General features: G+C 65.9%; 50 protein-coding genes, 1 pseudogene and 1 riboswitch (1 of these 52 running past the window's edge). Of the genes and pseudogenes, 31 read left to right on the top strand and 20 right to left on the bottom strand.

Features of this window, described 5'->3' with window-relative positions:
* Positions 1-135: 135 nt before the first annotated feature.
* Entirely contained in the window at positions 136-1,821 is a 1,686-nt protein-coding gene (locus BST27_RS10635) for an alpha-keto acid decarboxylase family protein (RefSeq protein ID WP_069421336.1), read from the bottom strand.
* A gap of 59 nt (positions 1,822-1,880) precedes the next feature.
* Here BST27_RS10635 and BST27_RS10640 point away from each other — a divergent pair, with 59 nt between their 5' ends.
* The 5 genes from BST27_RS10640 (at position 1,881) to BST27_RS10660 (ending at position 4,993) form a co-directional block, all read left to right on the top strand.
* Complete coding sequence (locus tag BST27_RS10640; protein WP_069421337.1) at positions 1,881-2,324, top strand: SRPBCC family protein; 444 nt, start codon at positions 1,881-1,883, stop codon at positions 2,322-2,324.
* Positions 2,325-2,329: 5 nt separating this feature from the next.
* Complete coding sequence (locus BST27_RS10645) at positions 2,330-3,409, top strand: CaiB/BaiF CoA transferase family protein (RefSeq protein ID WP_069421338.1); 1,080 nt, start codon at positions 2,330-2,332, stop codon at positions 3,407-3,409.
* Positions 3,410-3,466: 57 nt separating this feature from the next.
* The gene (locus BST27_RS10650; protein WP_069421339.1) at positions 3,467-3,922 is read left to right on the top strand and encodes an SRPBCC family protein; all 456 of its coding nucleotides are present in this window, start codon (positions 3,467-3,469) and stop codon (positions 3,920-3,922) included.
* A 162-nt stretch (positions 3,923-4,084) separates the two neighbouring features.
* Positions 4,085-4,453: a hypothetical protein gene (locus tag BST27_RS10655; protein WP_069421340.1), complete on the top strand. Its 369-nt coding sequence runs from the start codon at positions 4,085-4,087 to the stop codon at positions 4,451-4,453.
* Positions 4,454-4,531: 78 nt separating this feature from the next.
* Complete coding sequence (locus BST27_RS10660; RefSeq protein ID WP_069421341.1) at positions 4,532-4,993, top strand: SRPBCC family protein; 462 nt, start codon at positions 4,532-4,534, stop codon at positions 4,991-4,993.
* Here the strand turns inward: BST27_RS10660 and BST27_RS10665 are convergent.
* Positions 4,953-6,134, bottom strand: a complete 1,182-nt coding sequence (locus BST27_RS10665; protein WP_069421342.1) for a pyridoxal phosphate-dependent aminotransferase — start codon at positions 6,132-6,134, stop codon at positions 4,953-4,955. The genes BST27_RS10660 and BST27_RS10665 overlap by 41 nt on opposite strands.
* A gap of 222 nt (positions 6,135-6,356) precedes the next feature.
* On the opposite strand from BST27_RS10665, the gene BST27_RS10670 reads away from it, so the two are divergent.
* Together BST27_RS10670 and BST27_RS10675 are read left to right on the top strand one after the other, a co-directional pair.
* Entirely contained in the window at positions 6,357-7,568 is a 1,212-nt protein-coding gene (locus tag BST27_RS10670) for an acetyl-CoA C-acetyltransferase (protein ID WP_069421343.1), read from the top strand.
* A 4-nt stretch (positions 7,569-7,572) separates the two neighbouring features.
* On the top strand, positions 7,573-9,717 hold the full coding sequence (locus tag BST27_RS10675) for a 3-hydroxyacyl-CoA dehydrogenase NAD-binding domain-containing protein (RefSeq protein WP_069421344.1): 2,145 nt from the start codon (positions 7,573-7,575) through the stop codon (positions 9,715-9,717).
* Between the two features lie 87 nt (positions 9,718-9,804).
* Here the strand turns inward: BST27_RS10675 and BST27_RS10680 are convergent, their stop codons facing one another.
* Together BST27_RS10680 and BST27_RS10685 are read right to left on the bottom strand one after the other, a co-directional pair.
* Positions 9,805-11,016, bottom strand: a complete 1,212-nt coding sequence (locus BST27_RS10680; RefSeq protein WP_069421345.1) for an FAD-dependent monooxygenase — start codon at positions 11,014-11,016, stop codon at positions 9,805-9,807.
* Positions 11,017-11,104: 88 nt separating this feature from the next.
* Positions 11,105-11,470, bottom strand: coding sequence for a carboxymuconolactone decarboxylase family protein (locus BST27_RS10685; protein WP_069421346.1), 366 nt, complete (start codon positions 11,468-11,470; stop codon positions 11,105-11,107).
* Positions 11,471-11,623: 153 nt separating this feature from the next.
* On the opposite strand from BST27_RS10685, the gene BST27_RS10690 reads away from it, so the two are divergent.
* Positions 11,624-12,040 carry a DUF302 domain-containing protein gene (locus BST27_RS10690; protein ID WP_069421347.1) on the top strand — a complete coding sequence of 139 codons (417 nt, stop codon included), beginning with the start codon at positions 11,624-11,626 and terminating at the stop codon, positions 12,038-12,040.
* A gap of 19 nt (positions 12,041-12,059) precedes the next feature.
* Here BST27_RS10690 and BST27_RS10695 read toward each other — a convergent pair whose 3' ends face one another.
* Positions 12,060-12,329, bottom strand: a complete 270-nt coding sequence (locus BST27_RS10695) for a metal-sensitive transcriptional regulator (protein ID WP_069421348.1) — start codon at positions 12,327-12,329, stop codon at positions 12,060-12,062.
* Between the two features lie 250 nt (positions 12,330-12,579).
* On the opposite strand from BST27_RS10695, the gene BST27_RS10700 reads away from it, so the two are divergent.
* Entirely contained in the window at positions 12,580-13,563 is a 984-nt protein-coding gene (locus BST27_RS10700) for an LLM class F420-dependent oxidoreductase (RefSeq protein WP_069421349.1), read from the top strand.
* Here the strand turns inward: BST27_RS10700 and BST27_RS10705 are convergent.
* Positions 13,560-13,853 carry a putative quinol monooxygenase gene (locus BST27_RS10705; RefSeq protein ID WP_069421379.1) on the bottom strand — a complete coding sequence of 98 codons (294 nt, stop codon included), beginning with the start codon at positions 13,851-13,853 and terminating at the stop codon, positions 13,560-13,562. The genes BST27_RS10700 and BST27_RS10705 overlap by 4 nt on opposite strands.
* A gap of 165 nt (positions 13,854-14,018) precedes the next feature.
* Here BST27_RS10705 and BST27_RS10710 point away from each other — a divergent pair, with 165 nt between their 5' ends.
* From BST27_RS10710 to BST27_RS10720, 3 genes are all read left to right on the top strand, one after another.
* Positions 14,019-14,432, top strand: a complete 414-nt coding sequence (locus BST27_RS10710) for a Zn-ribbon domain-containing OB-fold protein (RefSeq protein ID WP_069421350.1) — start codon at positions 14,019-14,021, stop codon at positions 14,430-14,432.
* A 14-nt stretch (positions 14,433-14,446) separates the two neighbouring features.
* On the top strand, positions 14,447-15,592 hold the full coding sequence (locus BST27_RS10715) for a thiolase family protein (RefSeq protein WP_069421351.1): 1,146 nt from the start codon (positions 14,447-14,449) through the stop codon (positions 15,590-15,592).
* Positions 15,593-15,927: 335 nt separating this feature from the next.
* Entirely contained in the window at positions 15,928-17,937 is a 2,010-nt protein-coding gene (locus BST27_RS10720; RefSeq protein ID WP_069421352.1) for a PE family protein, read from the top strand.
* Positions 17,938-18,136: 199 nt separating this feature from the next.
* Here the strand turns inward: BST27_RS10720 and BST27_RS10725 are convergent, their stop codons facing one another.
* Together BST27_RS10725 and BST27_RS10730 are read right to left on the bottom strand one after the other, a co-directional pair.
* Entirely contained in the window at positions 18,137-19,786 is a 1,650-nt protein-coding gene (locus BST27_RS10725) for a DNA repair helicase XPB (protein ID WP_069421353.1), read from the bottom strand.
* Positions 19,787-19,846: 60 nt separating this feature from the next.
* The gene (locus BST27_RS10730) at positions 19,847-22,102 is read right to left on the bottom strand and encodes a helicase-associated domain-containing protein (protein ID WP_069421354.1); all 2,256 of its coding nucleotides are present in this window, start codon (positions 22,100-22,102) and stop codon (positions 19,847-19,849) included.
* Between the two features lie 71 nt (positions 22,103-22,173).
* Here BST27_RS10730 and BST27_RS10735 point away from each other — a divergent pair, with 71 nt between their 5' ends.
* Genes BST27_RS10735 through BST27_RS10750 form a run of 4 tightly spaced genes read left to right on the top strand, consistent with a single transcriptional unit; the run spans position 22,174 to position 23,803 of the window.
* Complete coding sequence (locus tag BST27_RS10735; RefSeq protein ID WP_197518178.1) at positions 22,174-22,374, top strand: hypothetical protein; 201 nt, start codon at positions 22,174-22,176, stop codon at positions 22,372-22,374.
* A gap of 10 nt (positions 22,375-22,384) precedes the next feature.
* Positions 22,385-22,882, top strand: coding sequence for a cyclic pyranopterin monophosphate synthase MoaC (gene moaC / locus BST27_RS10740; RefSeq protein ID WP_069421356.1), 498 nt, complete (start codon positions 22,385-22,387; stop codon positions 22,880-22,882).
* Entirely contained in the window at positions 22,879-23,370 is a 492-nt protein-coding gene (locus BST27_RS10745) for a MogA/MoaB family molybdenum cofactor biosynthesis protein (protein WP_069421357.1), read from the top strand. Before moaC ends, BST27_RS10745 begins: the two co-directional genes overlap by 4 nt.
* 7 nt (positions 23,371-23,377) lie before the next feature.
* Positions 23,378-23,803 carry a molybdenum cofactor biosynthesis protein MoaE gene (locus tag BST27_RS10750; RefSeq protein ID WP_069421358.1) on the top strand — a complete coding sequence of 142 codons (426 nt, stop codon included), beginning with the start codon at positions 23,378-23,380 and terminating at the stop codon, positions 23,801-23,803.
* Between the two features lie 42 nt (positions 23,804-23,845).
* On the opposite strand, the gene BST27_RS10755 is transcribed toward BST27_RS10750, so the two are convergent.
* The 4 genes from BST27_RS10755 to BST27_RS10770 all read right to left on the bottom strand — a co-directional run bounded on the left by BST27_RS10755 (position 23,846) and on the right by BST27_RS10770 (position 26,848).
* Complete coding sequence (locus tag BST27_RS10755; RefSeq protein ID WP_069421359.1) at positions 23,846-24,676, bottom strand: transglycosylase family protein; 831 nt, start codon at positions 24,674-24,676, stop codon at positions 23,846-23,848.
* 9 nt (positions 24,677-24,685) lie between these two features.
* Positions 24,686-24,868, bottom strand: a riboswitch (cyclic di-AMP (ydaO/yuaA leader).
* Between the two features lie 243 nt (positions 24,869-25,111).
* Positions 25,112-25,381, bottom strand: a complete 270-nt coding sequence (locus tag BST27_RS10760) for a MoaD/ThiS family protein (RefSeq protein WP_139805097.1) — start codon at positions 25,379-25,381, stop codon at positions 25,112-25,114.
* Positions 25,365-26,447 (bottom strand): GTP 3',8-cyclase MoaA, encoded by a 1,083-nt coding sequence (moaA, locus tag BST27_RS10765; protein WP_069421360.1) that lies wholly within the window; start codon positions 26,445-26,447, stop codon positions 25,365-25,367. The genes BST27_RS10760 and moaA overlap by 17 nt, the downstream gene beginning before the upstream one ends.
* Positions 26,444-26,848 (bottom strand): YccF domain-containing protein, encoded by a 405-nt coding sequence (locus BST27_RS10770; RefSeq protein WP_069421361.1) that lies wholly within the window; start codon positions 26,846-26,848, stop codon positions 26,444-26,446. The genes moaA and BST27_RS10770 overlap by 4 nt, the downstream gene beginning before the upstream one ends.
* Positions 26,849-27,008: 160 nt before the next feature.
* Here BST27_RS10770 and BST27_RS10775 point away from each other — a divergent pair, with 160 nt between their 5' ends.
* The 3 genes from BST27_RS10775 to BST27_RS10785 all read left to right on the top strand — a co-directional run bounded on the left by BST27_RS10775 (position 27,009) and on the right by BST27_RS10785 (position 30,574).
* Positions 27,009-27,428, top strand: coding sequence for a cold-shock protein (locus BST27_RS10775; RefSeq protein ID WP_069421362.1), 420 nt, complete (start codon positions 27,009-27,011; stop codon positions 27,426-27,428).
* A 172-nt stretch (positions 27,429-27,600) separates the two neighbouring features.
* The gene (locus BST27_RS10780) at positions 27,601-29,565 is read left to right on the top strand and encodes an acyl-CoA dehydrogenase family protein (RefSeq protein ID WP_069421363.1); all 1,965 of its coding nucleotides are present in this window, start codon (positions 27,601-27,603) and stop codon (positions 29,563-29,565) included.
* A gap of 4 nt (positions 29,566-29,569) precedes the next feature.
* A complete protein-coding gene (locus BST27_RS10785; RefSeq protein WP_069421364.1) occupies positions 29,570-30,574 on the top strand; it encodes a glutathione S-transferase family protein in 1,005 nt (334 codons plus the stop codon).
* 39 nt (positions 30,575-30,613) lie between these two features.
* Here the strand turns inward: BST27_RS10785 and BST27_RS10790 are convergent, their stop codons facing one another.
* Together BST27_RS10790 and BST27_RS10795 are read right to left on the bottom strand one after the other, a co-directional pair.
* Positions 30,614-31,102: a DUF2771 domain-containing protein gene (locus BST27_RS10790; protein WP_079219722.1), complete on the bottom strand. Its 489-nt coding sequence runs from the start codon at positions 31,100-31,102 to the stop codon at positions 30,614-30,616.
* Entirely contained in the window at positions 31,099-32,784 is a 1,686-nt protein-coding gene (locus tag BST27_RS10795) for an MFS transporter (RefSeq protein WP_069421365.1), read from the bottom strand. The genes BST27_RS10790 and BST27_RS10795 overlap by 4 nt, the downstream gene beginning before the upstream one ends.
* Positions 32,785-32,920: 136 nt before the next feature.
* Here BST27_RS10795 and BST27_RS10800 point away from each other — a divergent pair.
* Positions 32,921-33,742 (top strand): annotated as a pseudogene (locus tag BST27_RS10800) (DUF3027 domain-containing protein); the annotation flags it as partial.
* A gap of 341 nt (positions 33,743-34,083) precedes the next feature.
* Here BST27_RS10800 and BST27_RS10805 read toward each other — a convergent pair.
* Together BST27_RS10805 and BST27_RS10810 are read right to left on the bottom strand one after the other, a co-directional pair.
* Positions 34,084-34,539, bottom strand: coding sequence for an SRPBCC family protein (locus tag BST27_RS10805; RefSeq protein ID WP_069421366.1), 456 nt, complete (start codon positions 34,537-34,539; stop codon positions 34,084-34,086).
* A gap of 23 nt (positions 34,540-34,562) precedes the next feature.
* The gene (locus BST27_RS10810; RefSeq protein ID WP_069421367.1) at positions 34,563-34,838 is read right to left on the bottom strand and encodes a DUF2530 domain-containing protein; all 276 of its coding nucleotides are present in this window, start codon (positions 34,836-34,838) and stop codon (positions 34,563-34,565) included.
* A gap of 136 nt (positions 34,839-34,974) precedes the next feature.
* Between BST27_RS10810 and BST27_RS10815 the strand changes: the two genes are divergently transcribed.
* Genes BST27_RS10815 through BST27_RS10825 form a run of 3 tightly spaced genes read left to right on the top strand, consistent with a single transcriptional unit; the run spans position 34,975 to position 36,490 of the window.
* On the top strand, positions 34,975-35,406 hold the full coding sequence (locus tag BST27_RS10815; RefSeq protein ID WP_069421368.1) for an Rv0880 family HTH-type transcriptional regulator: 432 nt from the start codon (positions 34,975-34,977) through the stop codon (positions 35,404-35,406).
* Positions 35,403-36,221, top strand: a complete 819-nt coding sequence (locus tag BST27_RS10820) for a TrmH family RNA methyltransferase (protein WP_069421369.1) — start codon at positions 35,403-35,405, stop codon at positions 36,219-36,221. Before BST27_RS10815 ends, BST27_RS10820 begins: the two co-directional genes overlap by 4 nt.
* Entirely contained in the window at positions 36,218-36,490 is a 273-nt protein-coding gene (locus tag BST27_RS10825) for a DUF2537 domain-containing protein (protein WP_069421370.1), read from the top strand. Before BST27_RS10820 ends, BST27_RS10825 begins: the two co-directional genes overlap by 4 nt.
* Here the strand turns inward: BST27_RS10825 and sepH are convergent.
* Both sepH and serC read right to left on the bottom strand, forming a co-directional pair.
* Positions 36,487-37,257 (bottom strand): septation protein SepH, encoded by a 771-nt coding sequence (gene sepH, locus BST27_RS10830; protein WP_069421371.1) that lies wholly within the window; start codon positions 37,255-37,257, stop codon positions 36,487-36,489. The two genes, BST27_RS10825 and sepH, sit on opposite strands and share 4 nt — an antisense overlap.
* 174 nt (positions 37,258-37,431) lie before the next feature.
* Entirely contained in the window at positions 37,432-38,562 is a 1,131-nt protein-coding gene (gene serC / locus BST27_RS10835; RefSeq protein ID WP_069421382.1) for a phosphoserine transaminase, read from the bottom strand.
* Positions 38,563-38,712: 150 nt separating this feature from the next.
* Between serC and BST27_RS10840 the strand changes: the two genes are divergently transcribed.
* Both BST27_RS10840 and BST27_RS10845 read left to right on the top strand, forming a co-directional pair.
* Positions 38,713-39,735, top strand: a complete 1,023-nt coding sequence (locus BST27_RS10840; protein WP_069421372.1) for an AurF N-oxygenase family protein — start codon at positions 38,713-38,715, stop codon at positions 39,733-39,735.
* 17 nt (positions 39,736-39,752) lie between these two features.
* Complete coding sequence (locus BST27_RS10845) at positions 39,753-41,468, top strand: 4Fe-4S binding protein (protein ID WP_069421373.1); 1,716 nt, start codon at positions 39,753-39,755, stop codon at positions 41,466-41,468.
* Positions 41,469-41,480: 12 nt separating this feature from the next.
* Here the strand turns inward: BST27_RS10845 and BST27_RS10850 are convergent, their stop codons facing one another.
* Positions 41,481-41,939 (bottom strand): VOC family protein, encoded by a 459-nt coding sequence (locus BST27_RS10850; protein WP_069421383.1) that lies wholly within the window; start codon positions 41,937-41,939, stop codon positions 41,481-41,483.
* Positions 41,940-42,161: 222 nt separating this feature from the next.
* On the opposite strand from BST27_RS10850, the gene BST27_RS10855 reads away from it, so the two are divergent.
* Positions 42,162-42,764, top strand: coding sequence for a TetR/AcrR family transcriptional regulator (locus BST27_RS10855; protein WP_069421374.1), 603 nt, complete (start codon positions 42,162-42,164; stop codon positions 42,762-42,764).
* Between the two features lie 29 nt (positions 42,765-42,793).
* Complete coding sequence (locus BST27_RS10860; RefSeq protein ID WP_069421375.1) at positions 42,794-43,564, top strand: sterol desaturase family protein; 771 nt, start codon at positions 42,794-42,796, stop codon at positions 43,562-43,564.
* Here BST27_RS10860 and BST27_RS10865 read toward each other — a convergent pair.
* The gene (locus BST27_RS10865; protein ID WP_069421376.1) at positions 43,561-44,682 is read right to left on the bottom strand and encodes a citrate synthase 2; all 1,122 of its coding nucleotides are present in this window, start codon (positions 44,680-44,682) and stop codon (positions 43,561-43,563) included. The two genes, BST27_RS10860 and BST27_RS10865, sit on opposite strands and share 4 nt — an antisense overlap.
* Positions 44,683-44,752: 70 nt before the next feature.
* Between BST27_RS10865 and pdxH the strand changes: the two genes are divergently transcribed.
* The 4 genes from pdxH to BST27_RS10885 form a co-directional block, all read left to right on the top strand.
* Positions 44,753-45,415: a pyridoxamine 5'-phosphate oxidase gene (pdxH, locus tag BST27_RS10870; protein ID WP_069421377.1), complete on the top strand. Its 663-nt coding sequence runs from the start codon at positions 44,753-44,755 to the stop codon at positions 45,413-45,415.
* A 274-nt stretch (positions 45,416-45,689) separates the two neighbouring features.
* The gene (locus BST27_RS10875) at positions 45,690-47,408 is read left to right on the top strand and encodes a PfaD family polyunsaturated fatty acid/polyketide biosynthesis protein (RefSeq protein ID WP_211285306.1); all 1,719 of its coding nucleotides are present in this window, start codon (positions 45,690-45,692) and stop codon (positions 47,406-47,408) included.
* Positions 47,409-47,440: 32 nt separating this feature from the next.
* Entirely contained in the window at positions 47,441-53,419 is a 5,979-nt protein-coding gene (locus tag BST27_RS10880) for a type I polyketide synthase (RefSeq protein ID WP_083148467.1), read from the top strand.
* Positions 53,420-53,431: 12 nt separating this feature from the next.
* On the top strand, positions 53,432-57,671 hold the 5' portion of the coding sequence (locus tag BST27_RS10885; protein WP_079219719.1) for a beta-ketoacyl synthase N-terminal-like domain-containing protein. The gene runs 1,886 nt beyond the window's last position; the window shows 4,240 of its 6,126 coding nt (coding positions 1-4,240); it begins with the start codon at positions 53,432-53,434; its stop codon lies beyond the right edge, outside the window.

Raw genomic sequence — 57,671 nt, forward strand, 5'->3', positions numbered from 1 at the left:
CGAAGGCTGAATCGCACGATGGGGCATCACAACACTCCTCACTCAAAGAGGTGTTGCATCGATGGCTTGAAACCGCAGCTCGTGAGGGGGGCCATATCCCACACATTCGACGCAGACCTGCGACAGCGACGGGCCTCAATGGGAGACCTTGGGCGCCAGGTTTCCGACCAATTGGCCTAGCAGGGGCGGGATCTCGAGTCTCGGCAACACCACCTCGACGAAGACCATCCGGTCGCGATGCGTGGCCGCCGCGGTGAGCGCATCGTCGAGTTCACCGTAGTTCTGCACCCGAAACGCCAGATGCTCCGACACCCCGAGGGCGCGGGGCACGTCGGTCCACCTCCACGCCACAATGTCGTTGTACGGGGCCGTCTCTCCGTGAATTGCCCGCTCAACGGTGTAGCCGTCGTTGTTGACCACCACGATGACCGGCGACAGACCCTCACGGGAGAACGTACCGAGTTCCTGGATCGTCAACTGGGCGGCGCCATCCCCGATCAGCAGGACCGTCCGGCGTTCTGGATGCGCGACCGCCGCCCCGACGGCGGCTGGGAGTGTGTAACCGATTGAGCCCCAAAGGGGTTGGCCGATGAACGTAACGCCGTGCGGTAGGCGGTGATCCGCCATCCCGTAGAACGAGGTGCCCTGATCGGCCAGCACGACATTGCCCGGGGTCAGGGCTGAGCAGAGTCGGTCCCACAGCATCTGCTGTGTCACCGGCTGATCCCGCGACGGTGTCGGCGGCGGAGGTGTGGCCGGGGGAGGGGTGATGGGTGGCGAAGATATTCCGCGCTCGGTCAGGATCGAGGCTAGGGCATGCAGCGCGGCGCCCATCTCCAACGGCGCGAAGACTTCACCCGCGACGCTGCTCTGGTATTGATTGACGTCGATGGTCCTGGCCGGGTCGATGCGCTGACTGAAGAAGCCACTGACCATATCGGTGAACACCACGCCGGCCGTCACCAACACCGGTGCCTGCTCGATGGCCTCGCGAACCCAAGGGGCGCTGGCCGCCCCGGCGTAGATGCCCAGGAAGTTCGGCGAGCTCTCGTCGAGCAGACTCTTGCCCCACATCAACGTGGCGTGGGGTACCACGTCGGCGCCCAGTAGCGCTTCGAGCTCGTTGACGGCCTGCAAGCGGTGTACCAGCAGATCGGCGAGCACGGTCAATTGGTGGTCGCCGATGAGTTTTGCGGCCGCCTCGGTGAACATGGCCAGGGCGCGCGGACTGGTGCCGCCGGTGTACCGGGGCAGGGGCGCCGCCGGCGGCTCGGTGGGGAAGCGTGCCACGTCCGTCGACAACAGCAGATACCCCGGGCGCTTCTGCTCCCGCACCTCGGACAGCACCCGGTCGATCTCCCTGCAGGCCGTCGCTGGCATGAGATTCGCTTGGGCACAGGTGATTTCGCGGCTGATGCGCAGGAAGCGCTCGAAGTCGCCGTCGCCGAGCGAATGATGCAGTGCACGACGGGCACCCTGGGCGTCTTTGGACGGGCCGCCCACGATGTGCACCACCGGCACGTGCTCGGCATAGCTGCCCGCCACCGCGTTGGTCGCCGACAGCTCGCCGACCCCGAAAGTCGTTACCACAGCCGACATCCCGCGCAGCCGACCGTAGCCGTCCGCGGCGTACCCGGCGTTCAGTTCGTTGGCGCTGCCCACCCAACGAATGGTCGGGTGGGCCACGATGTGGTCGAGAAATTCCAGGTTGTAGTCACCGGGCACGCCGAAGATCTCAGAGACGCCGAGTTCGGCCAGCCGGTCGAGCAGGTAGTCGCCGACGGTGTAAACGGAGTTGGTCGCTGGATCAGTCACGAACATGACGGTACGCCGGAAAGTCGTGCTTCCCGGCCGGACGCCCGTTCGATATCGTGCGGGCCATGGCAATCAAAGAATCCCGCGAAATTCTCATCGAAGCCAGTCCCGAGGAGATTCTGGACGTCATCGCAGAGTTCGAAGCGATGCCCGAATGGTCCGGACCGCACGAAAGCGCGGAAGTGCTGGAGACCGGGGAAGACGGCCGGCCCAGCAAGGTCAAGATGCGGGTGAAGACGGCGGGCATCACCGACGAGCAGGTGGTGGCCTACACCTGGAAGGACAACGTGGTGAGTTGGTCGCTGGTCAGCTCCGGCCAGCAGAAGTCGCAGGACGGCAGTTACACCTTGATTCCCAAGGGCGACAACACCTTGGTCAAGTTCGAGGTGACCGTCGACCCGAATGTGCCGCTGCCGGGCTTCGTGCTCAAGCGTGCCGTCAAAGGGACGATGGACGCCGCCACGCAGGAACTGCGCTCGCAGGTGTTGAAAGTGAAGAAGGGCAAGTAGCACCGGTGAGTGACGGGGGGCCTCTGGCCGGGGTGAAGGTCATCGAACTCGGCGGGATCGGTCCCGGTCCCCATGCCGGGATGGTGCTTGCCGATCTGGGGGCCGACGTGGTGCGGGTGCGTCGGCCCGGCGGTCTGCAGATGCCGTCCGAGGATCGCGATCTGCTGCACCGCGGGAAGCGGATCGTCGACCTGGATGTCAAGACGCAGCCGGGAACGCTCCTGGAGCTGGCGGCGAAGGCCGACGTATTGCTGGACTGCTTCCGTCCCGGCACCTGCGAACGACTCGGCATCGGTCCCGAGGACTGCGCCGCGGTCAATCCGCGATTGATCTTCGCGCGCATCACCGGGTGGGGACAGGAAGGCCCGCTCGCGTCGACCGCGGGTCACGACATCAATTACCTGTCGGCCACCGGCGCGCTGTCGGCCCTCGGTTACGCCGACCGTCCGCCTATGCCGCCGCTGAACCTCGTCGCGGACTTCGGCGGCGGCTCGATGTTGGTGCTGCTGGGCATCGTGGCCGCGCTCTACGAACGGGAACGCTCCGGCAAGGGCCAGGTCGTGGATGCCGCGATGGTGGACGGGGTCAGCGTGCTCGCCCAGATGATGTGGACGATGAAGTCAATCGGCAGCCTGCGCGACCGGCGCGAATCCTTCCTGCTCGACGGCGGCGCCCCCTTCTACCGGTGCTACGAGACATCCGACGGCAAGTACATGGCCGTCGGCGCCATCGAGCCGCAATTTTTCGCGGCGTTGCTCGACGGCTTGGGATTTTCGGCCGCCGAGGTCCCCAATCAGCTCGACATCGCCGCGTATCCGCGGATGCACGAGCTCTTCGCCGAGCGCTTCGCCAGCCGCACGCGCGACGAGTGGGCCGAGGTCTTCGGCGGCACGGATGCTTGCGTCACCCCCGTGCTCACCTGGAATGAAGCCGCTAGCGACGGGCACCTGACCGCGCGCTCCACGGTGATCACCGCCCACGGCGTCGAGCAGGCTGCGCCGGCCCCACGCTTCTCCCGAACACCGGCCGGACCGGTCGGCGCACCGCCGCGTTCGACCACTGCGCTCTCTGAAATCGGGTGGTAACGCGGTATTTGCGTCAAATACGGCCCGCAAACCTCACAGCGTTGTAGTTTGGCACCAATGGCTGTCCAAGCATCGCGGGAAATCGTGATCGACGCGCCGCCGGAGAAGATCATGGCGGCGCTGCGAGACGTGGACATCTTGCCGCACCTGTCTCCGCTGCATAAGCACGTAGAAGTCATCGATTCGTATCCCGACGGGATGCCCCATCATGTGAAGGCCACCGTCAAGCTCATGGGGATCGTCGACAGGGAGATCCTGGAATACCACTGGGGTCCGGACTGGGTGGTTTGGGACGCCAAAGAGACGTTCCAGCAACACGGCCAGCACATCGAATACACCGTCAAACCGGAGGGCGTCGACAAGTCGCGAGTTCGGTTTGACATCACCGTCGAACCGTCCGGGTTGATCCCGGGTTTCGTGGTCAAGCGTGCCACCAGGGCGGTGTTGGAGTCCGCGACTGAAGGGCTGCGCAGGTGGTTCGACGGTGACAACAACGCAGCCGAACCCGAATAGCCCGACCTGACCGGCAGCGGACGTTTGTTCCCGCTGTGAGCGGGAAGTCGAAGCCTATGTCACCGATTTGCGATACCTGCGGAATCGAGTACGACGAAGCGGGCGACTCGAGTTTCCGCTCCGCGCGCTCTGCGCTGAAGTCCAGCGATCACACGGTGTGACATGGAAACCCCAACCATGTCCGATTCACCCGGACAACAGGACAAGAGGACGTTCGGCGCGGCCGCACGCTTCGGCGTTGCGGTAGTGGCTGTCGCGCTGCTGGTGCTTGCTTTGACGCTCGCGTGGGTGAGTGGTTGCAAGTCCGGATCCGGTCCGGAATCCCTCGCGCACTGTGGAGCGGTGCAGCGTCAGTCCTTCGCGCTCGGTGCGCCGCTGGTTCTATTGGCCGGCGGCATCATCGCGTTCATCCGCACCTACCAGGTTTGGCGCCGCGGAGAACGCTGGTGGGGCTGGCAAGGTGCCGGCTGGTTTCTGCTCGTGCTGATGCTGATAGCGCTGACCATGACCGCGCCGTTGGCGCTGCTCTAGAGGGCAGTTCGGCGCGATCGCCGACGAGCATTCCAGTTACGTAGTACGTGGGGCATTGCGTTGCTAACTTGGTAAGCAATGGCCATACAAGCATCACGCGAGATCGTCATCGAGGCGCCGCCCGATGCAATTCTGGACGCGCTTGCCGACATGGATGCGGTGCCGTCGTGGTCGTCGGTGCACAAGTCATGCAAGGTCATTGACACCCACGCGGATGGCCGGCCGCATCACGTCAAGGTGACCATCAGGGTCACCGGAATCACCGACACCGAATTGCTCGAATACCACTGGGGTCCGGACTGGGTCGTGTGGGATGCGGCCAAGACCGCCCAGCAGTACGGCCAACACGGTGAATACAACTTGGTCCGCGAGGGTGACAACAAGACGCGGGTGCGGTTCACCATCACGGTCGAACCGGTGGCGCCGTTGCCGGCGTTCTGGGCCAGCAAAGCCCGCAAGAAGATTCTCAACGCCGCAACCGAAGGGCTGCGCAAGCGAGTTATGGAGATGGCTGAGCCCGGAGCGCGGCCAGCCGTCTGATCGCCTCGTCGAGGGTGTCATCGCGCTTGCAAAAGGTGAACCGCACCAAGTGATTCCACAGGTCGTTGTGGGGCGCCGCCGGATCGCAGAACGCCGACATCGGGATGGCCGCCACCCCGGCTTTTTCGGGTAGCTCGGCGCAGAACTTGGTGCTGTCGTCGTAGCCCAGCGGTCGCGGGTCGGCGCACAGGAAGTAGGTGCCGTAGGAGTCGTGGACCGCGAAACCGATCTCGCTGAGTCCGGCTTTCAGCCGGTCGCGCCTGGTCTGCAGCGAGGTGCGCAGTTCGGCCACCCACGCATCCTGGGTGTTCAGGGCCAGGGCCACCGCGGGTTGGAAGGGGGCACCGCCCACGTAACTCAGATACTGCTTGGCTGCGCGTACGCCCTTGATGAGTTCGGCTGGGCCGCACGCCCACCCGATCTTCCAGCCGGTGCAATTGAACATCTTGGCCGCACTCGAGATGGTGATCGTGCGCTCAGCCATGCCGTCGAAGGTGGCCAAGGGTAGATGCTCGTGGCCGTCATACACCAGGTGCTCGTAGACCTCGTCGGTGATGACCAAGAGGTCCGCGGCCGTCGCGATTTCTGCGATCGCCGCTGACTCTTCCTTGGTGAGCACTGTTCCGGTCGGATTGTGCGGCGAGTTGACGATCAGCGTTTTGGTCCGCGGCGTCAGCGCGCGTTTCAGTGCGTCCACGTCCAATGCGAAGCCGCGGCCGTCGGCAACCAAGGGCACGGCTTTACGGTGGGCCCCGGCCATCGCCACCACGGGCGAGTAGGAGTCGTAGAACGGCTCGATCAGCAGCACCTCCGAGCCGGGTTCGACGAGGCCGAGCACCGCGGCCGCGATGGCCTCCGTCGCGCCGACTGTCACCAGGATCTCGGTATCGGGGTCGTACTCAATGCCGAAATGCCGTTGTCGTTGGGCGGCGATCGCCTGGCGCAGCGGTTGTATGCCCAGCCCGGGCGGATATTGGTTGACACCATCGGCGATGGCGTCCTGGGCGGCCTTGAGCATTTCCGGTGGGCCGTCCTCGTCGGGAAAGCCTTGTCCCAGGTTCACCGCGCCGATCCGCGCTGCCAGGGCCGACATCTCGGCGAAAATCGTGGTCGCGTACGGGCGCAGGCGCGACACGGTCATGGTGGACGAGCTTAAGGCCACCGAGTGCGCCCGTTCGACTCGTCGAGCGTCCTGCCAGCGTGACGTTGGGCGTTGATTGCCACGCGTGCGTGACGCTCGGCGGGTGGGGTGGGTCCCTGCTGTGCGCCCAACCAACAGGTTGGCCGGGCACCCTGTTACTGTTCAGTTACTGGACCTAGTCTCTAAGACGGATCCGAACCCCCTTTTGGAACAGGAATCAACATGTCCGAAGAAGCCTTTGTTTATGAGGCAATCCGCACACCCCGCGGCAAGCAGCGCAACGGCTCGCTGCACGAAGTCAAGCCGGTAGACCTGGTCGTCGGCCTTATCGACGAACTGCGCAAGCGCAACCCCGACCTCGACGAGAACCTGATCAGCGACGTCATCCTGGGCTGCGTTTCACCCGTCGGTGACCAGGGCGGAGACATCGCCCGCGCCGCCGTGCTGAAGGCGGGCATGCCCGTCACCTCGGGTGGCGTACAGCTCAACCGGTTCTGCGCTTCCGGTCTGGAAGCAGTCAACACGGCCGCGCAGAAGGTGCGGTCGGGCTGGGACGACCTGGTGCTGGCCGGCGGTGTGGAGTCGATGAGCCGCGTGCCGATGGGATCCGACGGCGGCGCCATGGGCCTGGACCCGGCCACCAACTACGACGTCATGTTCGTCCCGCAGGGGATCGGCGCTGACCTGATCGCCACCATCGAGGGCTTCTCCCGCGACGACGTCGACAACTACGCGCTGCGCAGCCAGCAGAAGGCCGCCGAGGCATGGTCGGGCGGCTACTTCGCCAAGTCCGTGGTGCCGGTCCGCGACCAGAACGGCCTGCTGATCCTCGACCACGACGAGCACATGCGGCCAGACACCACCAAGGAAGGCCTGGGCAAGCTGAAGCCGGCCTTCGAGGCTCTGGCGGCGATGGGCGGCTTCGACGACGTCGCCCTGCAGAAATACCACTACGTCGAGAAGATCAACCACGTCCACACCGGCGGCAACTCCTCCGGGATCGTCGACGGCGCGGCTCTGGTGATGATCGGCTCGGAGAAGGCGGGACAGGCCATCAACGCCACCCCGCGGGCGCGCATCGTCGCCACCGCGGTCAGCGGTGCCGACCCGGTGATCATGCTGACCGGGCCTACCCCGGCCACCAAGAAGGTGCTCGACCGCGCCGGCCTGACCGTCGACGACATCGATCTGTTCGAGCTCAATGAGGCGTTCGCGTCGGTGGTGCTGAAGTTCCAGAAGGACCTCAACATCCCCGATGAGAAGCTCAACGTGAACGGCGGCGCGATCGCGATGGGTCACCCGCTGGGCGCCACCGGCGCCATGATCCTGGGCACGATGGTCGACGAGTTGGAGCGGCGTAACGCCCGGCGTGCGTTGGTCACGCTCTGTATTGGTGGCGGCATGGGTGTCGCAACGATCATTGAGAGGGTTTAAGTAGATGGCCGACAACACAATTCAGTGGGACAAGGATGCCGACGGCATCGTCACGCTGACCCTGGACGACCCGTCGGGCTCGGCCAACGTCATGAACGAGGCCTACGTCGAGTCCATGGGCAAGGCCGTGGATCGTCTTGTGGCTGAGAAGGACTCGATCACGGGGGTGGTCATCACCAGTGCGAAGAAGACCTTCTTCGCGGGTGGCGACGTGAAGAGCATGATCCAGATCGGCCCCGAAAACGCCGGTGAGGCTTTCGATCTGGTCGAGACGATCAAGAAGCAGCTGCGCACCCTCGAAACCTTGGGCAAGCCGGTGGTGGCGGCGCTCAACGGCGCCGCACTGGGCGGCGGGCTGGAAATCGCGCTGGCCTGCCACCACCGCATCGCCGCCGACGTCAAGGGCTCGCAGTTCGGTTTTCCCGAGGCGACGCTGGGTCTTTTGCCCGGCGCCGGCGGCGTCACCCGCACGGTGCGAATGCTGGGAATTCAGAACGCCTTTGTGAACGTGCTGTCGCAGGGCACCCGGTTCAAGCCGGCCAAGGCCAAGGAGCTCGGTCTGATCGACGAGCTGGTGCCCACCGTCGAGGAACTCGTGCCCGCCGCCAAGGCGTGGATCAAGGCCAACCCGGACGCTTACGAACAGCCTTGGGACAAGAAGGGTTACAAGATCCCCGGCGGCACGCCGTCGTCCCCGGCCCTGGCGTCCATCCTGCCGTCGTTCCCGGCGTTGCTGCGCAAGCAGCTCAAGGGCGCGCCGATGCCGGCGCCGAAGGCCATCCTGGCCACGGCGGTCGAGGGTGCGCAGGTCGACTTCGACACCGCCAGCCGCATCGAGAGCCGTTACTTCACCAAGCTGGTCACCGGCCAGGTCGCGAAGAACATGATCCAGGCGTTCTTCTTCGACCTGCAGACCATCAACAACGGCGGGTCGCGGCCAGAGGGCATCGAGCCGGTCAAGATCAACAAGATCGGTGTGCTCGGCGCCGGCATGATGGGCGCGGGCATCGCGTACGTCTCGGCCAAGGCCGGCTACGACGTGGTGCTCAAGGACGTCTCGCTGGAAGCGGCGCAGAAGGGTAAGGGCTACTCCGAGAAGCTCGAAGCCAAGGCGCTGGAGCGGGGCCGCACCACCAAGGAAAAGAGCGACGCCCTGCTGGCCCGCATCACCCCGACCGCCGACGCCGCGGACCTCAAGGGCGTGGACTTCGTCATCGAGGCGGTCTTCGAGAACCAGGAACTCAAGCACAAGGTGTTCCAGGAGATCGAGGACATCGTCGAGCCCAACGCGGTGCTGGGGTCCAACACCTCGACGCTGCCGATCACCGGTCTGGCGACCGGCGTCAAGCGGCAGGAGGACTTCATCGGGATCCACTTCTTCTCGCCGGTCGACAAGATGCCGCTGGTGGAAATCATCAAGGGCGAGAAGACGTCTGACGAAGCCCTGGCTCGGGTGTTCGACTACACGCTGGCCATCGGCAAGACCCCGATCGTGGTCAACGACAGCCGCGGGTTCTTCACCTCCCGCGTCATCGGCACCTTCGTCAACGAGGCGCTGGCGATGCTGGGCGAGGGTGTCGAGCCGGCCAGCATCGAGCAGGCCGGTTCGCAGGCCGGGTACCCGGCGCCGCCGCTGCAGCTGTCCGACGAGCTCAACCTGGAGCTGATGCACAAGATCGCCGTCGCCACCCGCAAGGGTGTCGAGGAGGCCGGTGGCACCTACGAGCCGCACCCGGCCGAGGCCGTCGTCGAGAAGATGATCGAGCTGGGCCGGTCGGGTCGGTTGAAGGGCGCCGGGTTCTACGAGTACGCCGACGGCAAGCGGGTCGGATTGTGGCCGGGCCTGCGGGAGACGTTCAAGTCGGGCTCGTCCGAGCCGCCGCTGCAGGACATGATCGACCGCATGCTGTTCGCCGAGGCCCTGGAAACACAGAAGTGCCTCGACGAGGGCGTGCTGACGTCGACGGCGGACGCCAACATCGGCTCGATCATGGGCATCGGCTTCCCGCCGTGGACCGGTGGAAGCGCGCAGCTCATCGTGGGCTACGAAGGCCCGCTTGGCCGCGGCAAGGAGGCCTTCCTGGCCCGTGCCCGTGAGCTGGCGGAGAAGTACGGCGACAGGTTCCTGCCGCCGGCCTCGCTGAGCTAGCGTTACCCGCTGAGCAGACGCAAACTCGTACGAACGCATGGCGTTTCGTACGAGTTTGCGTCTGCTCGCGCTTAGGAGCCGCGCGCGTCAGCGCACCACGAAGTTCGCGTAGTCCTGGTAGTGCATGGCGTCGAAGGCGCGGGCGCCTGATGTGTTGGCGTTGGCGATCGCCCGCGCCAGGCGGGTGGGCAGCGCCGAGTACAACTGGGCGCCGCGCGTCAGTGCCCAGACACCGGCCTTCGAGCGGGGTACCAGGCGCTTTGCCACGGTGCACGCCACGGCGCGGCTGCGGCGCACCGGTTCGGCAAGCTGCCGTTCGTATTCGGCGAAAGCCCGAGCATGGTCGCCGCGGGCCTGCGCGAGTTCACCGGCCAGCACGTAGGCGCCGAAGACCGACAGGCTGGTGCTGCCCCCGACGGCCGGCCCGGGGCAGTAGCCGGCGTCGCCGACCAGGGTGACTCGTCCGCGCGACCAGGTGTCCAGTTGCAGCTGGGTGATCGAGTCGAAGTAGAACGACGGTGTGCGGTCGAGTTCTTCGAGCCAGCGGTCCACCTGCGGGTGCATGCCTTTGGTCGCGTCGCGCAGAATTTCCTTCTGCCGCAGGGTGTCTCGATAGTGGTATTGCAGTTCTTCGTCTTTTCGGAACAGACACACCACCCGGGCGTCGTCCAGCGGTTGCGCCGTGTAGATCAATGTGAGGCAGCCGGCGCGGACATGCGATATTGATTCCCCCTCGCGCGCAAGCTCTTTCGGAACCGAAAACACGGCCAGGTAGCCGCCGAGGAATTGGGTGCGCTCGGCGTGTTCACCGAAGGTCAACCGCCGCACGTTGGAATGCAACCCGTCGGCGCCGACGATGATGTCGAATGCGCGAGGCGCCGCGTGCTCGAAGGTCACCTCTCCGTCGGGGGAGATGGCGGTGATCGAGTCACCGAACAGGTACTCGGCGTCGTCGCGGCTGGCTCCGTAGTACACCTCGCTGAGATCGTCACGCATGATCTCCACGTGCCGGTCGGATGCCGCGGCCACCAACTTGCCGACGTCGATCCGGGTGGTCCGATCAATGCCGTGGCGATGGATGGTCAATCGGGTGGTGCCGGTGGCCAACGCCTCGATTTGGGGCAGCACCCCCATCTTTTCCGAGATCTCCATCGCCGGCCGGAACAGATCGACGGCGTGGCCACCGGTCTTGCGCAGTTGCGGCGCGCGTTCGACGACGGTGACGTCGAACCCGTAGCGGGTGAGCCAGTAGGCAAGTACCGGGCCGGAAATGCTGGCCCCGGATATTAGAACGCGCATGGCGACCTCGCTAGTCGGCCTCCCGATGTACCTAAGGAGACGTTAACCGCAGGTATTCACCTTGGGCACGATGTCGGGGTGTATTGGGCTATTCCGTATCGGCCGCCGCATCGGCGAACTCGCAAAACGCGTCGAAGGCGCGTGCACCGTAAATGGTGGCCGGCCCGCCGTGCATCAGAATGCTGACCCCGATGGCCTCGGCCGCCTCCTGCCTGGAGGCCCCGGCCCGAACGGCGGCCTGGGCGTGGGACGCGATGCAGCCGTCACAGCCGGCCACCACGCCAATGGCGAGGGCGATCAGCTCCTTGAACTTCTTGTCCAGTGCTCCCGAGGCGAACGCGCCATTGCTCATCTCTGCGAACCCCCGGTACACGTCGGGGATCATCTTGCGCAGGGCGCGATGCTGCGGGTTGAGGTCGTTGAGGACGTCTTGGTAGTGGCCGTGTTCGCTCATGACCTATATAATACACATACCCCCCTAGGTATTCTGGTCGCTTGGCAAGATACCCCTGGGGGTACAGGTTCAAGCGGCCGTGTACTCGGTGGCAAGCGGAGCCTGGTTGATCTAAAGCGGCAGGCGCACCGTCGATTTGGCAGAGGAGCGACGATGACCACGGGATTGAGTGTCGAACTGAACACCTCGTTCGAGAACGCGGTCGAGCGGACCACGAAGGCCCTGGCGGATCAGGGATTCGGAGTGCTGACCACCATCGACATCAAGGCCACAATGAAGCAGAAGCTCGACGAGGACATGGAGAACTACGTGATTCTCGGTGCCTGCAATCCGGTCTTGGCGCACCGCGCCCTAGGGGTGGACCGTCAGCTAGGCCAGCTGTTGCCCTGCAACGTTGTGGTGCGCAGCGACCGTGACAACCCGGACGGCGTGGTGCTCGTGGAAGCGATGGACCCGCAGATCATGGTCCGGGTCGCTGGTGATTCGGAAGGGTTGCGGGAGGTCGCCGATCAAGCCGCTGCCAAGTTGCAGGCCGCGATCAGTGCGGTCGGTCAAACAGGCAGCGGTTAAACCCCGTTCAATCGGCGGGTTAGGCAAGCGCGAGGAAGAGTTTTTCCAACTCCGCCTCGGTCATCGGCTCGGCACCTTTTGCCCGTTTCCCTGTTGCGCATTCCCGCAGGCCGGTGGCGACGATCTTGAATCCGGCGCGGTCGAGGGCGCGGGAAACCGCGGCAAGTTGTGTGACGACGTCCTTGCAGTCGCGGCCCTGTTCGATCATCGAGATCACGCCGGCGAGTTGGCCTTGTGCGCGGCGAAGTCGATTCAATACCGCGGCGATGCTGTCTTCGTCACCAACCATGTTGTCTCCCTTCGGCAATTAAAACGCCAGTATATCCCCCCGGGGGTATTTCCGCCCGGGTGCGCGTAGCGCCGGCCGGCTGAACAAGAGCGCCTCGCGCAGCGACTGGGGAAGAAGTGGTCCCGTCGCTCTCGCGCGCCGCGTCGCCGCACTAGCGGCCATCTGTCGCGAGGGTGCGCAAATGTGCGCCGCGCACGGCGTTTCGCTGTACAGACACGCACGCTCGCGGGTACCGCTAGAGTCCGAGGGTATGCGCTTCGGTCTCTTCATTCCGCAAGGCTGGCGGATGGATCTCGTCGGCATCGAACCTGAAAATCATTGGGCGGTGATGCGCGACCTGGCCGCCTACGCCGACGCCAGCGCGTGGGACTCACTCTGGGTCTACGACCACTTCCATACGGTGCCGTTTCCAAGCAATCAGGCCACGCACGAGGCATGGTCGCTGATGTCGGCGTACGCCGCGACGACGTCGCGGATCAAACTCGGCCAGATGTGCACCGCGATGAGCTACCGCAACCCGGTCTACCTGGCCAAGGTTGCGGCGACCGCCGACATCATTTCCGGTGGCCGGGTCCAGATGGGCATTGGCGCTGGCTGGTACGAACACGAGTGGCGCGCTTACGGTTACGGGTTTCCGTCGGCCGGTGTGCGGTTGGGGCGCCTCGACGAAGGCGTGCAGATCATGCGGGACGCATGGCGGGACGGCAAGGTCAGCTTCGCTGGCAAGCACTATCAGGTCGATGGTGCGATCGTCGAGCCAAAGCCGTTGCAAGAGAACGGCCTTCCGCTGTGGATAGCCGGCGGCGGAGAGAAGGTGACGCTGCGCATCGCGGCAAAGTATGCGCAGTACACCAACTTCACGCCGGAGCCGGTGGCCTTTGCTCACAAGTCCGAGGTGCTGGCGGGGCACTGTCGTGAGGTGGGCACCGACTTCGATGCGATCGTGCGTTCGGCCAACTTCACCGCGGTCGTCGGATCATCGGAAGCCGAGGTCGAGGAGCGGCTGCAGCGGGTGCGCGACCGACTGGCCGGCTACGTTCCCGACGAAGTGGCGGAAGCGATGACCACCGGCCTCCCGGATGCCGCGACGGGCACGCCCGAACAGGTGGCCGAGCGGCTCGCGACGATGCGCGACTTTGGTTGTGAGTACGCGATCCTGTACTTCCCGGAGGCCGCCTACGACCGCTCCGGCATCGAACTGTTCGAGCGCGAAGTGATTCCCGCGCTCAGCTAGATGTCGCTGGTGACGTACCTGGTCTTGACGGGTGGCGCGGCCAGCAGGGGAGGAAGCTGAGTCACCTTTCCTTCGCCGGCGCGGAACGCACGGTAGGCCTCGTCGTGCTCGACGCTGTCCCAGACTTCGTAAATGATCCAGTGGGCCTCGTCGTCCTCGTCGACGAGCACGTCCGTCTGAAGGTTCCCTTCAAATGCTCGGGTGACCTCCAGCGTCCGACCCATCAGCTCGCGGGCGGCAGACACCTCGTCGGGCTTGAACTTGAGTTCGAGCAGAACAGTGACCGGCATGTCGTTCCCATCTCCGTCGGTGAAACTTCCGTGCATCTTCGCCGAGGGACGTTACCTTTTGCCGGTATTCGAGGGACGAGTGAGAATGTGATTTCCACAATCCTGGAACGCTGTTGTACGGTTTCAAGTGCATTGTTCTCCTGTCGGATCGCGGAGGATCTGTCCATGCAGAAGGCGCTTGCCCCGGAAATCTCAACCTGGCCTGAGGAGAACCCGCAGCTGATCGGCAGCCGGTGCGGCGCCTGCGGCGCCACCACCTTCCCGGTACAGCAACGCTGTCCGCGGTGCAGCATCGGGGAGATGACCGAGGTGCGGCTACCGCGCCGCGGCACCGTCGTGGCCTGGACCACGCAAGGGTTCCCGCCCGGACCCCCGTACGCCGGGCCCACCGGCAAGGATTTCGTGCCGTTCGGCGTGGGTCTGGTGCAGCTGAGCGATGTTATTCGCGTCGAGGGCCGGTTGACCGAGAACGACCCGGCCAAACTGCAGTTCGGCCAGGAGGTCGAGCTCACCATGGTGCCGTTGACCACGGACGAAGAGGGCAACGAGATCCTCACGTACGCGTTTCGGCCGGTCTGAGAGGAAGTCTGCGGATGACTAGTGACGTTGCCATCATCGGCGTTGGCCTGCACCCGTTCGGCCGGTTTGAGAAGACCGCCATGGAAATGGGCGCCGAAGCCATCCAAGCCGCGCTCACCGATGCCGGAATCCAGTGGAAAGACATCCAATTCGGCTTCGGCGGCAGTTACGAGGTGTCCAACCCGGACGCGGTGACCCGCCTGGTGGGTCTGACGGGTATCACGTTCACCAATGTGTTCAATGCCTGCGCCACCGCGGCCAGCGCAATTCAGCAGACCGCCGACACGATTCGGCTGGGCAAGTACGACCTCGGCATCGCGATCGGTTTGGACAAGCACCCACGCGGTGCGTTCACCGACGACCCGGCAAAGCTGGCGCTGCCACAGTGGTATGCGCAGAACGGGCAGTTCGTCACCACGAAGTTCTTCGGGATGAAGGCCAACAAGTACATCCACGACCACCGCATCTCCCAAGCGACACTGGCCAAGGTGGCTGCGAAGAACTACCGCAACGGCGCGCGGAACCCGAATGCGTTCCGTCGCAAAGCAATTTCGGAGGAGGAGATCCTCAACTCGGCGGTGCTCAACTATCCGCTGACCCAGTACATGTTCTGCGCGCCCGACGAAGGAGCCGCCGCTGTCATCATGTGCCGTGCGGACCTGGCGCACAAGTACACCGACAAGCCGGTGTATGTGCGCGCCAGCGAGATTCGCACCCGTCGCTACGGCGCATACGAAGTGCATGCGACGTCGGCTCCACTGGACGAGGACTCCTCGCCGACGGTCTATGCGGCCAAGGCCGCCTACGAGTCCGCGGGCATCGGCCCCGACGATGTCGACATCGCCCAGCTGCAGGACACCGACGCCGGTGCCGAGGTGATACACATGGCCGAGACGGGGTTGTGCGCCGACGGCGAGCAGGAGAAGCTGATCGCCGACGGGGCCACCGAGATCGGCGGTCAGCTGCCGATCAACACCGACGGCGGCCTGATCGCCAACGGCGAACCGATTGGCGCGTCGGGGCTGCGACAGGTGCACGAGTTGGTGCGGCAGTTGCGCGGGGAGGCGGGGGAGCGCCAGGTGCCCGGCAACCCGCGCGTCGGCCTTGCGCAGGTCTACGGCGCGCCCGGTACCGCGTCGGCCACCATCCTGTCGCTGTAGTTGAGGTGCCACCAGGCCGTCTCTGGTCTTCGATGTATTGCTGCACAACACTGAGCGGGGCACCTCCGCAGGAGGCTTCGAAAGTAGCTGGGGACAAGTGTCCCTTCATGCTGTGCTGTTGATCCAGTAGCGGAATTCGTCGCGCAACTTGCGGGCGGAGACTCCCTTGAGCCTGTTCACGATGAACTGTGCGGGGTCATCTGGCGAAGTAGAACTGTACAAAATGCCCAATGCGCAGGCCGCAAAATATGCCTATTGTCACCCACAATCACCTGCGTTTCAGCAAACCCCCATTTGCCGAAACCGGCCTGGGTGCTCGGATATAGGAGGAGAGTGTGGGGTTTCTAGTTGCCGTTCCCGAACTTGTTTCGCAAGCCGCAACTGATCTGGCCAGCATCGGAGCGACGCTCGATGCCGCCAATGCCGCTGCGGCGGGCCCCACCTCCACCCTGCTGGCCGCTGGGGCCGATGAGGTCTCGGCGGCGATCGCGGCCCTCTTTTCTGGGCATGCTCAGTCCTATCAGGAGCTGACCGGCCAGGTGCAGGCATTTCATCGACAGTTCGTACAAGCGTTGAGCGGTGCCTCCCAGGCATATTCGGCAGCGGAGGCCTTGAATGCGTCGCCGCTGCAGACCTTGGAACAAGCCGTCCTGGGGGTAGTCAACGCGCCCACCATGGCGTTGCTGGGCCGCCCGCTGATCGCTGACGGCGCGAATGCGACGACCCCGGGCGGCAACGGCGGGGACGCCGGATTGCTATGGGGAAACGGCGGTAACGGCGCCGCCGGCGAAGCCGGAACCGGCCAGGCCGGCGGCCGGGGCGGGGCCGCCGGGCTGTTCGGCAGAGGCGGCGCCGGAGGGGCCGGCGGCACAGGCGCATCGACTCTGGGATCGGTGGGCGGTAACGGCGGCGCCGGTGGCGCCGGGGGTGCCGGCGGGTGGCTGTTCGGCGACGGCGGGACTGGCGGCAATGGCGGTGCCGGTGGAATAGGGACCCTCACCAGCGGCAACGGCGGTGCCGGCGGGACCGGTGGCAATGCCGGGATCTGGGGCGCCGGCGGCGCCGGTGGGCTCGGCGGGGCGGGTCAGGCCGGATTCAGCGGTAACCCCACACCGACGGGCACCGCCGGCTCCGGAAGCGGTGGCGCCAACGCCCTCAGCGACAGTGGTGCCGCCGCCATCGCCGGCAACGGCACCCCCGGCTCTCCCGGAAGCGCCACCGTCAACGGTGGCCTTGGCGGACGGGGCGGAATTGCCAACGGAATAGCGGGTCAGTTCAGCATTGGCGGCTCGAGTCCCATCATCGGTGGCAGCGGCGCAAACGGCGGCGACGGATTCAACGGCGGAAACGGTGGGGACGGCGGGAACGCCACCCAGCTTTCCAATGGATCGGGTCCCCCGACCTTCTTTGCCCCCGGAGCGCCCAGTGCGGGCAACGCGGGCCACGGGGGTAACGCACTCGGCTTCGGCGGCAACGGCGGCAACGGCGGCAACGGCGGCGACGTCAAGGGGATCCCCGTCACTGTGCAGATATTTGCAGGTGCGGCGGGCAACGGCGGCGACGGCTTCGTGGGTGCCGCCGGCGGCACCGGCGGCGCCGGTGGCGCCGGCGGGGCCGGTGGTCGTGGCGGTCTGCTGTTCGGCAACGGTGGTGCCGGCGGTACCGGTGGCGTCGGCGGTGCGGGTGGCGCCGGCGCAGCCGGCGGCTTCGGCGGCAACGGCGGCTCGGGCGGTGACAGCATCGCGAATTCGGATCCTGTTGGGGCCGCGGGCGGTCTTGGTGGCGATGGTGCCAACGGCGGTGACGCCGGCGCCGCCGGCGTTGGGGGCGCCGGGGGCGCCGGAGGCGCGGGCGGTTTGCTGGTCGGCAACGGCGGCGCCGGTGGCCTGGGCGGCGCCGGCGGTGCAGGCGCTACGGGTGGAGCGGGCGGTGACGGCGGCTTTGGCGGCGACGGTGGCGACGCCAGCTCGTTCCAGCTGCTGGTCAACTCGGTGCTGCAGGGCGGCGACGGCGGTGACGGCGGCCACGGCGGTGACGGCGGCGCGGCGAGCAACGGTGCCGCTGGGGGCCGGGGTGGAGACGGCGGCGCGGCCGGATTGTTGGGCATTGCGGGCGTCGGCGGCGCGGGCGGCGCAGGTGGCGCGGCCGCCGGGGGCGGCGCGTTGGGCCTCGGTGGCGCAGGCGGCTTCGGCGGCACCACGACGGCGGAGTTTGGCACCACCCCAGTGCCTGGTCCCCCCAGCACCTTTGGTGACGACGGAATCACCGGAGCCAACGGCATCGACGGCACGGCCAGCGTTGCCGGCGCATCCGGCGCAAACGGTACGACCCAGCGTCGATTCTGAGCACTGGTCACAACGCCGACCCCGAACGCTTCCGCGATCGCCCAAAAACCCCAAGCCCCACTACCATCGGCGGTATCTACCTACCCACCAAGAACGAACCCGACCGACTCCAAGCAGCTTGACATCGGCCGGAACGGCAAGGTTTCGTACAACTTTGCGTCTGTTCGCAAGCGGGAGGTGCGGCCCCACGCTCGCGAGGCTAAATGGCGGGGCCCAGCAGGTCGTCGGCGTCGCGGATGATGTAGCCGTAACCCTGCTCGGCCAGGAAGCGCTGCCGATGCGCGGCGTACTCGGCGTCCAGGCTGTCGCGGGCGACCACGGAGTAGAAGATCGCACCCCCGCCGTCGGACTTGGGCCGCAACAGCCGGCCCAGCCGCTGCGCCTCTTCCTGACGCGACCCGAAGGTACCCGAAACCTGAACTGCGACAGACGCTTCGGGTAGGTCGATGGAGAAGTTGGCCACTTTTGACACCACCAGCGTGGAGATCTCGCCACGTCGAAAGGAGTCGAACAGCGCCTCGCGTTCCTTGGTCTTGGTCGATCCCTGGATGACCGGAGCGTTCAGTTCGGCGCCGAGCTCCTCGAGTTGATCGAGGTATGCGCCGATCACCAGCGTCTGTTCCCCGGGATGCTTAGCCAGAATCGATTTGACCACAGCGATTTTCGTGTGCACCGTCGAACACAGCCGGTAGCGCTCCTCGGGTTCGGCGGTGGCGTAGATCATCCGCTCGTTGTCGGTCATGGTGACCCGCACTTCGACACATTCCGCCGGCGCGATCCAGCCTTGAGCCTCGATATCCTTCCAAGGCGCGTCATAGCGTTTCGGCCCGATCAACGAAAAGACGTCACCCTCACGGCCGTCCTCGCGGATCAACGTCGCCGTCAGTCCCAGGCGACGCTTGGACTGCAAATCGGCGGTCATCCGAAAAACCGGCGCCGGCAACAGATGTACCTCGTCGTAGATGATCAGTCCCCAGTCCCGGCTGTCGAACAGCTCCAGATGCCGGTACTCGCCCTTGGTCCGCCGGGTGATCATCTGATAGGTCGAGATGGTAACGGGGCGAATCTCTTTCCGCTCTCCCGAGTATTCGCCGATCTCCTCCTCGGTCAGCGACGTCCGCGCAACGAGTTCACGCTTCCACTGTCGGGCGGCAACGATGTTGGTGACCAAGATCAGCGTCGTCGCGCTGGCTTTGGCCATCGCCGCCGCGCCGACCAGTGTCTTCCCGGCGCCACACGGAAGGACGACCACACCCGAGCCACCGGCCCAGAAGGAGTCGGCGGCCATCTGCTGATAGTCGCGCAACTCCCACCCGTGCGGCTCCAAGCTGATCGGGTGCGCCTCGCCATCGACGTAACCGGCGAGGTCCTCTGCGGGCCAACCGATCTTGAGCAACATCTGCTTGACGCGGCCGCGCTCGCTGGGGTGCACGACAACGGTGTCGTCGTCGATGCGAGCGCCCAGCATCGGGGCGATCTTCTTGTTGCGCAGCACTTCTTCGAGCACCGCACGATCCAGGCTCAACAGCGTCAAGCCGTGGGCCGGGTGCTTCACCAATTGCAGCCTGCCGTACCGCGCCATCGTGTCGACGATGTCGACCAGCAGTGGCTGCGGCACCGCGTAGCGGGAAAAGCTGACCAGCGCGTCGACCACCTGCTCGGCGTCGTGGCCGGCGGCTCGCGCATTCCACAGCGCCAGCGGTGTGATGCGGTAGGTGTGCACGTGCTCGGGTGCGCGTTCCAGTTCGGCGAACGGTGCGATCGCGGCGCGCGCAGCGCCGGCCAGTTCGTGATCCACTTCGAGCAGCACCGTCTTGTCGGACTGCACGATCAGGGGTCCGTCTGACACCTAGCGCCACTCCTTCTCATCGCTGCGTTGTGCAGCGTCGTCAACAGGCATAACCATCCATTATCCCTCGTCGGCCGGCGTCACCGACGTGATGCGGTGGATGGCGAACTCCCGCAGGCGCCCGGACGCCGAATCGAAAGCGCCCAGCTGGCCGCCTTTGATGGCGATCGGCGCCACCACGCGCTGAGTGGCCACGCCGGCGGCGTCGAGGTAGCCGATGACCACCGTGGCCTGCTCCCTGGCGGCTTGCTGGAGCAGCGACATCGCGACAGCGGGGTCGACGCGGGCGCTGCCGAATGGTGCCGCGGTCACCTTGCGAAGCACGCCCACGACCGCGTTGAGCGACTCGGCGCTGGGACGCGGCGGGGGACGGTACGGCCGACGTTGCTGCGGGGTGGGCACCCGGGCGCCGCGGGGCCGCATGTCGACGATGGCACCGGTGGAGTCTTCGGCAGCCGGGACGAAGCCTGCGGCCCGTAACGCGGCAAGCACCTCCGAGATGGGCGCGGGTGACACCGCGACCGTCGGCGCCAGGGCGCGCAGCGCCAATCCCTCGACGTCCGGCGCCGACACCGCCTGGGCTAGCAGGGCGGGGTCCTCGCACCGCACGAAGGAGGCGGCGATGCCGATGCGAAGCTGGCCGTGACGACGTGCGACGTCATCGATGAGGTAGGTAAGACTCTGCGGCACTGGGGTTTTGGAATGGTTCGCAAAAAACGCGTGCATCCAGTCGCGGGTCTTGCCGACGTCCAAAGCGTGCCGGATGGACTGCTCGCTGACCCGGTACACCATGGCCGCGCCGGCTGATTCGACCGTGGCAACCGTCGCCAGATCATCGGCAAGCTGGCGCAGCATCGGCCCGGGTACCACCACCGTCAGGTCGGCCTGGACCAGGAAGTGGTCGATCGGTTTGGGCAGCACGCGTGTCATCACGTCAACCACGTCGGCGGGTTCGCCACCGCCCAGCAGGACACGTCCAGGGGTGCTGAGCGCCCCGCGTCCCACCAGTCCCAACGCGTGGCTTTCGGTCAGCAGGTCCCCCACGGGTCCCGGCTGTAGCCGTCGAGCCCAGCGGGGACGGCGCCAGATCAGGGCCGTCGACGCCGATGTCGGATCGACTCCGGCGCCTGGGGGGAGTTCGGCGAGCATGTCCAGGAGCAGTCGACGGTCCAGCGGCGCCGCCGTGGAGAACAGCGAATCCGACAGGGCCCCATAGGGTTTGGCATCAGGCCCACGGGTGCCGATCAAGGCCGGCCGGCCGGGTAGGTCCAGCCAGGTGCCGGCCAGCAGGTGCCATCGCTCGGCGGCGGTGAGATCGGCGAACCGGTCGGCGGCCGATGTCGGCGCCCAGTACGGGCCTTCGCCGTGCAGCGGCATGGGTTCGGGCATGCCGCTGGCGATCAACCCGGCAGCGGCGGCCAACTCGAGGATCAGCCCCAGTCGCGGCTCGTCGATGCCGGTCGCCTTGGCCAATCGCTTGAGCTCACGCACTCCCAGTCCACCGCTGCGCAGCTCGGCTACTGGTGTGGTGCTGAGGTTTTGGAGCAGCACCTCCAGTTCGCGCAGCAGGTCGATGGCGGCTCCGGCCGCCACGGCGTCGACGTCGTCGGGGGTGGTGGTGGACACCACCGGATCGGGCGCAGTCAGTTGCATCGGACCGGGAAGTTCGCCGCGCAGCACCTGCCCGACGTGTCGTGGCAGGATCACCGTCTCGGCGTCGATGCGTCGCAGCAGTCCGGCCGCGAGCAGTTTTGGCACCGGATGATCGGGTGGCGCGCCGGGCGCCGCGTCGCGGGTGCGCCCCATCGGAGACCCTTCGAGCAGCTTTTCCAGCACTTCGCGTTGCGCTTCGTCGATCCCGTCGATCAGGGTCGCGATCTCCGCCCCGGTACGGTAGCGGTCCTCAAGCGTCACCTGACCCGCATGCCACGGCAAAGCCGTCGCTGCGTCGGCGGCTACCCGCACCGCGGTATCGCCCCAGGCCAGGGCGCGTGTCTTCAGATCGTCCAGCGCTGCGGTGACGTCGGCGTGCGGAGCGTTGTCGCCGACCAGCGACAGCAGCTTGGTGGTCTGCACCGGCGTGGTGTCGGCATGCAGCACCAACAGTGCGTCCAACACCGCCAATTGCAGGAAGTTGAGGTCGTCGGTGGCGGCCTTGACCGATTGACGTGCCTGTGCGCGCGCGGCGAGCGCGGCAATGCTGCCTGGAGGCGGCTGGGCAAGGTCTGGTCGGAGCTGCAGCAGCAGGATCAGCCGGTCGTCCGGCAAGTCGGCGAGCCAGGACCCCAGCGGGACATCCGGGGTTTGTTCGGTCATCGCTGATCAGCCTAGGCCCGACCCGTGACCTTGCGCCCCGGACGGGGGCGAGACCTGTCAGAATGGACGCCGTGGCTAACTCTGCTGATGGCAAAGCGCGCAAGACCAAGTACGTGGACAACGGCTGGCCGACCACGGACCCAGACGATCATGCGGTGAGCGAACTCGTCACCGACCGCACGGGTGCGTTGTCACCCTTCGGCGAGGTGGTGTTCCCGTTGCCCGCAGATGTGTTGCCCTACGTCCACCCGGTGACGGTCGTCAACCGTTAGGTCGCCCGGGATGGCGGGGGTGTCCAGGGAGCAGCGCTCGGGTGCGCTGTCACACCTGGACGAGCGGGGAGCCGCGCACATGGTCGACGTGACCGAAAAGGACGCCACCAAGCGGACCGCCGTGGCCGCGGGCGCCCTGCGGACGACGGGCGAGGTGGTGGCGTTGATTTCCACCGGCGGCCTGCCGAAGGGCGATGCGCTGGCCACCGCGCGGGTGGCGGGCATTCTGGCGGCCAAACGCACCAGCGATCTGATTCCGTTGTGCCATCAGCTCGCGCTGACCGGCGTAGACGTCGACTTCACGATCGGAGAATCGGACATCGACATCACGGCGACGGTACGCAGCACCGACCGAACGGGCGTGGAGATGGAGGCGCTGACCGCCGTCAGTGTGGCAGGGCTGACTCTCTACGACATGATCAAGGCGGTCGACCCGGGGGCCCGGATCGACGACATCCGCGTGCTCCGCAAAGAAGGTGGCAAGACCGGAAGTTGGGCGCGGCTATGACCGACCAGCCCACGCGGTCCGCGCGCATCATCATTGCCTCCACCCGTGCTTCATCGGGCGTCTACGTCGACGAGTGCGGCCCAATCATTAAGCATTGGCTGGACGAGCGCGGGTTTTCGACGGCCGAGCCCGCCGTGGTGGCCGACGGGAATCCGGTCGGCGAGGCGTTGAACGACGCGCTCGAGGCGGGGGCGGACCTGATCCTCACCTCCGGCGGCACCGGCATCTCGCCCACCGACACGACGCCAGAACAGACTGTCGCGGTGTTGGACTTCGTCATTCCCGGGCTGGCGGACGCGATCCGTCAAGCGGGGCTGCCCAAGGTGCCGACATCGGTGCTGTCGCGTGGGGTCTGCGGGGTGGCCGGCGAAACCTTGATCGTCAACCTGCCGGGATCACCCGGCGGCGTGCGGGACGGCCTGGCGGTACTGGACGGCGTGGTGCACCACGCGCTCGACCAACTCGCCGGTAAAGATCATCGTCGATGACTCACCCATGACACGGGTCTTGCGCGCCCTGGTGACCGACCAGCCCATTTCACTGGCCGACCATGAAGAGCTGGTGAGCCATGAGTCGGCCGGGGCCATCGTCGGTTTCGTCGGGATGATCCGCAACCACGATGGCGGACGCCAGGTGACCCGTTTGGAATACTCCGCGCACCCGACGGCCGCGCAGGTATTTGCCGAAGTGGTAGCCGAAGTCGCCGAGCAGTCCAGCGGGGTGCGTGCTGTGGCGGCCAGCCACCGCGTCGGGGTCCTGCAGATCGGCGAGGCCGCGCTCGTGGCGGCGGTCGCCGCCGACCATCGGCGGGCGGCCTTCGCCACGTGCGCGCAGCTTGTCGACACCATCAAGGAACGTCTGCCGGTGTGGAAGCACCAGTTCTTCGACGACGGTTCCGACGAATGGGTGGGCTCGGCCTAATCGCGACCGCTGGAAGCGATCAGGCCGAGCGACCGGTTGCTGTCAGCCCAGGACGTACGGCTGAGCGAGCGCGTCGAGCGCGTCGTTGCCGGCGATGTCCTGCGCGCGGATCGCGTCCCACAACTTGGCGGTGAAGCCGACCTGGTGGACGTTGATGACGTCCTCCGAAGCCGGTGCCACGTCGGCCGGCTGGGGAACCTGCGTGCTCGCGTCGACGATGATCGGGGCGTGTGCGGCCGGCGGTGCCACGTCCGCCGGAGGGGGCGCAATCACGTCCTCGGGGGCAGGTGCCAATTCGGCCGGCGCGGGGGCCAGCTCGACCGGAGCCGGCGGCAGTTCGGCCGGCGCGGCGGCCAGCTCGACCGGAGGCGGGGCGGGCAGTTCGTTTCCGGCCAATTCGACCGCGGGCGGAGCGATGTCTTCAGCCGGCGGAGCGTCCGGGGTGAACAACGGCTCCGAGGCCGGGGCTGCGTCGACGACCGAGGCATCCACCACCACTTCGCGCGGCGTCGGGCCGGAGAGCGCGGTGCCACACACGGGCCAGGCACCACGGCCCTGGCTCGCCAGCACCCGCTCGGCGATGGCGATCTGCTGGTCCTTGGTGGCCAACTGAGCCGAGGGGGCGTACTGGGTGCCGCCATGTGCGGCCCAGGTGCCGGCGGCGAACTGAACCCCGCCGTAGTACCCGTTGCCGGTGTTGATCGACCAGTTGCCGCCCGATTCACAGCGGGCTACGGCGTCCCATTCGGCGTCGGTGGCTGCGCTTGCCTGGCCGGCGAGGGCGAGGCTGCCGCCGCCCAGCACGGCACCGGTAAAGGCGACCTTGGCGACGCTGACGCTAGAAGTAGTGGGCTTACGGTGGCGTCCACTCATACGCGCGGATATTCCTCTCGTGTACACGCCTGCGAGGTCAGCTGTCGGGTTCGGGTGGGAGAGGTCACCCGGCCGCATTCGATCTCCATTGACCGACGTCGGCTTCACCCCAAGGGGCCAGATGGCCCCGGTCCGATCTCGGCGGACCCGGTGGGTCCCCCGCCCCCATCCGCGGGTCGGGATCCCTCGCCTACTGGATGGGGCTAGGCGCGATATAGGGAGGGAAGGAACGTCGCTTGCATTGGGTGTAATGACGAACCTTCGGAGACGGTAGCGGGTTCAGTCGCTCACGTCACGTGTCAAATATCCCGGCGTTTCTGTCACATCCGTACCGGAAAAGGCCTGGAACAGCTTGCGTTTGTGCAGCTCATAGCACCTCGACACCGCAGCGTGGCCAGCTCGTTATCGTTCCGTGACGTGAGATATGTCACAGCATCAACCGCCGGCGAACGGCGGGAGTACGTCAATCGTGTTGCCGGTGGATAACGCCTTCGTGACGTCTCGAACGGCAATTTCGTCGCACAGAAACGAGCAGCGGTCCAAAAGTGTTGCCAGACGCCCGTTCCGGGCCGCGAGGTTGTCGACCATGTCGGCGACAGTGGCGCCGCCGCGCAGCGTCAACGTTTCCGATTCGACGCCGGCGGCCGCCCGGGCGGCCGCGAAATAGCGGACCGTCACCTGAATCTCGTCAGCCACCGATCGCACTCATCGGTCGGTCGGGCTGGATGAAATCCGGATCGTTGATGCCGTGGCCAGCCGGTTTGGCCCACATCGCGGCACGCCAGGCCGCCTCGATCGCTTCGTCGTCGGCGCCGCCGCGCAGCAGCGACCGCAGGTCGGTTTCGTCGCGGGAGAACAGGCAACTGCGGACCTGGCCATCGGCCGTCAACCGGGTGCGGTCACACGCCGAGCAGAAGGCATGGGACACCGAGGCGATGACCCCGACCTTCCCCGACGGGGTTCCGGGGCCACTATCGACCAACCAGAGCTCGGCCGGGGCCGAACCGCGCGGTACCGGGTCGGGCAGCAGCCGGAAGTGGAGCCGCAGAGCCGCCAGCACATCGTCGGCGCTCAACGCCGCATTGCGCTGCCACTGGTGTCCCGCGTCCAACGGCATCTGCTCGATGACTCGCAGTTGGTAACCGTGCTCGAGGCAGAACCGCAGCAGCTCCACCACGTCCTCGCGGCCGGTGACCGGGTCGAGCACGGCGTTGACCTTGACCGGCATCAAACCGGCATCCTTGGCCGCGGCCAGACCGGCCAGCACGTCGTCAAGCCGGTCCCGACGAGTGATGGCGGCGAAATGTTCACGGCTGACGCTGTCCAGCGACACATTGACGCGGTCTAGGCCCGCCTCCGCCAGTGCGGCGGCCCGCCGCTCCAGCCCCAGACCGTTGGTGGTCAGTGAGATCTCCGGGCGGGGCCGCAACGCCGCGGCCGCCGCGACCACTTCCTCGAGGTGGCGGGCCAGCAGTGGCTCACCACCGGTAAACCGCACGTTGGTGACGCCGAATCGGGTGACGGCGATGCGCAGCAGCCGAATCAGTTCGTCGGGCTGCAGGAGTTGCTCGTTGGGCAGCCAGTCCAAGCCCTGCTCCGGCATGCAGTAGTTGCAGCGCAGATTGCACCGGTCGGTCAGCGACACCCGTAGATCGGTGGCGACCCGGCCGAAGGTGTCCCGCAGCGGTCCGTCGGCAGGCGCCGGTGAAGCGACCCCACCGGACCACCCGCGGCTGGGAACCGTCGGCACACCGAGCGCGGTCAGGGTCATGCGGCGAGCCGTCCGGGTTGCACTGGACCATCGACGGGGACGATCTCCTTGCCCAGCGGCACCAACGACACCGGAATCATCTTCAGGTTCGCCAACGCCAGCGGAATTCCGACGATGGTGACCGCCATCGCCGCCGCGCTCGCCAGATGCCCGATTGCAAGCCACAGCCCGAACAGCAGGATCCAGATGATGTTGCCGATCAAGGCGCCGGTGCCGGAGCTCGGCTTTTCGACGATCGTCCGGCCGAACGGCCACAACGCATACGACGCAATGCGCAGCGAGGCGAAACCGAAGGGAATGGTGATGATCAGCAGGAAGCAGACCAGCGCCGCGAGCAGGTAGCCGAGGGCCAACCAGAGGCCCCCGAAAACCAGCCAGATAACGTTCAGGACTAGGCGCATATCTCCTCCAGAGGTACTGCCAGCCTACTCAGCACGCGGTTGACAGGGATGCTTGGTGCGAAACCTTCCGAGTAGGATCTGAGATCGTCATCGCGTCCTGCGCATGCGGGACGCGTCTTCTTCGGTTACCCCAGACCCGTCAGACAAGCAGGTGAGAGCAGTGCCGACCGGCAAGGTGAAGTGGTACGACCCCGAGAAAGGGTTCGGCTTCTTGTCGCAGGAGGACGGCGAAGACGTCTACGTCCGTTCTTCGGCGTTGCCCGCAGGTGTCGAGGCGCTCAAAGCGGGCCAGCGAGTGGAGTTCGGAATCGCCTCGGGCAGGCGCGGTCCGCAGGCTTTGAGCCTGAAGATCATCGATCCGCCGCCCAGCCTCTCGAAGTCGCTCGCTCGGTCGCGCCGCGAGGCGCCGGTCGAGCACAAGCACACTCCCGACGAGTTGCACGGCATGGTCGAGGACATGATCACGTTGCTCGAGAGCACCGTCCAACCGGAACTGCGCAAGGGTCGCTACCCGGACCGCAAGACGGCGCGGCAGATCTCCGAGGTGGTCAAGGCCGTGGCGCGCGAGTTCGAGGCCTAGCCGGGTCTCGCTCCAGCCCCACGCGAGCAGACGCGGGCGCCCCCGAAATCGACCGGGTTTCGGGGGTTTCTGCGTCTTCTGGGCGGGTTTACAGCACGTAAAGCTACCGGCGCGTAACTTGGGCGTAGGTTGGTCCTAGAAGCGTGCGGCACGGCGTTACGAGGAGGCTGCGATGGCACAGCAGGCGCAGGTCACCGAGGAACAAGCGCGGGCGCTCGCCGAAGAATCTCGCGAGAGTGGTTGGGATAAACCGTCATTCGCCAAAGAGCTATTTCTTGGCCGCTTTCCGCTCGATCTGATCCACCCGTTCCCCAGACCGTCCGACGCCGACGAGGAGCGCACCGCGGCATTCCTCGAGAAGCTGCGAGACGTGTTGCGCGCCATGGACGGCAGCGTCATCGAACGCGACGCCAAGATTCCCGACGAATACGTAAAGGCCCTGGCCGAACTGGGCTGCTTTGGCATGAAGATCCCGACGGAATACGGCGGACTGGGCATGTCGCAAGTCGCCTACAACCGGGCGCTGATGATGGTCACGACTGTCCACCCGAGTATTGGGGCGCTGCTGTCGGCTCACCAGTCGATCGGGGTGCCCGAGCCGCTCAAGCTGGCCGGCACCGAGGAGCAGAAGCGGCGGTTCCTGCCGCGTTGCGCCGCCGGCGCCATTTCGGCGTTCCTGCTCACCGAACCGGACGTGGGCTCGGACCCGGCGCGCCTGGGTTCCACGGCGACACCCGCCGAGGACGGACAGGCATACCTATTGGACGGCCTGAAGTTGTGGACCACCAACGGTGTGGTCGCCGAGCTGTTGGTGGTCATGGCCCGCGTACCCAAGAGCGAGGGGCATCGCGGCGGTATCAGTGCGTTCGTGGTCGAAGCCGATTCACCGGGGATCACCGTGGAACGGCGCAACCAGTTCATGGGCCTGCGCGGCATCGAAAACGGCCTGACCAGGATGCATCGGGTACGCGTCCCCGCCGAAAACCTGATCGGCCGCGAGGGCGACGGTCTGAAGATCGCGCTGACAACGCTCAACGTTGGGCGGCTGGCCCTGCCCGCGATGGCGACGGGTTCGGCCAAGTGGTCGTTGAAGATCGCCCGCGAGTGGTCGCGCGAGCGGGTGCAGTGGGGCAAGCCCGTCGGGAAACACGAAGCGGTCGCTCGCCAGATCGCGTACCTGGCCGCGACAACCTATGCGCTCGACGCAGTCGTGGAACTGTCCGGTCAGATGGCCGACGAAGGCCGCAACGACATCCGGATCGAGGCCGCGCTGGCCAAATTGTGGGCCAGCGAGACGACCTGCCGCATCGCCGACGATCTGGTGCAGATCCGGGGTGGCCGTGGCTATGAAACCGCGGAGTCGCTGGCCGCGCGCGGCGAGCGTGCCGCGCCGGTGGAGCAGCAATTGCGCGACTTGCGGATCAACCGGATCTTCGAAGGGTCCAGCGAGATCATGCGGCTGCTCATCGCGAGGGAAGCCGTCGATGCCCACCTCACCGCCGCGGGCGACCTGGCCAAGCCCGACGCCGATCTTCGGCAGAAGGCGTCGGCCGCGGTAGGCGCCAGTGGTTTCTACGCAAAGTGGTTGCCCAAGTTGGTCTTTGGTGAAGGTCAGCGGCCCACGTCGTACAGCGAGTTCGGCCCGCTTGCCTCGCATCTGCGCTTCGTCGAACGTTCCAGCCGCAAGTTGGCCCGCAACACGTTCTACGGAATGGCGCGCTGGCAAGCCAATTTGGAACAGAAGCAGGGATTTTTGGGCCGCATCGTCGACATCGGGGCCGAGTTGTTCGCGATGGCGGCGGCGTGCGTGCGGGCCGAGGCGCAACGGGCCGCTGACCCCGTGATCGGCAAGCAAGCCTACGAGTTGGCCGAATTGTTCTGTGAGCAAGCGACTTTGCGGGTCGAGGAACTGTTCCGCGGCTTGTGGTCCAACACCGACAGCCACGACGTGCGGCTCGCCGACGATGTGTTGGACGGTCGCTATCTCTGGCTGGAAGGCGGGATTCTGGACCAGTCGGAGGGCACCGGCCCGTGGATCGCCCCCTGGGAGCCGCGGGAGTCCACCGAAGCCAATCTGGCGCGGCGGTTCTATGAAGCCCCGGCGCCAGTCGAGGCCGCGACTCAGGCTACGTTGTAAGGCGATGGGCTCCTATGTCGCCGGAACGGGCGAATTCAACCGCGATACGAACTACATCACCACGCGGATCACCGCTGACGGGCGAGACGGGTATCCGGTAGAGCCCGGCCGTTATCGGCTGGTGGTTGCGCGGGCCTGCCCGTGGGCGAACCGCACCATCATCGTGCGACGGCTGCTGGGCCTGGAAGACGTTCTGTCCATTGGCTTTTGCGGTCCCACGCACGACGAGCGCAGCTGGACCTTCGACCTGGATCCCGGCGGCGTCGACCCGGTGCTGAAGATTCCGCGTTTGCAGGACGCGTACTTCAAGCGATTCCCCGACTATCCGAAGGGGATCACCGTCCCGGCGATCGTCGACGTGCCCACCGGGGCGGTGGTGACCAATGACTTCGCTCAGATGACCCTGGACTTTTCCACCGAGTGGACCGCATACCACCGCGAGGGTGCGCCGCAGCTTTACCCTGAGCCGCTGCGCGCCGAGATCGACGAGGTAAGCACGAAGATCTACACCGAGATCAATAACGGCGTGTACCGCTGCGGGTTCGCCGGCAAGCAGGATGCCTATGAAGCGGCCTATGACCGCCTTTTTGCCGCGCTTGATTGGGTAAGCGAACGACTGGCCAACCAGCGATATCTGGTCGGCGACACGATTACCGAGGCGGACGTGCGGTTGTTCACCACACTGGCCCGCTTCGACCCCGTTTACCACGGGCATTTCAAGTGCAACAGATCAAAACTCAGCGAGATGCCGGTGTTGTGGGCCTACGCCCGGGACCTATTCCAGACGCCCGGTTTCGGCGACACCATCGACTTCGTCCAGATCAAGCAGCACTACTACATCGTGCACAGCGACATCAACCCCACCGGCGTCGTGCCGAAGGGCCCTGACCTGAGCAACTGGCTCGCCCCGCACGGACGAGAAGAATTGGGTGGCAGGCCGTTTGGCGACGGTACGCCACCAGGACCGCCGGTTGACGGTGAGCGGGTGCCGGACGGCCACGGCGCCTAGCCGGCTGGGCCGGCCTGCCGTCTCGATAAGCCAGGTGCCTCAAAAGGCCAGGCGCACAGACCACTCCGCATGGGGGTATTCGATCACCTCGCCGTCCGGGGTGCCGACCAACGTAAGTAACTGCACGACTATGCCGGTGACTTTCCCGCGATGCGGGTCGACGGTCGGGATGGTGACCGCCAGTCGGGTCTTCGGCCGGAACAGGCTTTCGGTGATGTCCCTCGGATCCTCGTATGTCAGCAATAAGCGCCAAGGGGCACGAGAAATTGCCTCGGGAACCGAGAGTTGTACCGGGTAACGTTCGTTTGCCCGCAGTTCGCCGATGGTCTCCGGTGTGTAGCAGTCGTCGAGATTGAGCACCTTGCAGTACCGGTAGGGCCCGACGCGAGTCAGGTGCCCGTTCGTGTAGGCGCTGATCTGCGGCCAGCGCGGACCGGGTTGGCGGACCAACAGCCAGGTGCCGAAACCCGCCCCGACCATCAGCAACACCACCACGAGCGCGATGGCGGTGGCTCGACCTCGTTTCACTGGGGCATCACCGGCGCGCCCCGGCGAGTGCCCTCCTGTTCCACCATGACCGGCCTGTTGCCGCCGAGGCCGGGGATCAAGGAATGGCCCTGGAAGCTGACCAGGGTCTGTGCCAGACCCAGGATCAGCAGGGAACTGACCGCGGTGAAACCGACCCACAATTCCGTGTAGACCAACACCCCGACGGCGCCGCCTAGCACCCAGGCCAATTGCAGCGTCGACTCCGAGCGGCCGAACCCCGACGCACGGGATTCCTCGGGCAGGTCGTGTTGCAAAGCAGCGTCCAGTGAAGCCTTGCCAATGGCGCTGGCCCCCGACGTGATGAGGGTGGCGATGGCGGCCATGACCAATGTGCCCGCCACCGCGGCCGCCAATGCCACCGCGGTCACCACGACGGTGCAGCGCACCACCAGCACCGCCGGCCTGCCCAATCGCAGTCGAGCGGCGGCGAAGTTGCCCGCGAAATTACCGATCGCGGCCGCGGCCCCGATGGTGCCGAGCATCGCGACCTGGACCCAGCCGTCGGCGTCGTGTGCTTTGGCGACAAACGCCGGATAAAGGAACAGGAAGCCGACCATCACCTTGACCGTGCAGTTACCCCACAGAGAGGTAATGATGTTGCGGCCCAACGGCTGTCGCAGCGCACCGCCGACCTTTGGCGGCTTGACGTGGCCCGGCCGGGGACCCCGCATCGTGTCCATGTCGCGGTGATAGCTCAGCGTGGCCGGTACCTCGCCCGTCGTCACCTCGACCCAACTCGGTATCCGCATCGACAACAGCGCACCGACGATCGTGACCGCGACGACGACGAACAGCGCTCCGGGCAGCCGGAACAACTGGGTGCAGGCGAACTCGACGCCCGCCGCGATGGCTCCCCCCACGATCGTGCCGCCAAGCAGGCCGAACACGGTCAGTCGGGAGTTGACCCTGACCAGGTCGATCGTCGGCGGCATGACTCTGGGTGTCACCGCGCTGCGCAGCACACTGAACGACTTGGAGAAGACCATCATCGCCAGGGCGCACGGGTAGAGCACCCACGGTGGGAAGCTGCCGGTGATGCCGTCGTAATTCATGACCAACACCAACGCCAACACCGTGCGCAGCGCAAAAGACATGGCCAGCGCGACGCGACGGCCGTGCTGCAGCTTGTCCAGTGCCGGGCCGATGAGCGGGGCGATCACCGCGAACGGCGCGATGGTGATCAACAGGTATAGCGCGACCCTCGACTTGCTTTCGCCGGTGGCAGCGGCGAAGAACAACGTGTTGGCCAGGGCGACCGCCATCGCGGAGTCGACCGCAAAGTTCGCCATCACCGGCCAGGTCAGCGCGGTGAGCCCGGACTTGTCCGCGCCGTCGGCGGTGGCGGCCCGCTGCACCATCCAGTACATGCGGGAACCCATCTCGCGGCTGCGCATCGCCGCGGCGCGGGTGACGGTGATCCGCTCGCCGTTGCTGAAACCGCGCGGGGGTGGTTGCTCGGTGTCGCGTGGGGGCGGCGGCGGCTCTTCGCCCAGTGGTGGCAGGTAACGGTTGGCGCTCGGCATCGGCGGTGGACGTCGTGTCCGCCGATAGTCAGCACTGTTCGGCCGCGGGGGACCCGGCGAATCGGCCGGATAATTGGCCATTCCCGGGTGTTCGTTGAACGACGCATTGGGATAGCGGCGGCCAGGGGGCGGGTCCATACGGCCCGGGTGATCACGCCGCCGTCCAGACACGAATCAATTCTGTCCTATCCTGACTCCTCGCGTAGCGAACCGGGTGTGGCTCGGTTTCCGTGTCTTCCGGCAGTATGGAGACGCGATGCAGAGAGGGGATAGCGTGACCGGACCCGGCCCGGATTCCACTGCGGAATCCGCTTTGGACACCGGCACCGAAGCCGGCGGTGTGACGGTGGCCGAGTGGCCCGAGGAATTGGCGACCGTGCTCACGGGTGCGGTCGACCAGGCCAGGGCCGCCGTCGAGGAATTCAGCGGTCCGGACGCCGTCGGCGACTATCTGGGCGTCAGTTACGAGGATCCGAACACCGCTACGCACCGCTTCCTGGCGCATCTGACCGGCTATCAGGGCTGGCAGTGGGCGGTTGTCGTGGCCACTTACCCGGGTTCTGACCGCGCCACGATCAGCGAAGTCGTGCTGGTTCCCGGCCCGACAGCATTGCTGGCGCCCCAGTGGGTGCCGTGGGAGGAGCGGGTGCGGCCGGGGGATTTGAGCCCCGGAGACCTGCTCGCCCCGGCCAAGGACGACCCGCGTCTGGTTCCGGGCTACACCGCCAGCGGCGACCCCGCAGTCGACGAGGTCGCTGTCGAGCTGGGATTGGGCCGACGCTGGGTGATGAGCCCCTTGGGGCGGGCTCAAGCCGCCGAACGGTGGCACTACGGCGAGTACGGGCCGGACTCGCCCATGTCGCGCTCGACCAAACGAGTGTGCCGCGACTGCGGGTTCTTCCTGCCGCTGGCCGGGTCGCTGGGAGCGATGTTCGGGGTGTGCGGCAACGAACTGTCCGCCGACGGCCATGTCGTGGACAAGCACTACGGTTGCGGCGCCCACTCCGACACCCCCGCACCGGCGGGCACCGGTTCACCGGCGTATGAGCCGTACGACGACGGATTGCTGGACATCGCGGCTAATCCGGTGGTGGAGTCGGCTCATTCGGAGTCGGACACCGCGGAGCCGGCTCCGGCAGAGCCGTCTGCTGCGGCAGAGCCGTCTGCTGCGGCAGAGCCGCCTGCTGCGGAACCGGCTGACGAGGAGCAGGGAACGCCTGAGCCGGTTACGTCAGAGCCGGCTGCGGCAGAGCTGGTCACGCCAGAGGCGGTCACGCCAGAGGCGTCGGCTCCGACACCGGCCGCTGCTGAGCCGCTCACTGTCGAGGCGTCTACGCCCGAACCCTCGAGCCCGGAGCCGGCCCCGGAGCCGGTAACCCCGGAGGCGTCTGCTCCCGAGCCGCCCGCAGCGGAGCCGCCAGCTCCCGAGCCGTCGGCCTAGTTCTTCTCGGCCGCGGCTTTGATCTTGGCCAGCGAGGCCTGCATGCCTTCGACCAATTCGCGTTCGAAATTCGTCGTACCGCCCAACAAGGCATTGACCGTCAGGTTGGAAACCGCGGTGACGCCGTTTTCGGCGTGCCTGCTTTCGGTCACCCGGGTGCCTTCGCCGTTGGGCTCGAGCTCGTAGGTCCACACAGTGTGGTTGGTGTTCACCTTGAACGCCAGCCGCTTGTTGGGGACGACGTCGACGATCGTGCACGTCGTGGGCCAGAACAGGCGATTGCGGCGATTGAAGTTGAGGGTGCGAGCGCCGGGCCGCAGCTGGCCGAATGGACGCATCCAGCGGCACTGCGGGCTCCATTCCGGCATACGCCGCAAATCGGAAATGAGCGCCCAGACCTTTTCGGGCGGAGCATCGATGTCGATCTGCGCTTGTAGGAGCGGGGCTACCATTTGTCCTCCGGGTTTGGGTGGTTTCATTTTCGGTCGATGTGCGTTTCCAGTCCGGATTGCGCACCGCGAGAGCCGCGCCGGACGGCGGCCAGTTGCCAGACAAAGATGCTCGTTCCGATCACCCCCACGCCCAGTCCCGCTAGGGTCTGCGGGCGCCAACTGTCCAGGCTGGGGACCAAGAAGGCGGCCACCGCGGCGACTGCCCAGGCCAGCGCGCCGACCGCGATGACCGGCCATATGGCCAGCAAGCCTCGCGGCAGGGGCGGCGGCTCCAGTGCGTGGGGTCGTTCGGCGCTCATCAAGTCTCAACATAGCGTGGCGCAATCGAGCGGATGTTGAGGACGCAGGCGTCAGGGTTGGATCCATTCGCCCGCCACGGGCACACGCAACACCCAAGAACACACTCAATGCCGTCGTACGTTGTAATGTCGCGCTGTGCCTGACAGCTACGCGCGGCTGGCCAGCGATTTGTCGTTGGCGGTCATGCGGCTAGCCCGCCAACTGCGATTTCGGAACCCGTCATCGCCAGTGACGTTGTCCCAGCTATCAGCGTTGACGACGTTGCTGAATGAGGGGGCGATGACACCTGGCGCTCTCGCCATTCGGGAACGGGTCCGCCCGCCGTCAATGACCAGGGTGATCGCCTCCCTCGCCGACATGGGGTTGGTGGAGCGTGTCCCGCATCCCGTCGACGGTCGGCAGGTATTGGTGTCGGTGTCTGAGTCCGGCGCCGAGTTGGTCACGGCCGCTCGGCGGGCCCGTCAGGAATGGCTTGCCGACCGTCTGGCGACGCTCGACGAAGGCCAGCGTGAACTCCTGCGCCAGGCCGCCGAGCTGATGTCGACTCTGGTCGACGAGAGCCCGTGACCGCGCTTGTCCAGGACATCAGCGACCCCGACGATCCACGGTTGGATGATTTTCGGGACCTGAACAGCGTCGACCGACGGCCCGACCTGCCCACCGGCAAGGGACTGGTGATCGCCGAGGGGGTGCTGGTCGTGCAGCGCATGCTGGCCTCCCGCTTCACCCCGCGCGCCCTTCTCGGCACCGACCGCAGACTCGCCGAGCTCAAGGATGATCTGGTCGGGGTCGAGGCGCCCTACTACCGGGTCTCGGCGGAGCTTATGGCGCAAGTGGTGGGTTTTCACCTCAATCGTGGGGTGCTGGCCAGTGCCAGTCGGGTGGGCGAGCCGACCGTCGCCGAAGTGGTCAATGGGGCCCGCACCGTCGCGGTGCTGGAAGGGGTCAACGACCACGAGAATCTGGGCTCGATATTCCGCAACGCGGCCGGCTTGGGAGTCGACGCGGTGGCTTTCGGAAGTGGCTGTGCGGATCCGCTCTATCGGCGGGCGGTCCGGGTTTCGATGGGGCACGCGCTCCTGGTGCCGTTTGCGCGCGCGACGCAGTGGCCCGGCGACCTGGTGATGTTGAGGGAGCGCGGCTTCCGTCTGCTAGCGATGACGCCGCAGGGCGACGCGTGCCCGCTGCCCCAGGCGATGGCCGCGGTGCGCGACCAGCCGGTGGCGCTGTTGGTGGGCGCGGAGGGCCCTGGTCTGACGGCGACCGCGCTGCGGATCAGCGACATGCGGGTGCGCATCCCGATGTCGCGGGGGACCGACTCACTCAACGTCGCGACGGCCGCCGCGTTGGCGTTCTACGAGCGGGTTAGGCTCGGCCGGTGAATCACCAACCCGTCCCGTGGGGAACGGGTTTGACGGTGGCCGCGTTCGTGGCCGCGGTCACCGGAGCGGCCATGGTGGTGCTGAGTCTCGGGCTTATCCGGGTGCACCCGTTGTTGGCGGTGGGGCTCAATCTGGTGGCGGTCGGTGGCCTGGCGCCGACGTTGTGGGCGTGGCGGCGCACGGCGGTGGCGCGTTGGTTCGTGCTGGGTACCGGCGTGGGCGTGACGGTTGCCTGGCTGGCCTTGCTCGCCCTGACCGTCCTCGGTTAACGGTGTCCGCTCGAGCGGACACCGAGCAGCACGTCCTCCCAAGCGGGAATGGTGGGCTTGCCGCGCCGGCTGCTTGTGGGTTGCTGGGGTGCCGCGGCGGGCGCGGGTTCGGCGTCGGACTCTTTAGCCGACTCATCGAAGTCGATGCGAGCCACCGGTGCGAGGGGGCGTAGCGGGGCCCTGAAGTTGGGGTCGATCAGCTCATTGGCCGCGTCGTCGATTGCGGTGGTCGTGCCGCCGTGGGCACCGGGCGTGTAGCGGAAATGCGCGACGTTGTCCGACCGACCGGCCTTCCAGGACAGCTGCACCGTCCAGCGGCCGTCTTCGTTGCGCCAGGCGTCCCAACTGAGCTTGTCAGGACGCAGGCCGCGGTTGACGAACGCCGCGGTGACCGTTTCCAGCAGGGTCAGCACGGCGGGGCCGTCGCCGAGGACCGGGTGCGATGCCGTTGCCAGCTCTGCGGCGCGCGAACGTTCCAGCAGCACCGGGTGGGCGAACCGCTTGATGCGCGAGATGTCAGAGCCCGATGCGGCGGCGACCTGCTCGACGGAAGCCCCGGCGCGGATCCGGGCCTGAATTTCTTTTGGGCTCAGCATGTCGGTGACTTGGATGTCGAGCTCAGGCTGCTCCGGTGGTGCCGGTTCGCCACGCAGTGCCGCCCGCAATCGTTCATCGGCCGGCACCTTGTACTTGTCGGCTGAGCTGGGCCCCTCGCAGATGAGGTATTTGCCGTCGGCATCAAGCCCAACCACTTTGAGTTCCCGCATGGTTTCTCCTCGCAGGCTCCGAGCAGGTGAGCACCGGACCTGTTACGAGCGAACTCTAGTGGGCCAAGTCCGGTTAACCTCGCTGACACGCGGGGCGAGGCCCACCGAGCGTCGAGCGTCACGTCAGCGTGGCGCTCGGTGGCGGGCTCAGCGAGCGCGGTGTGGAAAGGCAGGTCAGAGGCGTTCGACGACCCAGTCGACGCACTGCGTGAGCGCGCTGATGTCGTCGGGTTCGACCGCGGGGAACATCGCGATCCGCAGTTGGTTGCGGCCGAGCTTGCGGTAGGGCTCGGTGTCGACGATGCCGTTTGCCCGCAAAGTCTTGGCCACAGCGGCTGCGTCCACGTCGTCGACGAAGTCGATCGTGCCGACGACCTGCGAGCGCAGCGCCGGGTCGGCGACGAACGGCGTGGTGTAGTCGCGCTCTTCGGCCCAGCTGTAGAGCCGTTGCGACGAGTCCGCGGTGCGCTTGACGGCCCAGTCCAGTCCGCCGTTGCCCAGCAGCCAGTCGATCTGCTCTGCCAGCAGGATCAGGGTGCCGATCGCCGGGGTGTTGTAGGTCTGGTCTTTCACGCTGTTCTCGATAGCGATCGGCAGCGACAGGAAGTCCGGGACCCACCGTCCGGATGCCTTGATCGCCTCGACCCGGGCCAAGGCGGCAGGGCTCAGGATGGCCAGCCACAGCCCGCCGTCGCTGGCGAAGTTTTTCTGCGGTGCGAAGTAGTAGGCGTCGACATCGGTGATGTCGACGGGGAGGCCCCCGGCGCCCGAGGTGGCGTCGATGACGACCAGGGCGTCACCGGAGTCGGCGGGCCGTTGCACCGGGACCGAGACCCCCGTCGAAGTCTCGTTGTGCGCCCACGCGATGACATCGACGGACGGGTCGCTCTGCGGTTCCGGTGCGCTGCCGGGGTCGGCCTTGATGATGATCGGGTCGCCGACGAACGGGTTCTTGCTGACACCCGAGGCGAACTTCGCGCTGAACTCCCCGTAGGTCAGGTGCAGCGAGCGCTTGTCGATCAGGCAGAAGGCGGCGGCGTCCCAGAACGCGGTCGCGCCGCCGTTGCCCACGATGACCTCGTAGCCGTCCGGTATCGAGAACAGCTCGGCCAGTCCCTTGCGAACCCTGCCTACCAGGTTCTTTACCGGCGCTTGCCGGTGCGAGGTGCCGAACAGTGCGGCGGCGCTGGTGCTCAGCACCTGCAGCTGCTCGGGTCGGACCTTGGAGGGTCCGCAGCCGAAGCGGCCGTCGCGCGGTTTGAGGTCGGCGGGAATTTCAAGGGACGTTGCCAGCTGGTCAGCCATGCGCATCAGGGTAGTGAGCGATTCTTCGGCCTTGCTGGACGGGCTGTCACATTCGGCCCGAAGTGTGACCGCGACCACTATGGCGAATTCCCGGTACCAGCGGTACCGTATTCACTACACGTCCGATCGAAACCTCATTGAGGAGGCTTGATGGCCAGGACGCGCATGGTTCGACGCTGGCGCCGAAATATGGAGGTGCGCGACGACGCCGAGTATGTGGAGATGCTCGCCACACTGTCCGAGGGGTCTGTGCGGCGAAACTTCAACCCATACACCGACATCGACTGGGACTCACCGGAGTTCGCCGTCACCGACGACGATCCCCGGTGGATCCTCCCAGCGACGGACCCGCTGGGCCGGCACCCTTGGTACCAGGCGCAGTCGCGGGAACGCCAGATCAAGATCGGGATGTGGCGGCAGGCCAATGTGGCCAAGGTTGGACTGCACTTCGAGTCCATTCTGATCCGCGGCCTGATGAACTACACCTTCTGGATGCCTAACGGTTCCCCGGAATATCGGTACTGCCTGCACGAATCGGTCGAAGAGTGCAACCACACGATGATGTTCCAGGAGATGATCAACCGCGTCGGCGCGGACGTGCCGGGCATGCCGCGTCGGCTGCGTTGGATTTCGCCGTTCATCCCGCTGATCGCCGGCCCGATGCCGGTGGCGTTCTTCATCGGCGTGTTGGCCGGCGAAGAGCCGATCGACCACACGCAGAAGCAGGTGTTGCGCGAAGGCAAGCCACTGCACCCAATCATGGAGCGCGTGATGTCCATTCACGTCGCCGAGGAGGCGCGGCACATCTCGTTCGCGCACGAGTACCTGCGTAAGCGATTGCCGAAATTGACCCGCAGCCAACGGTTCTGGATCTCGCTGACCTTCCCGCTGACCATGCGGTCGCTGTGCAACGCGATCCTGATTCCGCCCAAGGAGTTCTGGGAGGAATTCGACATCCCGCGCTCGGTCAAGAAGGAACTGTTCTTCCGGTCGCCGGAATCGCGGAAGTGGTTGCGCGACATGTTCAGTGACGTGCGGATGCTGGCCTACGACACCGGGCTGATGGAAAATCGCTCGGCCCGGTTGATGTGGCGGCTCTGCAAGATCGACGGCAAACCGTCGCGTTACCGCAGCGAACCGCAGCGCGCGCATTTGGCCGTTCCGGCTGCTTAGGCTTAACGAGTTCGCTTATGCCGCACGTGATCACTCAGTCGTGCTGCAATGACGGGTCCTGCGTCTTCGCGTGCCCGGTAAATTGCATCCACCCATCTCCCGACGAGCCGGGCTACGCGACGTCCGAAATGCTCTACATCGACCCGGTGGCCTGCGTGGACTGCGGGGCGTGCGTGAGCGCCTGCCCGGTCGGAGCGATCGCGCCCGAAAGTCAGCTCGATGCTAAGCAATTGCCGTTCATCGAAATCAACGCGTCGTTCTACCCGGACCGCCCGGCCGGTGTGAAACTGCCGCCAACCTCCAAACTGGCTCCAGTGATACCGGCGCCCGAGGTGCATCAGCGGGAGACGCCGCTGACGGTGGCCATCGTCGGGTCGGGGCCGGCCGCCATGTACGCCGCCGATGAGTTGCTGATTCAGCCCCGCGTGCGGGTCAACGTTTTCGAGAAGCTGCCAACCCCTTATGGATTGGTGCGTGCGGGGGTGGCGCCGGACCACCAAAACACCAAAAAGGTCACCCGGCTGTTCGACCGGGTGGCCGGTCATCGCCGCCTGAGGTTCTACCTCAATGTCGAGGTGGGTAAGCACCTTAGCCACGCCGATCTGCTGGCCCACCATCACGCCGTGGTGTATGCGGTGGGAGCGCCGGATGACCGCAGGCTGGATATCGACGGCATGGGCCTGCCGGGGACCGGCACCGCGACTGAGTTGGTCGCCTGGATCAACGGGCACCCCGACTTTGCCGATCTGGCAGTCGATCTCAGCCACGAACGAGTGGTGATCATCGGCAACGGCAATGTCGCCCTCGACGTGGCCCGCGTGCTCACCGCGGACCCCGACGACCTCGCCAGAACCGACATCGCCGATCACGCGTTGCGGGCGCTGCGCAAGTCGGCTGTTCGCGAGGTGGTCATCGCCGCTCGGCGCGGACCTGCGCAGTCGGCGTTCACTCTGCCCGAATTGGTCGGTCTCACCGAATCTTCCGATGTGGTGCTCGACCCCGCCGACCGGCAACGAGTGCTGGATGACCTGGCAACCGTCGCTGATCCGCTGACCAGGGCCAAGCTTGAGATCTTGACGACGCTGGGTGACGCGTCCGCGGCGCCGTCCGAAAGTGGGCGCCCGCGGATTCGACTGGCGTATCAGCTGACGCCGCAGCGGGTTTTGGGTGACGATCGGGCCAGCGGTGTGGCGTTCGCCGTCAACGGCCCTGGCGCTGGCGCCGGCGAAGTACGCACGTTTGATGCAGGCCTGGTGCTGACGTCGATCGGCTACCGTGGAAAGCCAATACCTGGCCTGCCATTCGACGACGAAGCTGCTCTCGTCCCCAACGACGGCGGTCGCGTTATCGACCCGGCAAGCGCCCGTCCGGTCGTCGGAGCCTATGTCGCGGGCTGGATCAAGCGCGGGCCCACCGGGTTCATCGGCACCAACAAATCGTGCTCCCTGGAGACCGTGCAGGCTCTGGTCGCCGACTTCAATGACGGTAAGCTCGCCGACCCGCAAGTCGAGCCGCTGGCACTGGACAGGTTGGTGCGGCAGCGCCAGTCCGACGTCATCGATTCGGCGGGATGGCGTGCCATCGACGCCGCGGAAATCGCCCGCGGCATAGGCGACGGCCGGCCGCGCAACAAATTCACCGACGTCGCCGACATGCTCGCCGTCGCGGCTGCGGCACGCCAGGCGCCGCCGCTGCGACGACGCCTGGCGGCCCGGCTACGTGAACTCGTTTAACGCTGAGGCGCGCTAACTACCCACGTCGGCGCCCATCGCGCGCTGGAGTTCCTCCATGCTGACCTCGCGAACCGGTTGGCCGAGTGACCAGTGGTGGCCGAAGGGGTCTTCGAGCACGCCGTAGCGGTCGCCCCACATCTGGTCATCCAACGGCATCACCACGGTCGCGCCCGCATCCAGTGCGCGCTGGAATTTGGCGTCGACGTCCGTGACCGTCAGGTGGATGGTGACTGGTGTGCCGCCCAAGGCTTTCGGTGTCATCGATTTGCCGTCGGTCACCTCCGGAAAGTCGTCGTGGAGCATCACGGTGAAGCCGTTGATCTGCACGGCGGCGTGTATCAATTTGCCATCGGGACGGGGCACACGCCCCAACTCCTCACCGCCGAACGCCTTGACATAGAAGTCGATCGCGGCGGCTGCATTGTCGACGACGAGGTGGGGGGACAGGGCTGGTTCGACGTTGATCGCCATCTTTGTCTCCTTGTTGTGGATGTGCTCGCCAGCGTTGGCGACGGGGTTCACCTGTATTGACCCCGGCCGCGACCGAAATTCATCGCGGTAACCCAGTAGATCTCCAGGCACCGACAAGCCTCATCCCTTGCGTTCCGCCGCGATACCGCTTATAAAGAATGAATCGATGAGATAGCTGTCTCAACATGTGTCTTAATACCGTCGGCCTGCAAGGAACGATTGATGAACGCCACGACCGTGACGATCCACCGCACGCTGGATGCGCGTCAGGCGGATGTCCGTGCGCGGCTGCTGCAGGCCGCCCGCCAGTTGATTCGCGAGCACGGGCATGAGGTGGTCGCGATGGAGGCGATCGCTGCGACCGCCGGAGTGTCCAGGGCGACTACCTATCGCTATTTCGCGTCCAAGGAGCACGTGGTGTGTGAGGCGGCTTTGGCGTGGGGGCATGAGGTCGCGGCTCGCATTCCGCAGGCCATCGCCGCGGCGTCCGAGTCGCTCTCCGAACCAATGCCAGACATCGACGTGGCCATTGGACATCTCGTATGGGAAGCCGCGTCGGATTTGCCCATGGTTCGCGCAATCATTGCTTCGGTATCGGCTCTGGGTCCCGTTGCCGATCAGTTCCGCGTCGGCGTGCGTGGGATGTTCCTCGCGCTGTTGGGCGGAGCCGGCGAGGATGTGCCCGAGTCGTTGTCACTGGACCCGGCGATCACATTGCTCGGTCGCGTCTTCTTTGCCGACTTGGCGTTGCTCGGAGTCGGCGACATCACCGTCGAACAGTGCATCGCCGAACTGCGCCTGGCCGCCGCGCGCTTATTGAACTGACCCACCTCCCTACATTAGGAGTCGAACCCGTGAATCAAACACTGTTACAGCCGATTTGGGACTGGATGCTGAGGCACCTGGGCGTCGGATTCTTCGAATTTCCGTTGTACTTCTTGCCCGTGGTCGTCGCGGTCGTGTTGGTGACGGGCATCGTCTACTCGATATTCGATGTCGCGGTCTACCACCGTATTTCGGCGAAGGCGGCCACCAAACTCGGGCTCCGGATCTCCTCGAATTATGTCGGTGCGGCGGTGGTGTTCTTCGTCCTGCATCGCATCTTCCACCCGTGGGTGGCCGAAGTCCCAACGGCCGCACCGACGGTCGTCGCGTTTGTCACGCAGCTGGTGGCCTTCATGGTGATCGGCGAGTTCCTCACCTACTGGTGGCACCGGCTAGAGCACGGTAGTCGGTTCGTCTTCACGAAGGTGCACTACCTGCACCATCGGGTGCAGAACCCGTTGACCATCTGGACCAACTTCGTCGTGCACCCCGTCGAAGGCTTCATGGTGATGTTCTGCCTCTACGTCGTGCCGTTGGCGTTGGGGGCCCATCCACTGGTGGTCGTCGCTTATGCGGCGGCCAACACCACAGCGATGGTCATCACGCACAGCGGTTACGACATGAAGCTGTACCCGCGCTGGCTGCTGCCGGCGGCCTCGGGCCACGAGTTGCACCACTCGGAGAAGCGTCCCACCAACCTGTCCGTGGTAATGACATACGGAGACAAGCTGTTCGGCACTTACAAGAAACCGGTCGCGCCGACCGAGCCCGCGTTGGAGTCAAGCGCGGCCGCCGCCTAGGCGCTGGTGATCACGCGGTCCCAGCCGGGGATCGATTCGGGCTTGCGCGGCCCGGGGCCCACGTAGACGGCCGACGGCCGGACCAGTTTGCCGAGTCGCTTCTGTTCCAGGATGTGAGCGCACCATCCGGCGGTGCGTCCGCAAGTGAACATCGCGGGCATCATGTTCGCCGGCACGCCGGCGAAGTCCAGGATGACCGCTGCCCAGAACTCGACATTGGTCTCGATGGCCCGGTCCGGGCGTCGCTCGCGCAACTCGGCCAAAGCCGCTTGTTCCAAGGCGGCCGCGACCTCGTGGCGAGGGGCCTTGAGGCGCTCGGCGGTCGCGCGCAGCACCCGCGCCCGTGGGTCTTCGGCCCGGTAGACGCGGTGTCCGAAGCCCATCAGTTTTTCGCCGCGGTCCAGGATGTCCTTGACGACCTTGCGGGCGTCGCCGGTGCGCTCCACCTCCTCGATCATCGGCAGTACGCGGGCCGGGGCCCCGCCGTGCAAAGGCCCGCTCATCGCCCCGATCGCACCGGACAGGCACGCGGCCACGTCTGCGCCGGTCGAGGCGATCACCCGCGCGGTGAAGGTCGACGCGTTCATGCCGTGCTCGGCGGCCGTGACCCAGTAGGCGTCGATTGCCTCGATGTGCCTGGGGTCCGGCTCGCCCTGCCAGCGCGTCATGAATCGGGCGGTGATGGTCGGGCACTGGTCGATGATGCGCTGGGGGACAGCAGGCTGGTAGATGCCGCGGCCAGATTGTGCGACGTAGGAAAGGGCCATCACAGATGCCCGTGCGAGCTGGTCGCGGGCGGTGGGCTCGTTGGTGTCTAGCAGTGGCTTGTAACCCCAGATGGGTGCCAGCATTGCCAGTCCCGCCTGCACGTCGACCCGTACGTCGCCGGTGTGGATCGGCAGTGGGAACGGCTCGGCCGGCGGCAAACCCCGGCCGAAGTCGCCGTCGACCAGCAGAGCCCAGACGTCGCCGAAGTGAACCCGCTGGTTCACCAGATCCTCGATGTCGACACCGCGGTAACGCAGCGCGCCACCGTCCTTGTCGGGTTCGGCGATCTTGGTGGTGAAGGCGACGACGCCTTCCAGACCTGGGACAAAATCAGGTGGAACCACAGTCATGCGGCGATTCTTGCACCCCAGATTCCGGCCGATGCTACCGGCCGGTAGCAACCCCGGTAGCTTTAACGCGATGGCCGGAGCAATCGACGAGCACCTGGCGAGGATGAGAGTGGAGTACAAATCCGCCGAGAAGGACGACAGTCCCGACTTGGACGCAAGCTGGCTGGACGACGGTTGGCTCAGCTTGTTCTGCAAGTGGATTGATGACGCCGAGCGAGCCGGAGTCGCCGAGCCGAACGCCATGGTGCTGGCCACCGTCACCGCCGACGGCAAGCCGATGAGTCGATCGGTGTTGTGCAAGGGCGCCGATAAGAACGGGATCACCTTTTTCACCAACTACGACTCGGCCAAGGGGCTCGAGCTGGCGGCGACGCCGTACGCGTCGGCAACCTTTCCGTGGTACCAGCTCGGGCGACAGGTGCACATCCGGGGTTCGGTGACCAAAGTCGACCGGCAGGTCACCGAGGAGTACTGGTCCAAGCGGCCGCGCGGCTCGCAACTGGGGGCGTGGGCGTCGCAGCAGTCGCGGCCGATCGAGTCGCGGGCGGCGTTGCTGGAGCAGTTGGCGGAGGTGACTGCCCGCTTCGCCGATGTCGAGCAGGTGCCGGCGCCGCCGAACTGGGGTGGTTATCTGATCGCGCCCGAAGTGGTCGAATTCTGGCAGGGCCGCGAGAACCGGGTGCATAACCGGATTCGAGTCATCGGCGGTCGCGTCGAGCGGCTGCAGCCTTAGGGCGTTTGCACGCTGGGCCGGCGTGGTCTTCCCCTGTCGGTACTTGGGATGCCGGGCGGCCCGCTCCTGCCCGAGGAGATCGGCACATCACCGCCGGTGACGCCCAGCCCGCTCCCGCCGGCGCCACCGATTCCGCTGCGTGGCAATGCCGCGGTGACGGGAATGCCGGATCAACTTCCCGAGAGTGCTGCGTCAAGCTGACCGCGAATACGCGGCGCACCGCATTTCATAATTGCCCAACAATTGTCGAAACCGGATGCGGACCATTGGAGCGGTGTCCAATAAGAGCGCACCGGGACGACACGATGTGGTGGAACTCGACCGCCCCGGCTGGAGCGAAGAGCCGGCGGCGGCGGACCAGTCACCACCGCTGGGCGGTAGGCGACGGGCCGCCGCCGACGAAGCCCGTTGCGCCGGCGGAGTCGCCTATGCGCCCGAAGACCTGGTGCGCGTCGTTCGGCAAATCCGTCACCCTCTGTTGGTCGTCCGCGACGATGCCAGCCAGCGAGTTGGTTTGGCAATCAGCGCGACCATGCCGAACCTGCCTGCAGGGACTTCCCTGATCGGTGTCCTGCCGCCGGTCTACCCCGAATGGCTCGGCGATCGGGAGTTCTGCGAATCGCATTCGCTGCGCTTCCCATACGTCACGGGGTCGATGGCCAACGGTATTGCCGCGCCGGCCTTGGTGGTGGCAGTGGCCAAGGCGGGGATGTTGGCCTTCTTCGGCGCCGCTGGCCTCTCTTTCGCCGAGGTGGAGCGGGGACTGTCGACCATCGAGGAGAAACTGTCCGGCACAAACGCGGTTTGGGGCGCCAACCTGATTCACTCACCCTACGAGGCCGCGCTTGAACGCCGGGTGGCCGAGCTGTACATCGCCAAAGGCGTACGGAAGATCGAAGCTTCGGCGTTCATGAAGATCGAACCGTCGGTGGTGCGTTATGCGCTGCACGGCCTGTCCACCGACCCGGCCGGTCACATCGTGCGGAAGAACAGCGTCTTCGCCAAGGTGTCGCGTCCGGAGGTCGCTCGTCAATTCATGATGCCAGCCCCACCGGCCATCGTGTCCGCGCTGCTGGAGTCCGACGAAATCACCGCGCGGGAAGCGGAATTGGCCCGCCGGGTGGCCGTCGCCGAGGACATCACCGTCGAGGCGGACAGCGGCGGACACACCGACAACCGCCCGCTGACAGCGCTGTTCCCCGAGATCGTCGCGCTCCGCGACCAATTGACGGCCGAATATCGGTTGGAGCGGCCGGTCCGTGTCGGCGCTGCGGGCGGGATCGGTACACCGTTGTCGGTTGCCGCCGCGTTCGCTATGGGTGCGGCCTACGTGCTGACCGGATCGATCAATCAAGCCTGCAGGGAGTCGGGTCTCTCGGCTCAGGGACGCAACATACTCGCCGGCGTTGGCATCGCCGACGTCATGATGGCGCCGGCAGCCGACATGTTCGAGCTCGGGGTGAACCTGCAAGTGGTCAAGCGCGGCTCGATGTTCGGACCCCGCGCCAAGAAACTTTATGCGCTGTATGACAGCAACCCTGGCTTGACCGCGATCGTCGGCCAGCAGCGCGCGGAGCTCGAAAAAATATTCGGCCAGACGGTCGAAGAGGTCTGGGCCGAGACCGAGCAGTTTTGGGCTAGACGTGACGCCGTGGTCTTGGAGCGAGCTGCGCGGGATCCCAAGTACCAGATGGGCTTGGTGTTTCGTTGGTATCTGGGCAAGTCGAGCCGATGGGCGATCGAAGGCGTGGCGGATCGTCGGCTTGACTACCAAATCTGGTGCGGCCCGGCCATGGGTGCATTCAACAGCTGGGTTCGCGACAGCTTCCTCGAGTCGCCCGAGAACCGGGAAGTCGTACAGGTCGCACTCAACCTGCTCGAGGGCGCCGCGCAGATCACCATGGCGCAACGCGTACGTGATTGCGGTGTACGCCTGCCCGCCGAGGCATTTCGCTTCAAGCCGCGCCGATTGGCCATCGACCCAAGCTCCTGACAACGCTGTCACACCGCCGAAAGGATCCCGGAATGGATGTGCGACCCCCCATCGCTGTCGTCGGAGTAAGCGCTCTGTTTCCCGACTCTCCTGATGCCCCATCGTTTTGGCGCAACATTGCCGAGGGAGCGGATCTGCTCTCCGAGGTGCCCGAATCGCACTGGCGCATCGAGGACTACTTCCACTCGGACCCGGACGCACCCGACAGAATGTATGCGCGGCGCGGCGGGTTTCTTCCTTACGTCGACTTCGTGCCTTCAGATTTCGGCGTACCGCCGAAGACCGTGCCGGCGATCGACACCGCGCAGCTGCTGGCGCTAGCCGTGGCCAAGCAGGTCTTGGAAGACGTTGCGGACGGGGACTTCTCCCACATGGACCGCGACCGAGTCTCCGTGGTGCTCGGCGTCGCCAGTGCGACCGAACTGGTCGCCCACATGTCTGGTCGCCTCCAGGCTCCGGTGTGGGAGAGGGCGCTTCGGGGTTCCGGAATCACGGGTGAACAGCTTGAGCAATTCAAGCAACGCATCGCCGACGCATACACCCCCTGGCAAGCAGACACGTTCCCGGGCCTGCTCGGCAACGTGGTCGCGGGTCGAATCGCCAACCGATTCGACCTCGGCGGAACCAACTGCGTCGTCGACGCCGCGTGTGCCAGTTCGCTGGCCGCACTTCAAATCGCGCTCAACGAGCTGTATCTCGGTGACTCCGAAATGGTCATCACGGGTGGCGTGGACGCGCTCAACGACATCCTGATGTTCATGTGCTTTGCCAAGGTCACGGCACTGTCGCCGTCCGGGGACTGCAGACCGTTCGCCGACAACGCGGACGGGACGATGCTGGGTGAGGGCCTTGCCATGCTGGCCCTGAAAAGGCTCGAGGACGCCGAGCGCGACGGTGACCCGATTTACGCGGTCATCCGCGGCCTGGGCTCGTCCTCGGACGGCCGGGCGAAGAGCATCTATGCGCCCAGGCCGTCGGGGCAGGCGCAAGCGTTGCGCCGCGCCTACGACGCGGCCGGTTACGGCCCGGACACCGTCGGGCTGATCGAGGCGCACGGGACGGCCACCAAGGCCGGCGACATCGCCGAGTTCACCGCGTTACGGGAGGTGTTCGACGACTCCGGCCGTGAGGATCGACAGTGGTGCGCGATCGGATCGGTGAAATCGCAAGTGGGACACACGAAGGCGGCCGCAGGCGCTTGCGGCCTCTTCAAGGCGGTGATGGCACTTCACCACAAGACTTTGCCGCCGACGATCAAGGTTGATCAGCCCAACCCAGCCCTCGACATCGGCACTTCACCGTTCTATCTCTCCACTCAATCGAAGCCCTGGATTGCCGATGACGGTGTTCCACGCCGCGCATCTGTGAGTTCCTTCGGCTTCGGCGGCACCAATTTCCACGTCGCACTTGAGGAGTACACCGGCAGCGGCCGCCGCCCATGGCGCCATCGGTCCTGGAAGTCGGAGCTGGTCGTGCTCGAAGCGGGCGATGCAGCGGCCTTGGCCGACAAGGCGGCCCGCTTGTCGGCGTCGCTGAAGGACGACAAAGACATGCTTTGCTATATCGCCCGCGCGACGCAGGAAAGCTACGACGCCGGCGCCAAACACCGATTGGCACTGGTCGCGGACGACGTCGCAAGCCTTCGATCGATGCTCGATGAAGCGGCAGGCCGATTGGGCAGAAGCAGTGCGGCTTTCGCTTCGCCGCGGGGCTACTACTATTCCGCGGAGGAGCCTGGCCCGGTCGCGTTGCTGTTTCCGGGGCAGGGCAGCCAGTACCTGGGGATGGGTGCTGACGTTCCGCGACTGTTCGACGGGGCGCTTGGTCCGTGGGAGAACGCCAGAACGTCACTTGTCGACGCCGATTCGGATCTGCACCAGATCGTCTGGCCGAAAACCGCTTTCACTGAAGCAGAACGCAGGCGGCAAGCCGAGACGCTGACCAGCACGCAGTGGGCGCAACCTGCGATCGGCGCTCACAGCCTCAGCCTCTTGCGGATCGTCCGCGCCTTGGAGATCGACCCGATCGCCGTCGGGGGACACAGCTTCGGTGAAGTCGTCGCGTTGTGTGCGGCAGGGGTCTTCGACGAAGAAGCGGCACTTCGCGTTGCACACAAGAGGGGGGTTCTCATGGCGGAGGCCGCGCGCATCGGCGAGGGGACGATGTGCGCGGTTTCGGCGCCGCACGAGATCGTCTGCGGGTTGTTGCAGCGCTGGGAGCTTCCGGTTGTCATTGCCAACCACAACAGTCCGACACAAGTCATCGTGTCGGGCGCCAAGGATGCCGTCTTGAAAGCCATGAACCTGCTGTCTGAGGTTGGCATTCAGTCAAAGCAACTGAACGTGGCCACGGCATTTCATTCCCACCTCGTCGCGGGTGCTGTGGCACCCTTCGCCGACTTTCTGGATGAGATCCCGTTCGGCACGCCGGCTTTCCCCGTGTACGCCAATGCGACGGCGGCGCCCTACGGCTCAGACGCCGATACCATGCGCGTCACGCTCGGCGAGCAGATCGCACAGCCGGTCCGCTTCCTGGAGATGGTGCGCTCGATGTGGGCGGCCGGTGCGCGAACGTTCGTCGAAGTGGGTCCGGACGGTGTCCTTACCAACCTGGTGGGAACGTGCCTGGAAGGCCTGCCGCACCGCGCTGTTGCGCTTGATCGCAAGAACGCCCACGGGATCCGAACTCTTTGGCTTGGCCTGGCTCAGCTCGTGGCAGCCGGTGTGCCGATGAATTTCGAGAGCCTGTGGGCCGACTACCGAGTGCTCGAAGATCCGCGCACCCGCCCAGAACCCAAACTGGTCCTCAAGATCAACGGCGCCAATTACGGCAAGCCCCGTCTCGACGACACTCCGGCGATGCCTTACACACCCGTGTCCGCTCCTGCGCCGGCGAATGTAGCGATACAACCGGCGCCGCTGGTGCCGCAACAAATCGAACATCGGCCCGTGCCGGCCGCCACGCCTGCAGCGGCCTCGGTGGCCGTCGCGGTGGGTGCCGATTTGGTGGCAGACATGTTGCAGGTCGTTGCCGACAAGACGGGTTATCCGGTGGAAATGCTGGAGCTGTCAATGGCATTGGAAGCCGATTTGGGTATCGACTCGATCAAGCGGGTGGAGATCTTGTCGGCGGTGCAGCAGCGGGTGCCCTCGCTGCCCGAGGTGGAGACCTCGGCGATGGCGGAGTTGAAGACCTTGCAGGAGATTGTCGACTACCTCAACACGTTGTTGCCCGCCAAGGCGCCTAGTTCCAACGGCGCTGTCAATGGTGGCGTAAACGGCAACGGCAACGGCAACGGCCAACGCAGCGGGCCGCCATTGTCGCCCGTCTCGTCCGGGTCGGTGGTGTCAGCGCCAGTGACGGCAACCGCGGTGGGTACCGATTTGGTGGCAGACATGTTGCAGGTCGTTGCCGACAAGACGGGTTATCCGGTGGAAATGCTGGAGCTGTCAATGGCATTGGAAGCCGATTTGGGTATCGACTCGATCAAGCGGGTGGAGATCTTGTCGGCGGTGCAGCAGCGGGTGCCGTCCCTGCCGGAGGTGGAGACCTCGGCGATGGCGGAGTTGAAGACCTTGCAGGAGATCGTCGACTACCTCAACACGTTGTTGCCGACCAGGGCGCCCACCCTTGACGGCGCTGTCAACGGCGCCAACGGTAATGGCCAACACAGCGCCGCCCTGCTGAGCGGGGGTGATCGCCTCCCTTTTGACTTAGCCGGAGTGCCGGTGGCGCGCCACTCTGTGCGCGCTATCGCCGCTCCGGCTCAGGGGATGGGGATTCCGGGCCTGCAGGAAGCCGACCGCTTGGAGATTGTGGGCGGCCCAGAGGCCGTAAGTGCCGCCTTGCAAACGCTTTTGCGGTCGCACGGGATCAACGCTGTGGTGGCGGACGTGGCGAGCGCCGATGCGACTCACGTCTTGCAACTCGGTGGCCTGGCGTCGACCGAAGGTCCCGACCGGGCTCTCGATGTCAACCGTCGAGTCATCGCCGATGCGCTCAGGGTTGCGCCACGGATGGAACAAAGCGGCGGTGCGTTCATCACCGTGCAGGACACCGGCGGCACATTCGGATTGCTCACCGATGCCGGCCCACGGGCGTGGGCCGCCGGCGCGGCAGCGCTGACCAAGGTGGCCGCACTGGAATGGCCGAACAGCCACACCAAGGCCATCGACGTAGACACCGCGAACCGGTCACCGCAGCAAATTGCCGAACTGATCGCCGACGAGATCCTTTTCGGTGGAGCAGAACTGGAAGTCGGGCTGGGCAGCACTCACGGTCGAGTGACCGTCGCGACCTACGAGTCCCAGATCTCCGGTCGGGTCACCCGACTGGGCCACCGCGACGTCGTCCTGGTTTCCGGCGGTGCGCGCGGGGTGACCGCGGCATCGGTGATCGCCATGGCAAGAGCAACACAAGCCACCTTCGTCCTCATCGGACGTTCGGCGTTGGACGACGAACCGCCCACCGCGCGCGGTCTGACAGCGCCCGCCGACCTCAAGCGAGCGCTGCTGACCGAGGCCCAGCTTCGAGGTGAAAAGCCCACGCCCCGAGAGTTGGAACAGCAAGTCCAGCACGTGCTAGCCATTCGCGAGATTCGGGCGACCATGAGTGCAGTCGAGCAGGCAGGCGCGCGGGTCGCTTACCACGTCACCGACGTCCGTGACACAGTGCAACTCGGCGCGCTGCTGGACCGGGTGCGCACCGAGGCGGGACCGATTACCGGCTTGGTGCATGGCGCGGGGGTGGTGGCCGATGCGTATCTCAGCCGCAAGACCGTGGACCAGTTCGACCGTGTATTCGGCACCAAGGTCGGTGGACTCCGCGCTCTCCTCGACGCGACCGCCGACGACCCGTTGAAGTTGATCCTGCTGTTCTCCTCGGCCGCCGCGCGGGGTGGAAACGTCGGTCAGGCCGACTACGCGATGGCCAATGAGGTCGTCAACCAGGTCGCGCTGGCAGAGCGCACTCGTCGGCCGGGATGTCTCGTTCGAGCATTGGGTTGGGGCCCTTGGGAAGCGGGCATGGTGACGCCAGCCCTCAAGAAGCTCTTCGAATCCCGGGGCATCAAACCGCTTCGCCTCGACGACGGTGCGGCGGCGTTCGTGGCCGAAGCGTTCGACAGCGATGTCCGCGATGCGTCCGTGTTGCTCGGCGACGGTGTTGCACACGACGGGCTTCCGCATCCTTTGCCTGAAACGGGGCGGTCGGTTCGCGTCGTGGTGGACGCGGCGAGCTATCCCTACCTCGACGGGCACCGCGTACAGCAGCAGGTGGTGTTGCCCGTGGTCCAGGTCGCGGAATGGTTCGTCGGCACGGCAGAGGCTTGCCGCCCGGGTCAGCATGTGGAACGCCTTGGCGAACTTCAGGTAATTCGCGGCGTACCGCTGCACGGATTTGACGGTGGCGGTGACGTCTTCACCGTTCAGTGCCTGCCGGGGCAAGACGAACCGCATCGCCTCCGGCTCCTGCTACTTGACGCGGCCGGGACTGCCCGCTATGCGGCTACTGCCGAAATGAGCAGTAGCCCAAGGGATCTCCCGCCTGTCGTCGCCAACCAGTGGGACGCGGAGCGGTCCATGCAGCAACCCCGGTATGGCGAGGGCGCGCTCTTCCACAGCGGGGCGTTTCATGTTCTCGAAGGGTTCGCTCCGTGCGGACCATCGGGTGCGGTCGCACGACTGCATGGGCTCACCAAGGCGAACTGGCCGCAGCGATACTGGGCGACGGACCCGGCCGCACTGGACGGCTGCCTGCAAGTCGGATTTCTGTGGAGCTTGGAGCAAACGGGCCGTCGCATGCTTCCCATGCGCATCAACGAGCTGATGCTGTACCGCGGCGGACCCGCCGATGGCGAGCTGTGGTGCTACCTCGACAACGGCAAGGCAACCAGCAACGGCAGTACCTACGATCTGCGACTCACCGACGCCGAGGGATCGCTGATTGCCGAGCTGCGGGGCGTCGAAATGTATCCGTATGGCGGCAAGCCACATCCACCATCTCCGCAGTGAAGCGAAGGCATCATGAGGTTTGAACCGATCGCCATTGTCGGCCAGGGCTGCGTCTTTCCGGGCGGACTCAATCCGGACGAGCTGTGGACGACAATCCGCCGCGGCCACGACGTCTTGAGCAGTCCCCCGCAGGGCTATTGGGGCTTGCCCCCGGCCAGTATCCTCGCTGACGCCAACAACGGGCACGCCGACGCGACCTCGGATCGTGCTGTATCGGACCAGGGTGGCTACGTGCGCGGCTTCGAAGAGGTCTTCGATGCCAACGGCTTTCGGCTCGACGCCGACTTTCTACTCAAGCTCGACCCGCTTTGCCAGTGGACCGTATACGCGGCCCGGCAGGCCATCGAAAGCGCCGGCTGGCAGGTCGGGATGGTTCCCGGACGGGCCGGCCTGGTGCTGGGCAACCTGTGTTATCCCTCACCGACGATGGCCGCGCTCGCCGCAAGCGTATGGCTGAACCAGCCACCGACCATCGACTGGCACAATCGATTTCAGTCCGGGCTGCCCGCGCACCTCGCCGCGCAAGCCTTGGGCCTGACGGCGGGCGCGTTTTCGCTCGACGCCGCCTGTGCTTCGTCGCTCTACGCGATCAAGGTGGCGTGCGACCGGTTGCACGACGGGACCGTCGACACCATGTTGGCCGGAGGCGTGAACCACGCCGACGACTTGTTTCTGCATGTCGGATTCAGCGCGCTGCAGGCGTTGAGCCGCACCGGCAAATCGCGTCCGTTCCACCGCCACGCCGACGGCTTGGTGCCCGCGGAAGGCGCCGGTTTCGTCGTCCTTCGGCGGATGGCTGACGCCCTGGCAGCGGGGGAGCCGATTCTCGGGGTGATCCGTGCGGTCGGCGTGACCAACGATGGCCGTGCCAGCAACCTACTGACGCCAAGTCAGGAAGGTCAAGAACGCGCGATGCGGGCGGCCTACGCCATGGCGGACTTGGATCCGCGCGACATCACGATGGTCGAGTGTCATGCCACCGGCACCCAACTCGGAGACCTCACCGAATTGAAGAGCATGGCCTCCGTCTTCTCGCAATGTGACGAGTTACCCATCGGCTCGCTGAAGTCCAATCTCGGCCATTCCATCACCGCATCCGGAATCGGCGGTCTCATCAAGGTTTTGGCGGCTATGCGCACGCAACTGCGTCCCCCGACCTTGCACGTCGAGGAGCCGGTGCCTTTCATCGCGGATACGCCGCTGCGCCTGCTGACCACCGCCGAGCCGTGGCCGAGTAGTGGACCGCGGATTGCGGCTATCAACAACTTCGGTTTCGGCGGCAACAATGCGCATCTCATCGTCGAAGAATGGCCGCAGGATCAGCCTTCTCGCATCAGCCCACCGCGACCGCAGCTGAACGGGCATCGCTCCGAGGCCGATATCGCGATCGTCGGTATCAGCATCATCGCCGGTGACGGATACGAGACGGCTCAGATCGCACAGTGCCTCGCCGCAGGACGGCCCATCACCACCGAGGAAGCCGACGGCGTCATCCGCGCCCGGATGTCGACACTCGCGCTCGACGCAGCCAGCGTCCGGTTTCCGCCGAGCGATCTGAAAGACGCGGTACCACAGCAGCTTGCGGCACTCAGTGCGGCGCTCAACATCGGTGCGGTCATCAAGGCCCTGCCCAACGAGACCACCAGTGTGTTCATCGGGATGGGCTGTGACGCGGAGGTGGCCAGAGGGGGCTTGCGCTGGAGGCTTGCCAACGCACTCGACGACCCCAGAGAGCTGTCGCACGCTCGTGACGGTGTCGTGTCGGGTCTGGGCGCCAGCGGCGTGGTGGGGTCGATGCCGAATATCGTCGCGAACCGCATCAATAGCCAGTTCGACCTGCGGGGTCCAAGCTTTACCGTGTCGCGCGAACAGCTCTCGGGCACAACGGCTGTGGAACTCGCGGCCGGTGCGCTGCGACGGGGTGACATCGATGCGGCTGTGGTGGGCGCGGTCGACCTCAGCTGTGAACCCGTGCATGAGGCGGCCGCGCGCGCGTTGCTCGCCGCTGAAGAGCAGGTTCCCGGCGACGCCGCGGTCGTCATGGTGCTCAAGCGGGCCGACGACGCTCGACGAGACAACGACACAATCTTTGCGCTGCTGCCGGCGATCGCCGATACCACTGACCGCAGGCTTGCCGTCGGTACCGGGCCTGGCGCCTTCAACGTCACACCGATGCTTGGGCACGCTCATGCGGCGTCCGGCCTGCTGCAGATGTGTGCCGGAGTTCTATTGGGATTCCTCGGGATCGAGACCGACGGTTCGGCCGTGACCGCCGCAGCGCGTCCGATCGTCGTGGACGTCGATGGCATGGCCGGTGAGCACCAGCGACTGACGTTGCTTGCGCCCACGTGTTCCGACCCCACAAGCCGGTATCGAGAACTGTTGCGGCAGCTGGCCATTGCGCGTGGCGATGTTAGCAAGGCAAGAGCGATCAGTTACTCCGCCCACATGCCGCCGGTCCGGCTGCCTGCCCTGGTGGGCGCGAGCGTCGCAGTCCCGGCCTACTCGCATGCCGCCCAGGCGCCGGCAACCCTGTTGCCCCGGCCGCCCGCCGACCCCGTGGACGCCTACGCGATACCGAATTTCGCCGATATCGCGCCGCCGCTGATAGCGCCACGGCCCGCCCACAACGGCCGGCGTCATCCGGACTCCACGCGGCAACCCCCGGCAGTGCGGTCCGACGACGGCGCGCACCGGGCCGTCCAGCCGGTACCGCCGGCCAACGCGGTGCTTCCGGTGCCCACTGTCAAGCGCACCCCCACCGGGATGACGTTGGACAAAGCGGGTCTGCGGGTGCATGCGTCGGGCAAAATTTCCGAAATCTTCGGTCCCGCTTTCGCGGTGCAGGATGACTACCGGCGGCAGACGAGGATGCCCGAGCCGCCGCTGCTGCTTGCCGATCGGATGCTAGGCATTGACGCCGAGCCGGGCAAACTCGGAACGGGAACCCTATGGACCGAGACCGATGTTCCCCCCGACGCATGGTGGCTGCACCGAGGCCGGATGCCGGCCGGGATCATGATCGAAAGCGGTCAGGCGGACCTCATGCTCATCTCCTGGATGGGCGCGGACTTCGCCAACAAGGGCGACCGGGTGTACCGCCTGTTGGGCTGTGAACTCACCTTCCTCGGTGGCTTGCCCGAGGTCGGTGACACCCTACGGTTTGACATCCACGTCGACGGGCATGCCAGCCAAGGAGACATCCGGCTCTTCTTCTTCCACTACGACTGCACCATCGGCGGATCCGTGCGTCTTGCCGTTCGCAATGGCCAGGCTGGATTCTTCTCCGACGAGGAGCTGGCCGCTACCCGGGGGGTCGTGTGGAAGCCCACGGACGAGACCGTTACTGGCCCGTTGGACCCTCCGCCCTGCCCGACGTCGCGCCGATCATTGCCCTCGGATGATGTGAAAGCCCTTAGCCGGGGCGAGCTTTGGCCCACTCTGGGTGCTGGATTCGAGCGCGCCGCCAGCCACACCCGCACGCCCACCGCCACCAGCGGCGGGGACATGCTCTTTATCGACGAGATCACCGACATCGACTTCGCCGGGGGTCCATGGGGGCGCGGCTACCTGCGCGCCGTTCAACACGTCTACCCCGAAACCTGGTTTTTCCGTGGCCATTTCCGCAATGACCCGTGCATGCCGGGAACGCTGATGGCCGAGGCCGCACTGCAAGCGATTGCGTTCTACATGACGGCAGCCGGTATGACGCTGGCTTGCGACGGGTGGCGGTTCGAGCCGGTTCCGTTTGAGACCTACAAGTTGAAGTGTCGCGGCCAGGTAACCCCGGATTCGCGTGAAATCGTCTACGAGGTACTCGTCCGGGAACTGATCAGCGGACCGGAACCGACCGTTTTCGCTGACGTTCATTGCAGCGTCGACGGATTGGCCGCGTTCCATGGGCACCGCCTGGGGCTGAAGCTGTCTCCCGGATGGCCAATGGACGAAGGTCTGCAACTTTTAAAACACCATTTTGAGTTCAAATCCGTCGCCGCCGTCGATGGCTTCAGGTTCGACTACAAGTCACTGCTCGCTTGCGCTCTGGGCAAGCCTTCCCATGCGTTCGGCCCGCTATACCGAGGATTCGACACCACGCGCCGAGTTGCCCGGCTGCCATCCCCGCCCTATCACTTCATGTCCCGCATCACCGACGTGACCGGCGACTTCGGCGTGATGAAACCAGGGGCCACCGCGATCGCGGAATACGACGTGCATTCCGACGCCTGGTATTTCACCACCAACGGCTTCGCCA

It is taken from the genome of Mycobacterium intermedium (genome assembly GCF_002086275.1).
GTDB lineage: Bacteria > Actinomycetota > Actinomycetes > Mycobacteriales > Mycobacteriaceae > Mycobacterium > Mycobacterium intermedium.

Coding starts and splice junctions, on each gene's coding strand:
- BST27_RS10665 (WP_069421342.1), bottom strand. CDS start 6,134: ATGACCGTGTCGCGCCTGCGCCCGTACGCGACCACGATTTTCGCCGAG.
- sepH (WP_069421371.1), bottom strand. CDS start 37,257: ATGCGGGAACTCAAAGTGGTTGGGCTTGATGCCGACGGCAAATACCTC.
- BST27_RS10850 (WP_069421383.1), bottom strand. CDS start 41,939: ATGGCGATCAACGTCGAACCAGCCCTGTCCCCCCACCTCGTCGTCGAC.
- moaA (WP_069421360.1), bottom strand. CDS start 26,447: ATGACCCTGACCGCGCTCGGTGTGCCGACGGTTCCCAGCCGCGGGTGG.
- BST27_RS10660 (WP_069421341.1), top strand. CDS start 4,532: ATGGCCATACAAGCATCACGCGAGATCGTCATCGAGGCGCCGCCCGAT.
- BST27_RS10855 (WP_069421374.1), top strand. CDS start 42,162: ATGAACGCCACGACCGTGACGATCCACCGCACGCTGGATGCGCGTCAG.
- BST27_RS10635 (WP_069421336.1), bottom strand. CDS start 1,821: ATGTTCGTGACTGATCCAGCGACCAACTCCGTTTACACCGTCGGCGAC.
- BST27_RS10655 (WP_069421340.1), top strand. CDS start 4,085: ATGGAAACCCCAACCATGTCCGATTCACCCGGACAACAGGACAAGAGG.
- BST27_RS10865 (WP_069421376.1), bottom strand. CDS start 44,682: ATGACTGTGGTTCCACCTGATTTTGTCCCAGGTCTGGAAGGCGTCGTC.
- BST27_RS10650 (WP_069421339.1), top strand. CDS start 3,467: ATGGCTGTCCAAGCATCGCGGGAAATCGTGATCGACGCGCCGCCGGAG.
- BST27_RS10680 (WP_069421345.1), bottom strand. CDS start 11,016: ATGCGCGTTCTAATATCCGGGGCCAGCATTTCCGGCCCGGTACTTGCC.
- BST27_RS10755 (WP_069421359.1), bottom strand. CDS start 24,676: ATGAGTGGACGCCACCGTAAGCCCACTACTTCTAGCGTCAGCGTCGCC.
- BST27_RS10840 (WP_069421372.1), top strand. CDS start 38,713: ATGGCCAGGACGCGCATGGTTCGACGCTGGCGCCGAAATATGGAGGTG.
- BST27_RS10880 (WP_083148467.1), top strand. CDS start 47,441: ATGGATGTGCGACCCCCCATCGCTGTCGTCGGAGTAAGCGCTCTGTTT.
- BST27_RS10695 (WP_069421348.1), bottom strand. CDS start 12,329: ATGGTTGGTGACGAAGACAGCATCGCCGCGGTATTGAATCGACTTCGC.
- BST27_RS10710 (WP_069421350.1), top strand. CDS start 14,019: ATGCAGAAGGCGCTTGCCCCGGAAATCTCAACCTGGCCTGAGGAGAAC.
- BST27_RS10770 (WP_069421361.1), bottom strand. CDS start 26,848: ATGCGCCTAGTCCTGAACGTTATCTGGCTGGTTTTCGGGGGCCTCTGG.
- BST27_RS10795 (WP_069421365.1), bottom strand. CDS start 32,784: ATGGACCCGCCCCCTGGCCGCCGCTATCCCAATGCGTCGTTCAACGAA.
- BST27_RS10700 (WP_069421349.1), top strand. CDS start 12,580: ATGCGCTTCGGTCTCTTCATTCCGCAAGGCTGGCGGATGGATCTCGTC.
- BST27_RS10675 (WP_069421344.1), top strand. CDS start 7,573: ATGGCCGACAACACAATTCAGTGGGACAAGGATGCCGACGGCATCGTC.
- BST27_RS10845 (WP_069421373.1), top strand. CDS start 39,753: ATGCCGCACGTGATCACTCAGTCGTGCTGCAATGACGGGTCCTGCGTC.
- BST27_RS10730 (WP_069421354.1), bottom strand. CDS start 22,102: ATGACCGAACAAACCCCGGATGTCCCGCTGGGGTCCTGGCTCGCCGAC.
- BST27_RS10810 (WP_069421367.1), bottom strand. CDS start 34,838: ATGAGCGCCGAACGACCCCACGCACTGGAGCCGCCGCCCCTGCCGCGA.
- BST27_RS10780 (WP_069421363.1), top strand. CDS start 27,601: ATGGCACAGCAGGCGCAGGTCACCGAGGAACAAGCGCGGGCGCTCGCC.
- moaC (WP_069421356.1), top strand. CDS start 22,385: ATGGCGGGGGTGTCCAGGGAGCAGCGCTCGGGTGCGCTGTCACACCTG.
- BST27_RS10690 (WP_069421347.1), top strand. CDS start 11,624: ATGACCACGGGATTGAGTGTCGAACTGAACACCTCGTTCGAGAACGCG.
- BST27_RS10805 (WP_069421366.1), bottom strand. CDS start 34,539: ATGGTAGCCCCGCTCCTACAAGCGCAGATCGACATCGATGCTCCGCCC.
- BST27_RS10785 (WP_069421364.1), top strand. CDS start 29,570: ATGGGCTCCTATGTCGCCGGAACGGGCGAATTCAACCGCGATACGAAC.
- BST27_RS10705 (WP_069421379.1), bottom strand. CDS start 13,853: ATGCCGGTCACTGTTCTGCTCGAACTCAAGTTCAAGCCCGACGAGGTG.
- BST27_RS10715 (WP_069421351.1), top strand. CDS start 14,447: ATGACTAGTGACGTTGCCATCATCGGCGTTGGCCTGCACCCGTTCGGC.
- BST27_RS10685 (WP_069421346.1), bottom strand. CDS start 11,470: ATGAGCGAACACGGCCACTACCAAGACGTCCTCAACGACCTCAACCCG.
- BST27_RS10745 (WP_069421357.1), top strand. CDS start 22,879: ATGACCGACCAGCCCACGCGGTCCGCGCGCATCATCATTGCCTCCACC.
- BST27_RS10640 (WP_069421337.1), top strand. CDS start 1,881: ATGGCAATCAAAGAATCCCGCGAAATTCTCATCGAAGCCAGTCCCGAG.
- pdxH (WP_069421377.1), top strand. CDS start 44,753: ATGGCCGGAGCAATCGACGAGCACCTGGCGAGGATGAGAGTGGAGTAC.
- serC (WP_069421382.1), bottom strand. CDS start 38,562: ATGGCTGACCAGCTGGCAACGTCCCTTGAAATTCCCGCCGACCTCAAA.
- BST27_RS10750 (WP_069421358.1), top strand. CDS start 23,378: ATGACACGGGTCTTGCGCGCCCTGGTGACCGACCAGCCCATTTCACTG.
- BST27_RS10670 (WP_069421343.1), top strand. CDS start 6,357: ATGTCCGAAGAAGCCTTTGTTTATGAGGCAATCCGCACACCCCGCGGC.